Consider the following 56,493-nt stretch of genomic DNA (forward strand, 5'->3'; position numbering starts at 1 on the left):
CATCGTCGACACCGTGAAGCAGGTGCTGCCCGCGAATGAGAGCGGCAAGGCCGGGCGCCTGCGCCTCGCCTGAGCCGAGCTTGTCCGCCGCGCGTTTCGATGACAGAAGCGCGCGGCGTGAGCGCGCCGATCCGTCCGGGGCCGGCGCCCATCCTTCCGTGACGAACAGAGCGTGATGGCAGAGGCGAACCCGCGAGGCCCGGCCGAGCCCGGCCCCGTGCTGATCACCGGCGCGAGCGGCTTCCTCGGCCCGGCGCTGGTCGACGTGTTCCGGCAGGCCGGCTTCCCCGTGCGCATCCTCGTGCGGGCGACGAGCCCCCGTCGAAACCTCACCTGGACGGATGTCGAGATCACTGAAGGCGACATGCGCGACCCCGCCGCCGTCGCCGCGGCGATGCGCGGCCAGCGCTACCTCGTCCATGCAGCGGCCGACTACCGCCTCTGGGCGCCGGATATGGAGGAGATCGTCCGTACGAACCGGGACGGCACCCGCGTCCTGATGGAGGCGGCGCTGAAGGCTGGCGTCGAGCGGATCGTCTACACGTCGAGCGTCGCGACCATCAAGCCGCACGACGACGGCACCCCCGCCGACGAGACGCGCCCCCTGACGCCGGAGACCGCCATCGGCGCCTACAAGCGCAGCAAGGTCGTGGCCGAGCGCGTGGTCGAGGAGATGGTCGCGCGGGATGGCCTGCCCGCCGTCATCGTCAACCCGTCGACCCCGATCGGCCCCCGCGACGTGAAGCCCACGCCGACCGGCCGCATCATCCAGGAGGCTGCGATGGGCCGGATGCCGGCCTTCGTGGACACCGGCCTCAACCTCGCCCACGTGGACGATGTGGCGGGCGGGCACCTGCTCGCCCTGAACAAGGGCCGCGTCGGGGAGAAGTACATCCTCGGCGGCGAGAACGTGCTGCTCTCGCAGATGCTCGCTGATATCGCGGGCATAGTGGGACGCAAGCCGCCGACGGTGAACCTGCCCCGCGCGGTGGTCTACCCGATCGCCTTCGTTTCCGAGCAGATCGCCCGCGTCACCGGCAAGGCGCCCTTCGCGACCATCGACGGCATCCGCATGTCGCGCTACCGGATGTTCTTCTCCGATGCCAAGGCGCGGGCCGAGCTCGGCTACGGCGCCCGGCCCTATCGCGAGGGCCTGTCCGACGCGATCAAGTGGTTCCGCGACGCCGGATACCTGCGATGAGCGCCGGCCTCCAGACCGCGACGGACGCCCGCACGGGCAAGGGCCAGCACGACGAGAACTTCCCCGTCGCCTCGCACCTTATCCATCCGCGCAACCGCGGCGCCATCCTCGCCTTCTACAACTACGTGCGCGCGGGCGACGACGTGGCCGACCATGCAGGTCTCTCGCCCGAGCGCAAGATCGAGATGCTCGACGCGCTCGCCGACGCGCTCACCGGCAAGGGCGGCACCGATCCGTCGGTCGAGCCCCTCCGGCGGGAGCTCGACGCCCGCGGCCTGCCGCCGACCCACGCGCTCGAACTCCTCGACGCCTTCCGCATGGACGCGCGCAAGAGCCGCTACGCCGACTGGGACGAGTTGATCCACTATTGCCGCTACTCGGCGATGCCGGTCGGCCGCTTCGTCCTCGACGTGCACGGCGAGGACCCGTCGCGGGTCTGGGCGTCGTCGGACGCGATTTGCGCGGCGCTTCAGGTGCTCAACCACCTTCAGGACTGCGGCAAGGACTTTCGCACCCTCGACCGGGTCTACATCCCGGCCGAGACCCTCGCCCGACATGGCGCGACCGTCGAGATGCTCGGCGCCGAGCGGGCGAGCCCGGAGCTGCGCGCCGTGTTCCGGGAATTGGCGGAGCGTACGCTCGCGCTCCTCGACGATGGCAAGGGGCTGCCCGGCCTCATCGACGACCTGCGCCTCTCTCTCGAGATCGCCGCGATCCATCGCCTCGCCGTCGTCCTGACACGCGGGCTGCTGGAGCGCGACCCGCTGAGCGAGAAGGTCCATCACGGCAAGGCCGCCTTCGCCCTGACGGCGCTCGGCGGCGTGCTTTCGACCCTCGTCCGTCGCCCCTTCCGCTCCCGCGCCGGAGCCGCGCAATGAGCGCCGGCGCCATGACCGATCCCTCGCCGCAGCCGACGCCCGAGGCGAACCTGCCGGCGGCAGGCTCGTCCTTCTACACCGCCATGCGACTCCTCCCGAAGTCGCGGCGCGAGGCGATGTACGCGGTCTACGCTTTCTGCCGCGCCGTGGACGACGTGGCCGACGACGGCGGTCCGCGGGACGTCCGCGCGGCCGAGCTGGAGCGCTGGCGGGCCGACATCGACGCGCTCTACGCCGGCCGTCCGCCGGCCCGCGTGCGCGATCTCGTCGGACCGGTGGCGCAGTACGGTCTCAAGCGCGAGGACTTCCAGGCCGTCATCGACGGCATGGCGATGGACGCCGCCGAGGACATCGTGGCGCCCGACGAGGCGACCCTCGACCTCTATTGCGATCGGGTGGCGAGCGCCGTCGGCCGCCTGTCGGTGCGCATCTTCGGCATGCCGGAGGCGGACGGGATCAAGCTCGCCCATCACCAGGGCCGGGCACTGCAACTCACCAACATCCTGCGCGACATCGACGAGGATGCCGGGCGTGGCCGCCTCTACCTGCCGCGGGAGAAGCTCGCCGGCATCGGGCTCGCCCATCCGACGCCGGACGAGGCGATCCGGCATCCGCGCATCGGCGAGGTCTGCCGGGCGGTCGCGGCGGAGGCGCAGGCCCATTACGACGCGACCTGGGCGATCATCGCCCGCTCGCCCCGCAAGGCCACCAAGGCCGCCCGCCTGATGGCCGCCGCCTATCGGCTCTACCTCGATGCGGTGCTGCGGCGGGGCTGGGAGATGCCCCGCGCACGGGTGAAGCCCGGCAAGCCGGCCCTGCTCTGGGTCGCCCTGAGGCACGGGATCGTCTGATGGGCACGGTCCACGTCGTCGGAGCGGGGCTCGCGGGCCTCTCGGCCGCCGTCGCGCTCGCCGGGCGCGGCGAGCGGGTCGTGCTGCACGAGGCCGCGCGTCAGGCGGGCGGGCGCTGCCGCTCCTACTTCGATTCGACGCTCGGGCTGACGATCGACAACGGCAACCACCTGCTGCTGTCCGGCAACACCGACGCGCTCGGCTTCCTGAAGCAGATCGGGGCGCCGGCCGACGCGCTCACCGGCCCCGACGAGGCGGTATTCGATTTCGCCGATCTCGCTACGGGGGAGCGCTGGCGGCTGCGGCCGAACGCGGGCCGGCTGCCCTGGTGGGTTCTCGTCTCGGACCGCCGGGTGCCGGGCACGAAGGCGAGCGACTACCTCGCGCCGCTCGGCATCCTGCGCGCGCCCGCCGGCCGGACCATCGGCGAGGCCATGGCCTGCGACGGGACGCTCTACGAGCGCCTCTGGCACCCGGTGCTGCTCGCCGCCCTCAACACCGAGCCTCGCGACAGTGATGCCGGGCTCGCGGCGACGATCCTGCGCGAGACCCTCGGGGCAGGTGGCAGGGCCTGCCGTCCGCTCATCGCGGTGAACGGCCTCTCGACCGCCTTCGTCGACCCGGCGCTGGCCTATCTGGAGCGCCAAGGCGCCGAGGTCCGCTTCGGCACGCGGTTGCGGAGTGTCACGCTCGGATCGAAGCGGGTGGAGAGCCTCGAATTCTCGGATGGGCCGTTGGCGCTCTCGGCGGAGGACCGCGTCGTCCTCGCTCTCCCCCCCTGGGTCGCCTCGGACATGCTGCAGGGCTTGGCTGCGCCGCAGGAGTTCCGGTCGATCGTGAACGCGCATTTCGCGGTGCCGCCGCCCGCGGGCGCGGCGCTTTATCTCGGCGTGGTGAATGGCCTGACGGAATGGCTCTTCGCCTATCCGGACCGCTTCTCCGTGACCATCAGCAACGCAGACAGGCTGCTCGACACGCCCCGCGAGGAGCTCGCCCAGCACATCTGGGCGGAGATCGCCGCGCTGCACAACCTTGCTCCCGCACTGCCAAGCTGGCAGATCGTCAAGGAGAAGCGGGCGACCTTCGCGGCGACGCCCGCCGAGGCCGCGCGCCGATCCGGGCCGTCGACCGCCTGGGACAACCTCGTCCTGGCCGGAGACTGGACCGCGACGGGGCTGCCTTCGACCATCGAGGGGGCGATCCGCTCGGGCAAGCAGGCCGCTGCGGCGCTGGGGTGCGACAACGCACGGGCGCGGGGCGCCGCCTGAGGCAAAGGGACGCCGACAGGCAAGGAAAGGACACATGCGAGAGGCCGTGAACAGGGTGGAGGCGCTGCAGCGCCCGAAGACGCAGGCGATCTCCGTCGACGCCGTCGAGCGGAGCGTGGCGAGCGCCACCCGAGCCCTCACCAACCTCGCCCACGCGGACGGGCACATCTGCTTCGAGCTCGAGGCGGACGCGACGATTCCCTCCGAGTACGTGCTCTTCCACCAGTTTCGCGACAGCCAGCCTCAGCCCGGCGTCGAGGCCAAGATCGGCAACTACCTGCGCCGCACCCAGGGCAAGCACGGCGGCTGGGCCCTCGTGCATGACGGGCCCTTCGACATGAGCGCCAGCGTGAAGGCCTACTTCGCGCTCAAGATGATCGGCGAGGACATCGAGGCGCCGCACATGCGCCGGGCCCGCGAGGCGATCCTCTCCCGCGGCGGCGCGGCCAACGCCAACGTCTTCACCCGCTTCATGCTCGCCCTCTACGGCGAGGTGCCGTGGCGCGCGGTGCCGGTGATGCCCGTCGAGGTGATGTTCCTGCCGAAGTGGTTCCCGTTCCACCTCGACAAGGTCAGCTACTGGGCGCGCTGCGTGATGGTGCCGCTCTTCGTGCTCCAGGCGACGAAGCCGCGGGCGAAGAACCCGCGCGGCATCGGCGTGCAGGAGCTCTTCGTGAAGCCGCCCGAGCACGTCACCGACTGGCCCGGCAGCCCGCACGCGACCTGGCCGTGGACGCCGATCTTCGGTGCCATCGACCGCGTTCTCCACAGGACCGAGAACTATTTCCCGAAGCGTCCCCGTCAGCGGGCGATGGAGAAGGCGCGCGCCTGGGTGAGCGAGCGCCTCAACGGCGAGGACGGCCTCGGCGCCATCTTCCCGGCCATGGTCAACTCGGTGCTGATGTACGAGGTGATGGGCTACTCCGCCGACCACCCGCAGGTGCGCATCGCCTGCGAGGCCATCGAGAAGCTCGTCGTCATCAAGGAGCACGAGGCCTACGTGCAGCCCTGCGTGTCTCCGGTGTGGGACACGGCCCTCGCCAGCCACGCGCTCCTCGAGTCGGGCGGCCTCGACGCCGAGGGTCAGGCCCGCGCCGGCCTCGACTGGCTGGTCCCCCGCCAGGTGCTCGACATCAAGGGCGACTGGGCGGCGGCCAAGCCCGACGTGCGGCCGGGCGGCTGGGCCTTCCAGTACGGCAACGCCCACTATCCCGATCTCGACGACACGGCCGTGGTGGTGATGGCGATGGACCGTGCCATGCGCCAGCACGGGCTCGTCGCCGGCATGCCCGACTACAAGGCCTCCATCGCCCGCGCGCGGGAGTGGGTCGAGGGTCTGCAGTCGAAGGATGGCGGCTGGGCGGCTTTCGATGCCGACAACAACCACATGTACCTCAACCACATCCCGTTCTCGGATCACGGCGCGCTGCTCGATCCGCCGACCGCGGACGTGACCGCTCGCGTCGTCTCCATGCTCTCGCAGCTCGGCGAGACCCGCGAGACCTCGAAGGCGCTGGACCGGGGCGTCGAGTACCTGCTCAAGGAGCAGGAGGCGGACGGGAGCTGGTACGGCCGCTGGGGGATGAACTTCATCTACGGCACCTGGTCCGTTCTGTGCGCGCTGAACGCGGCCGGTGTCGACCGCAACGCGCCCGAGATGCGCCGCGCCGTGAAGTGGCTCGTCGGAATCCAGAACCCGGATGGCGGCTGGGGCGAGGACGCCTCCAGCTACAAGATCAACCCCGCCTTCGAGGCCGGCTACAGCACCGCCTCGCAGACCGCCTGGGCCCTTCTGGCGCTGATGGCAGCCGGCGAGACCGACGACCCCGCGGTGACGCGCGGCATCAACTACCTGTGCCGCACGCAGGGGACGGACGGCTTCTGGAACGAGGAGCGCTACACGGCCACAGGCTTCCCGCGGGTGTTCTACCTGCGCTACCACGGCTACCCGAAGTTCTTCCCGCTCTGGGCCATGGCGCGCTACCGCAACCTGAAGAAGAGCAACACCGGCAAGGTCGCCTACGGCATGTGAGCCGGGCGAAGGCTTGCCGCTACGAGGACCCGCGCGCTTCGAAGCGCGCGGGTCTTTTCATGTCATCGCTTGAGTCGAGGACGGTCATGCCCATCGGAGATGACCTTCGGCGCGGTCTCGGCATCGCGCCGGTCCTGGCCGTCACGGGCCTCGCCAAGGAGGCGCGCCTCGCCGTGCGGCCCGGTGTCGAGACGGTCGGCGCAGGGGGAAACCCCGCCCGCCTTCGGGCCCTGCTCGACATGCGGGCCGGGCCGGGATGCCGCGCGGTGCTGAGCATCGGCATCGCCGGCGGCCTCGACCCCGTGCTGATGCCGGGCGACGTGATCGTCGCGGACACGATCGTCGCCGCCGACGCCCGCTATCCCGCCGATCCGGCTCTCGCCGAGGGGCTGCGGGCGCGGCTCGCCGGGGCCGGCATCGCCGCGCTGGCCGGCGTCGACGCGGCGGTGATGAGCTGCGAGGCCAAGGCCGCGCTGAGGGAGCGCACCGGCGCGGCGGCGGCCGACATGGAGTCGCACGTCGCCGCCGCCTTCGCCGCCCGGCACGGCCTGCCCTTCGCGGCCCTGCGGGTGGTCTGCGACCCGGCACAGCGGGCGCTGCCGGCCTTTGCGGCGCAGGCCCTGAAGCCGAACGGCGAGCCGGACATCCTCGCGGTTCTCGCCGCGCTGCTGCGCGGCCGGGCCAGGGTCGGCGAGCTCGTCGGCCTCGCGCGGGACTCGGGCGCCGCCTTCGCCGCCTTGAAGCGGTGCTGCGACGCGCTCGGCCCCGGCCTCGGCATTCCCGAGCGGCCCTGACTCCCCGCCCATGAAAGAGGCCCGCGCCGCGGCTGCGGCACGGGCCTCTCGATGCCTCGGAGCGGCCGCGTCAGGCGGCGGTGCGCTTGCGGGCTTCCTGCTTGGTGTCGACGCCCGCCGCTTTGATCTCGGAGAGCTTCTGGGCGACGTTGCGCGAGAACACGAACTCGGCCGGGCGCTGGTTCTCCAGGCTGACCTCGGGAGCCATCTCGCCTTCGGTCCTGATGCCGCGGAGCGCGTGGATGACAGGCTTCCAGGGCTTCCTCACGGAATCGACCACCGAGGACGCCTCGTAGCCCGAGTGGACCATGCAGTCGGCGCACTTCTCGTAGTTACCGGTACCGTAGGCGTTCCAGTCGGTCTCCTCCATCAGCTCCTTGAAGGTGGCCGCGTAGCCCTCGCCGAGCAGGTAGCAGGGCTTCTGCCAGCCGAACACGGTGCGGGTCGGGTTGCCCCAGGGGGTGCAGTGGTAGGTCTGGTTGCCGGCCAGGAAGTCGAGGAACAGGCCCGACTGCTGGAAGGTCCACTTCTCGCGGCCCTTCTCCTTGCCGTGGCGGAAGACGCCGCGGAACAGCTCCTTCGTGGCCTTGCGGTTGAGGAAGTGCTGCTGGTCGGGCGCGCGCTCATAGGCGTAGCCGGGCGAGACGGTGATGCCGTCGATGCCCATGCGGGTCACGCTGTCGAAGAAGTCCGCGATCTTGTCAGCCGAGGAGTTGTTGAAGAACGTGCAGTTGATGGTGACCCGGAAGCCCATCTCCTTGGCGAGCTTGATCGCCGCGACGGCCTTGTCGTAGACGCCGCGCTGGCAGACCGACTTGTCGTGCATCTCCTCGTCGCCATCGAGATGGATCGACCAGGTGAAGTACGGGCTCGGCTTGTACTCCTTGATCTTCTTGGCGAGCAGCAGCGCGTTCGTGCACACGATCGCGAACTTCTTCTGCGCGATGATGCCCTCGACGATCTGCGGCAGATCCTTGTGGAGAAGCGGCTCGCCGCCGGCGATCACCACCACGGGCGCGCCGCACTCGCGCACGGATTCGAGCGCGTCGGCCACCGGCAGCCGCTTGTTCAGGATCTCATCCGGATAGTCGATCTTGCCGCAGCCGGCGCAGGCCAGGTTGCAGCGGAAGAGGGGCTCCATCATCATCACCAGCGGGTAGCGCTTGCGCCCCGTGAGGTGCTGCTTGAGGATGTAACCGCCGATCTTCGCGACGTACCGGAGAGGGATTCCCAAGACGCGGCTCCTTGTTCTTGGCCTCGGATAGCCGGGCTGCTTAACGCGAAAAAGCCTCGACTTCCAGCGATGTAGATTGGAAACGCTCGCAAAATCGGCCGAGCGGCCTCTTCGCGAACCGGGTTTGCGAGGGTAGACGCAAGCGTGCCACAGAGGCCCTGCGCCGGGTTGCGTCGCTCCTGCCGGGCAATTGCGTCGCGTTTCGGGCGAAGCGCGCTGCACAGCTCGATATCCGCACGATCTCAAGCACGAACCGGGCTGGCGGTGAACCGTGCTGCGGTGCGAAAACACACGTCGTCTCGCGCGGATGCACCGCTTCGAGGGCCGCGTTGCAATCGCGTGCCCGGCCCTTTACTGAGCAGCGCAGCCGAATTCGCCCGCGGACAGCTTGCGCAGTGCCGCATCGCCACCCGGTCGGTTCCCTCCTGGGACCGGCGCCGGGCTCGTGGCGTTCGCGTCGCCCCCGACCGGGCTTCGCCGCGGGGTGCCCGATGGGGATCTTGCCGTCCCCGCCCCACACTCGCGGGGCCGCCATCCCCGGGTCGGCGGCTCGAGGAGGTAGGATACCCGTGATCGAACGACTCGTCGCGTTCTCCGTCCGTCAGCGCTGGGCCGTCATCGTCGTCGTCGCGCTCCTCACCGCCGCGTCCGTGGGGGTCGCCGCGCATCTCTTCCGCATCAACACCGATGTCGAGCGCCTGATCGATCCGAAGGAGCCCTGGCGGCAGGACGAGATCGCCTTCGAGCAGTCCTTCCCTCAGCGCAGCAACGCCATCGTCGCGGTGATCGACGGGCAGACGCCCGAGGAGACGGAGGAGGCGGCGCAGAAGTTCGCGACCTCGATCGCCGTCCACAAGAACCTGATCGAGTCGGTCTACCGGCCCGATGGCGGCCCCTTCTTCCAGCAGCACGGCTTCCTGCTGATGTCGAAGCCCGAACTCGACAAGACGCTGGAGCAGCTCGTGGAGCAGCAGGGCCTGCTCGGCGCCCTGGCCCAGGACCCCTCGCTGCGCGGCGTGATGCGCGTGCTCGCCATGGGCGCGCAGGGGGTGAAGAGCGGCGACGCCCAGCTCTCGGACCTCGAGAAGCCGATGGGCGAGTTCGACAAGACGCTCAACGCGGTGCTCGCCGACAAGCCAGCGCGCCTCTCCTGGCAGCTCCTGCTCTCGGGAGGCGAGGTGCGCAGCACCGACCTGCGCAAGTTCGTGATGATCCAGCCGGTGCTGGACTTCAACGCCCTGCAGCCCGGCTACACGGCGACGAAGCTGATCCGCAACGTCGCCAAGGACGCCGGCATCACCGAGGCGAACGGGCTGCGCATGCGGCTGACCGGCCCGGTCGCGGTGGCGGACGACGAGTTCGCGACCCTGTCGGACGACGCCTTCCTCAACAACTCGGTCACGGTCGGCGCCATCCTGCTGTTCCTGTGGCTGGCGCTGCGCTCGCCGCCGCTCGTGCTCTCGGTGATGATCACCACCTTCGCCGGGCTCGTCGTCACCGCGGCGCTCGGCCTGCTGATGGTGGGCGAGCTGAACCCGATCTCGGTGGCCTTCGCGGCGCTGTTCGTCGGGCTCGGCATCGATTTCGGCATCCAGTTCGCGGTGCGCTACCGGGCCGACCGCTACGAGCAGCCGGACATCTACTCGGCGCTGCGCGCAGCCGCGCGGGGCGTCGGCTGGTCGCTGACCCTTGCCGCGATCTCGCTGCTCGCCGGCTTCTTTGCCTTCCTGCCGACGGCCTTCCGCGGCGTCTCCGAGCTCGGCCTCATCGCCGGCGTCGGCATGATCGTGGCCTATCTCTTCGCGCTGACGCTGCTGCCGGCGCTGATCGCCGTCTTCAACCCGCGGGGCGAGAAGCGCGCCGTCGAGACGGCGTGGCTCGCCGGAGTCGACCCGTGGATCCTGCGCAACCGCAAGGGCGTGCTGATCGCCGTCGGGCTCGTGACGCTCGCCGGCCTGCCGCTTCTCCTGAAGCTGCCCTTCGATTCGAACCCGATGCATCTGCGCAGCCCGAAGGTCGAGTCGATCGCCACCTATCTCGACCTGATCAAGGACCCGGCGACGAGCCCGAACGTCATCGACGTGATCGCGCCCTCGGTCGACGCGATCCCCGAGCTGTCGAAGAAGCTCCTGGCGCTGCCGGCGGTGTCGAGCGTGAACAGCATCGACACCTACATGCCCCGCGATCAGGACGAGAAGCTCGCCGCCATCGCCGAGACGGCGCAGATCCTCGATCCCGTGCTGAACCTGAAGCGCAAGCCCGCGCCGAGCGACCAGGAGAACGTCGCGGCCCTCAAGCAGACGGCGGGCGCCCTGCGCGACGTGGCCGGCGGCTCGAAGAATCCCACCGCGCTCGCCGCCACCCTCGACAAGCTCGCGGCCGCCCCGGAGGCCAAGCGCGTGGAGGCCACGAAGGCGCTCACCGCCGACCTTCCGGGCCTCATCGAGGGGATGAAGGCGCTGCTGCATCCGAAGAAGGTGACGCTCGACACCATCCCCGAGCGGCTCAAGGCCGAGTGGGTCTCGAAGGACGGGAAGGCCCGCCTGGAGGTGCATCCGAAGGGCAACTCCAACGACGACGATGTTCTGCGCAGCTTCGCCAAGGAGGTGCAGACGGTGGCCCCGCACGCGACCGGCGCGCCGGTGGCGACGACCTCGTCGAGCTACACGATCCTCGGAGCCTTCATGCAGGCGGGCATCACCGCCTTCGTGCTGATCTTCATCATCCTCTCGGTCGCGCTCCGCAAACCCTGGGACGTCGCCATGACGCTCGGGCCGCTGGTGCTCGCGACGCTGTGGACGCTGATGAGCCTGCCGCTCGTCGGAATGCCTCTGAACTTCGCCAACATCATCGCCCTGCCGCTGATGCTCGCCGTGGGCGTGGCCTTCCACATCTACTACGTGATCGCGTGGCGGGCCGGCGTCGCGGACATGCTGGCCTCCAGCCTGACGCGGGCGATCTTCTTCTCGGCGCTGACCACCGGCACCGCTTTCGGCTCGCTCGTCCTGTCGAGCCATCCCGGCACCGCGAGCATGGGCAAGCTGCTCGCCCTGTCGCTGTTCTTCACGCTGGTGGCGGCGTTCTTCGTGGTTCCGGCCTTCCTCGGCCCGCCGCCCAAGCGCCCCGACGCCGACCGGCCGGAGGGCGATGCCGCCGGCAAGGACCCGCTCCTCGGCGCCAAGGCGCGGGAGAGGGTCGCCTGAGGCCTCGATGAAGGTCTCGGGAGGGCCTCGGCCCTCCCGGCCTCAGAGGAAGTCCGAGAAGCCGCCGCTGCGGATGCCGCCTCGCGCGACCGCCTCGCGGGCGGCGGGTGCGATGAGGGCGTCCCGCTCGGCGGCGTAGGCGTATCCGGGCGCCTCGCCGGGGAAGCCGCCGGCCGTTGCGGGATGGGTGTAGAGTTCGCTTAAGCCCGGCGGCAGATACGTGAGAAGGCCGGCGACGCGCTCGGGCGTCATCGTGCCCGACCAGGCGAGTCCCAGAGTCCGGTCGGGGATGAGCAGGCCGAGCTGCCGCGCGCGCACGGCGAGCAGCGCTGCCCATGGGGCGGTGTCGAGGGCGGGTCGGGGCGTGAAGCCCGGTTCGGCGAGGCGCAGCACGGCCCGCGGCTCTCGCGGCACCCGGATCGCCCGCATCCCGTAGCGCGGGCCGATCCGCAGCACCGCACCCGCGATCAGCGGGTGGATGTGGAAGTGCTTGTGGGCGTTGACGTGATCGAGCGGCAGCCCCGTCGCTCGGTAGGCCTCGAACTGCGCCTCGATCTCGGCGGCGAGCTGGCGCCGCGCGCCGCTCTTGAGGGCGAGGTCGAGGCCCATCCGCTCCATGTCGGAGCGCATCAGCCCGCGCCCGTCCGTCAGGTCCGGAAGCGCCGCTGCGGGCAGCGTCGGCCATGCCTCGACCAGGACGAGATGCAGCCCGACCCGCAGGCCCGGCATCCGCCTCGCCCGCGCTACGGCGTCGGCTGCGGCGGGCGCCGAGACCATCAGGCTCGCGGCCGTCAGGATGCCCTCCCGATGGGCCTGCTCGACGGCCTCGTTGACCTCGCGGCTCAGCCCGAAATCGTCGGCGGTGACGACGAGGCGCCGGTCCGTCGCGCTCACGGATCCCGCTCCTCGGCCGGCTCGGCGATGCCCGACGTCGCGAAGGCCTCGCGGCCGATCACGAGCGTCGCGCCCTTGCCGCCGGACGCCGAGAGGCTCTGGAGCAGGCGCAGGTTCATCAGTTCCGGGTTGCCCTTGAGCATCCGGGCGGAGTTCGCCAGCGAGCGCAGGGCCGCCTGCTCACCGCGGGCCCGCTCCAGCGCCGCCCGGCCCTCGAGGCGGGCGCGCTCGGTCTCGGCGAAGAGACGGCGCAGCTCGGGCGGCAGGGTCACGCCGCCGACCGTCGCCTCGACGAAGCGGCAGCCGCAGACCGGCCGGTCGAGCAGGGCGAGAAGCGATGGTCCGAGGCTGGCGCGCTCGTCGAGGAGCGCCTCGACGGTCCGCGCGGCGGCGAGCCGCACGAGCGCGTCCGTAGCGGCGACCCGCACGGCCTCGCGGTGGCCGCCCTCATGTGCCGTCTGCGGGTCGACGATCTCGTAGACGACCGTCGCCGACAGGCGATAGGAGAGGCGGTCCGCGCTCGTCACCTCGACCGCGTGGAGGGTCTCGAAGACCGGCAGCCGCGACAGGGCGACGACGAGGCGATCCCGCCGGCCGAGGGCGCGGTACCGCCCCGGAGCGAGCCTCCCGGCGAAGCGGCCGTCGACGTAGAGCAGGCCCTGCTGCCAGGAATAGATCGTCTGGCTCCAGCCTCCTCGCCGCAGGCGTCGGACGAGGACGACCAGCACGGCCGCCGCGACGAGCAGCAGGAGCGTCGGAACGAGTTGGGTCGTGCTTGGCACGCCGGTTCTCCCTTGGATCACTCCCCGGCGCCGCGGGGACCGGACGGGAGCACGAGGCCCGCAGGGTCCGTTCCCGGCTGCCCGAGGGCCGGCGCCGGAGAGTCTTTGCGGCTGTCAGGAACAGCGGAGCGGCGGATCATCTCTCGCTGGCCGCGCCCTCGCGGGCGTCGCGCGAACCCGATCCGTCGCGCGTCCTGTATCGCGGCGCGGGCGCGGCCTGTCGAGGGCGCCGTCTCCCGAAACGAGAACGGCCGGGCTGAGCGCCCGGCCGTTCCGATCCGATCGTTGCGACCAGAGGCGTCAGGCGGCCTTGGCCGTGCCCTGGCGCTCGCGGAGGAAGTGCCAGAACTCGACGCCCTCGCGGAGCCGCCGCTTCATCATGTCGGGCGAGCGGACCATCTCGTTCACGATCGAGGCGATCTTCGGCACGCGGAAGTAGAACTTCTTGTAGAACTCCTCCACCGCCGCGAAGATCTCCGAGTGCGAGAGGTGCGGGTAGTGGAGCGGTGCGATCTGCACGCCGTTCTCGTCGACGAGCTCGGCGTTCTCCACGTCGAGCCAACCGTTCTCGACCGCCTGCTTGTAGAGGAAGGTGCCCGGATAGGGGGCGGCCAGCGACACCTGGATGGTGTGCGGGTTGATGCGCTTGGCGAAGGCGATCGTCTCCTGGATCGTCTCCTTGGTCTCGCCGGGCAGGCCGACGATGAAGGTGCCGTGGATGGCGATGCCGAGCTCGTGGCAGTCCTTGGTGAACTTCTCGGCGACCTCGACGCGCATGCCCTTCTTGATGTTGTTCAGGATCTTCTGGTTGCCGGACTCGTAGCCGACGAGCAGGAGGCGCAGGCCGTTGTCCTTGAGGACCTTGAGGGTCTCCCGCGGCACGTTCGCCTTGGCGTTGCACGACCAGGTGACGCCGAGCTTGCCCAGCTCGCGGGCGATCTCCTCGGCGCGGGGCAGGTTGTCGGTGAAGGTGTCGTCGTCGAAGAAGAACTCCTTCGTCTGCGGGAACTCCTTCATGCAGTACTTGATCTCTTCGATCACGTGCGCGACCGACCGCGTGCGGTAGGTGTGCCCGCCGACCGTCTGCGGCCACAGGCAGAAGGTGCAGCGGCTCTTGCAGCCGCGGCCGGAGTAGAACGAGATGTAGGGGTGCTTCAGGTAGCCGATGAAGTACTTCTCCATCTCGAGGTCGCGCTTGTAGACGCTCGTGACGAAGGGCAGCTTGTCCATGTCCGTCATGATCTCGCGGTCCTCGTTATGGACCACGTTGCCGGCGGCATCGCGATAGGACAGGCCCTTGATCTCCGACATCGGCACGCCGTCGGCGACTTCCTTGACGGTGAAGTCGAACTCGTTGCGGGCGACGAAGTCGACCACCGGCGCCTGGGTCATCGAGCCCTCGGCGTCGACCGCGACCTTCGCGCCGATGAGGCCGGCGATGAGCTTCGGGTTGGCGGCCTTGAGGGCCTCGATCGTCTTCACGTCCGACTTGAAGGACGGCACCGAGGTGTGGAGCACGACGAGGTCGAAATCATTGGCCTGGGCCACGATCTCGTCGAGCTTGATGTTGTGGGGCGGCGCGTCGATGAGCTTCGAGTTCGGCACCAGGGCGGCCGGCTGGGCGAGCCAGGTCGGATACCAGAACGACTTGATCTCGCGCTTGGCCTGGTAGCGCGAACCGGCGCCGCCGTCGAAGCCGTCGAAGGTGGGAGCCTGGAGGAAGAGCGTGCGCATGGGGTTCAAGGCCTCAGTGCAGAGCGGGTGGCGCGAAGAGCAGACGAAGATCAGACCGAGGTCGCCTCAGCATCACGGCTGAGGTTTCCTTCGGGAATAAGCGTGCCGTCCGCAACCACGCGATAATCGTGACCTTTCCATGTCACCGCACCCGAGACGAAGCTCCAGGAGAAGTTCGCGAAGGACAGCATGTCGCGAATCGGCAACAGCCAGTAGGCGTGCGGCGCCAGACCGAACAGGCGCTCCAGGCGCAGGCACAGCACGATGCGGCAGGCGAGCGCCAAAGCCGCCACGGCAGGGGCGGCCTCGGGCGCGCCGGGAAGGAGCGCGCCGAGCAAAGCCAGCGGGAAGGCGTGGGTGACGAGCGAGCCGGCATAGCCCGCCGGGTCGACGTTGCGGATGGTGCGGTTCCAGCGCAGCTCGTGCCGCCACAGGCCCGAGAGCTCGGTGTCGACGCAGGCATGCCCGATCGTGAAGTTCGGGATGCTGAGGCGGTGCCCGCCCTCGCCCCGCGCCCGCAGGGCCTCGCCGATGGCGTAGTCGTCCGCGAGGTCGTCCCGGAAGCGCTCGAAGCCGCCGATCTCGGTCAACGCCGCGTGGGTGAAGGCGATGGTCGAGCCGAAGCATGGCTTGGCGAGGTTCAATGCCGTGCCCATCACCACGTTCGGCAGGAACTGGGCGTCGATGGCCAGCGCCGACAGCTCGGCGAAGACGCCGCGGCCGCCCGGCACGCCGTGATAGAGGCAGGTGACGCCGCCGACGCCGGGCGCGGACAGCTCGGTGACGATCCGTTCCAGGTAGTCCGGCCGCACGATCATGTCGCTGTCGGCCAGAACCACGACCTCGTGCTCGATCATCGCCGCCATGTTGATCAGGTTCGAGACCTTGCGGTTCGAGCCGTGCTGGCGGCCGTCGATGACGAGATCGATGCGCAGGGCGGGAAAGGTCTCGCGCAGGCGCTCCACGATGCCGATCGCCGGATCGGTTTGGCGCTGCACGCCGAACACGATCTGGACCTCTCCGGAGTAGTCCTGCCGGCAGAAGGTCGAGAGGTGCTCGAACAGGTCGGGCTCCATGCCGCAGAGGGGCTTGAGCAGCGTGACGGAGGGGCGCCCGGCGCCGTCGGCCAGGGCCGGCGCCCGGCGCGCCGCGACCCGGCCGGCGAGCGCCGCCGCGGCGAGCGCGTAGAGGCAGCCCGCGAGCGCGAGGATCAGAAGGATCGCCGAGAGCCAGTACAGGTCCATGGAGGGCATCGCGCGTCAGGCGTCTCGTGGTCGGGCCGGCGCGGGAATCACTCCGGAGCGGCCGGTGTCGGGCTCGTTCAAGGCGTAGGTTTGGCGGCGAAGCGTTCGGCGCCGGAAACGTGCAGACATGTCACGTTCCTGCCACGTCCGCCGCAGAAGGGCGCAGCGGACGTGGCCGGGGTCAGGCGCACTTCTTGAGGTCTCCCCCGCCCGCATCGAAGGCGTCGACGGAGGCGGTGCTGCGCGGCGGCGCGTAGCTGTAGAAGGGACCGAGCGTCGCCGGCTGCAGCACCGGCTGGAGACGGCGTCCGAGGAGACGGCCGCGGGCCTTGCTCTCCTGCTTGCGCAGGCGGCCCTCGGCCCGGTGCCAGGCGATCAGGCCCGGGACGCCGACCGCGAGGTCCGCGCAGCGCTTCACCAGCGAGAGCGCCAGCGCCGCCTCGGCCGGGACGCCGAACAGGCCGCAGAGGGCGATGAGACCGCCCTCCTGCGCGCCGATGGCGCCGGGCACCGCGAAGGCGGCGCCGCGCACGGCCTGGGCGAGGCTCTCGATCACCAGCGCCTCGGCGAAGCCGACCGGGTAGCCCATGAAGTGCAGGCAGACGTAGACCTCGAGCGTGCCGATGATCCAGCCGATGAAGTGGACGAGGATGCCGCTGCCGACGCGGGACGGCGCGCCGTAGAGGCGGCGCAGGTTGTCGTAGAGCACCTCGACGGCGCCGAGGGCGGCCCATTCGCGGCCGGAGGCGAAGCGCGAGAGCAGGCCCTGGATCAGCCGGTGCCCGGCGCGGCGCTGGACGAGGTAGAAGGCGGCGATGGCCGGCACCGCGATCGCCAGGCCGCCCTCGACGGCATGGGCGACGGGACCGTCGCCGACGAGCATCACCAGGGCCGCGAGACCGACCACGGTGAAGAGGAGCTGCGTCACCGCCTGGGTCATCAGGTCGACGAACATGCTGGCGCCGGCGAGCCCGCCCGCGACGCCGCGCTTCGTCAGCAGCCGAGCACCGATGAAGTCGCCGCCGACGGTGGCGACGGGAAGCAGCGTGTTGATGCCCTCGCGGACGTAGCGCAGGTCGATGCAGGTCGAGAGGCTCGGGCGCCCCTCCTTGGGGAACACCACGAACCAGCCGAAGCCCGCCCAGGCGACCGCGACCGCGCGGGCCACCACGACGATCAGCGTGCCCCAGCCGGCCGCCAGCACCGCGGCGCCCACATCCTCGAGGCCCGACGAGACGAACAGCCAAGCCGCCGTACAAAGGCCGGCAATCAGACCGACGGTGGTCAGGTGCTTCATGACCCTCTTTCGATTCCGTCGAAGGGTTTTGTGGGGCACGAAACCGAAAGCCGGTTTCTTCCGATAAATCACCGCGTTGCGCGGGTTCGTCAGGGCAAGTTGCAGCTTTGATCCCGGTTGTCTATCACCCGGGAGACACACCGCAGACCAAAGCAGTCGCGGGCGCTGACCCGGCAAACAGAACGCTGCGCGCACCGTCACCCAGGGGACACGTCATGGATCGCGAATCACCCATCACGGCCACGGAGGCCGTGTATGACGACGCTCACGCCGGCATGATCTCCGGCGGCATGGCGGCGCCGCGCGATCCGGCGCCCCAGTCCCCGGTCATGGCCTGGAACGAGTGGGACCCGCTGGAGGAGGTCATCGTCGGCTCCCTCGACGGTGCCACCATCCCGACCCACCACCTGACGGTGATCTTCAACCTGCCGCGGGCCGCGCAGCCCTTCTACCGCTTCGCCAGCGGCTGGCGGTACCCGAAGTTCATGAAGAAGCTCGCGCAGCAGGAGCTCGACAACTTCATCAGCATCCTCGCCGGCGAGGGCGTGAAGGTGCGCCGGCCGGATTCGGTCGACTTCTCGAAGAAGTTCAAGGCGCCGCGCTGGTCGTCGCGCGGCTTCTGCGTCGCCTGTCCCCGCGACCCGTACCTCGTCATCGGCGACGAGATCATCGAGAGCCCGATGTGCTGGCGCTCGCGCTACTTCGAGGGCGACGCCTACCGCTCGCTCTTCAAGGAGTATTTTCGCGGGGGGGCGCGGTGGACTTCCGCCCCGCGCCCACAGCTCACGGACGAGCTCTACAACTACGACTACCGGGTGCCGAACCTGAAGGCCGGCGAGCCCATGCAGTTCACGGTCAACGAGTTCGAGCCGGTCTTCGACGCCGCCGACTTCGTGCGCTGCGGCCGCGACCTGTTCGTGACGCGCTCCAACGTCACGAACCTGATGGGCATCGAGTGGCTGCGCCGCCACCTCGGCCCCGGCTTCCGCATCCACGAGATCGAGAGCCGCTGCCCGCAGCCGATGCACATCGACTCGTCCTTCATGCCGCTGGCGCCGGGCAAGGTGCTCGTGAACCCGGACTACGTCGACGTCGACAACCTGCCGGCGGTGCTCAAGAAGTGGGATGTGCTCGTGGCGCCGCGCCCCGACCCCGTGTCGGGCTTCATGAGCAAGATCTCGATGTGCTCGCCCTGGACCTCGATCAACGTGCTGGCCATCGACGAGAAGAAGATCGTCGTCGACCAGAGCCAGCCGACCCTGATCAAGGCCCTGAAGGACTGGGGCTTCGATCCGATCCCGGCGCCGTTCCTCTCCTACGGCCCGTTCGGCGGCTCGTTCCACTGCGCCACGCTCGACGTGCGCCGCCGCGGGACGCTGAAGTCCTACTTCTAATCCTCCTCCGCGCGCCGCTTCGGAGCGGCGCGCGGCGCGCGTTGCGCGGCCGACACAGCGCGCCTCGAAACCATTCGTTCACCGTCTTCGGTGGGTGAGAGCGTAAGCGTTTGTGTCCATATGTCGGGCATGCTGCGCTCCCGACTCGCCAAGACGTTCACCCGGATCGCCCGCTCCGCCGTGGCGGTCGCCGCCCTGGCCGGCGGCACGGCCGCCGTCCGGGCCGCAGACATGCCGACGCCCGCCGCTGCGCCGGTCTTCACCCAGGTCGACCAGAACATCTGGGTCGTGACCCTGACGGCGAACATCAAGGCGCAGCCGCGCTATCCGGGCGCTTCGGACTACACGGCCATCGGCTTTCCCTCAGTCAGCATCCGGAAGCTCGGAGAGCCTGAGCGCTTCTCGACGCCCGACGAGGGCCTAAGCTTCGCGCTCTACGAGACGAGCACGTTCCGGATCGGGCCGACCGTCCGCTACATCTCGGGCCGCTACTACGGCGACGACCGCCGGCACCTGTTCGGCTTCCGCGATGCCGGCTTCGCCCTGGAGCCTGGCGTGTTCGGAGAGTTCACCCCCGTCGACTGGCTGCGGGTCCGCGCGGAGATCCGGCACGGCACCATCGGTCACCACGGTGTCGTCGGCTCCGTCGGCGCCGACTTCATCCAGCCCTTCGACCGCTGGCGCTTCTCCATCGGCCCGCGCTTCAACTTCGGCGACGGCGCCTTCGCCCGCCGCTACTTCGGCGTCCTGCCGATCGAGGCGCTCCTGAACGGCCGTGTCACCGCCTTCCGCCCCGACAGCTTCACGTCGGCCGGCGTGCTCGGCGCCGTCACCTACACCTTCGACGAGCGCTGGGCGGTGACGGGCTACGCCGGCTACAACCGCATCATCGGCTCTTCCGCCGACAGCCCGCTGGTGCGCCGCCCCTTCGGCAGCCCAGACCAGTTCGTGTTCGGCGCCAAGATCGACTACTCGTTCACGATGCCGGCGCTGTTCTGATCCGCGCCAGCGCCGTCGCGGGCGGGCCATGACGCTCACGACCGGGCCGGAGCGGCGCCCGGTCCTCACCGTCCTCCAGGCCGGGCGCGCGGCGGCCGCCCTTGCCATCGTCGTCTACCACTCCGCCATCGCCACCCGCGACTTCGCCGGCGCGATCCCCGAGTCGGTCTTCCGCATCCTCGAATGCGGTACCTTCGGCGTCGATTTCTTCTTCGTCCTCAGCGGGTTCATCATCCTGCACGCGCACGGGGGCGATCCGCCGGGGGCCGCCGCCGCCCGGGCCTACGCCTGGAAGCGCGTCACGCGCATCTACGTGCCCTATCTGCCGGTCGCGCTGGCGCTCATCGGGCTCTACCTCGCCCTCCCCGGCCTCTCCGCCCGGACGCGGGAGTGGAGCCTCCTCACCTCGCTGACGCTCGTCCCGACCGGCGCTCCGCCGGCGCTCGCCGCCGCCTGGACGCTCGAGCACGAGATGATGTTCTACGTCCTGTTCCTGGCCTTCTTCCTGGCACGGCGCGCCTTCCCGGCCCTGATCGCGCTCTGGGTCGCGTCGATCCTCGTCGGGATCGGCCTCGGGCTCGAGACCTCCTACGCGGCGCCCTCGCCGCTCAGCATCCTGGCGCCGATCAACGCCGAGTTCGTGGCCGGAATGCTCGCCGCCCTGGCGGTGCCGCGCCTAGCCGGACGCCTTGCCCTCCCCTGCCTGCTGGCGGGGCTCGGCGGCATCGCCGCCTTCTTCGGTTTCGCGGTGGATCCCGCCGGGCCGGCGCGGATGGCCTTCGGCACGGCGGTGGCGCTCTGCGTCGCGGGTGCCGTCAGGCTGGAGATCGACGGCCGCCTCGGCGTGCCGGCCTGGGCGATCCTGCTCGGGAATGCGTCCTACGCGATCTACCTCGTCCACAACCCGCTGGCGTCACTGGGGGCCCGGATCGCGGCGCGCGTCGAGCCGCTGCGCTCCTGGCCCGCGAGCCTCGCGCTCTGCATCGGGCTCGGCGTCGCCGCGGGCCTCGTCTACCATCTGGCGTGGGAGAGGCCGGCGCTGGCCTGGCTGCGGCGGAGGGTCGGCCCCCGCCGCGAGGCACTGTCTCAGTAGAGGCCGCCGGCCTGGGCGGCCCGGTCCGCGTCGGCAGGTACCGCCGCCGGAGCGGAGGGCTGCGCGACGTAGGCGTCGGGCGGCGCCGTGCCGGGCTTGAACGCCTCCAGGATCGTGCCGCCGCCCTCGCCTGAACCAGCACGCATGCCGGAGGCGACGTTGACGCGGATCAGCTTGATGCCCGGCGGCACCCGGAACGGGGTCGGAGGCTTGTCCTTCAGCGCGTTCTTGAGGAAGTCGAGGGCGATCGGCGCGGCGAGGCCGCCGCCGGTCGCCCGGTCGCCGAGCGAGCGCGGCTTGTCGAAGCCGAGATAGACGCCGACGGCGAGATCCGGCGAGAAGCCCACGAACCAGGCGTCCTTGGCGTCGTTCGTGGTGCCCGTCTTGCCGGCCAGCGGCTTGCCGACCTGCTTCAGGATGGTGGCGGTGCCGCGCTGGACCACGCCCTCCATGATCGAGACCATCTGGTAGGCGGTGAGCGGATCGAGCACCTGCTCGGAATCGTCCACGAGCTTCGGCTCGTCCTGGCCCGACCACTTCTCCGCGTCGCAGCCGATGCACTTGCGGTTGTCGTGCCGGTAGATGGTCTCGCCGGTGCGGTCCTGGATGCGGTCGATCAGCGTCGGCCGGATGCGGCGACCGCCGTTGTCGAGCATCGAGTAGGCGGCGACCATGCGCATCACGGTGGTCTCGCCGGCGCCGAGCGACATCGGCAGCACCGGCAGCATGTCGTCGTAGACCCCGAAACGGCGAGCGTACTCGGCGATGAGCGGCATGCCGACATCCTTGGCGAGCCGCACCGTCATCAGGTTCTTCGAGTGCTCGATGCCGTAGCGGAGCGTGTGTGGGCCGCCGGCCTTGCCGTCGTAGTTCGAGGGCGTCCACGCCTCCTGGCCGGGCCCGGCCTCGATGGTGATCGGCGAGTCCTGCACGATGGAGGACGGGGTGTAGCCGTTGTCGAGCGCCGCCGAGTAGACGAGCGGCTTGAAGGAGGAGCCCGGCTGGCGCATCGCCTGCGTCGCCCGGTTGAATTCCGACTCGTCGAAGGAGAAGCCGCCGACCATGGCGTGCACGCGGCCCGTGTAGGGGTCCATGGCGACGATGGCGCCGGAGATCTCGGGCTTCTGCCGCAGGCGGAAGCTGCCCTTGCCGCCGTCGATGGCCTCGACATAGACCACGTCGCCGGGGCTGAGCGCCGCGGCCGCCGAGCGGCCGGTCCAGCGCAGGCCCTCGGCCGGGATCGTGCCGGTCTCGCGATCCTTCGAGACCTGGCCCGAGGCCTCGCGGCGGGGCTGGAGGCCGATCTGCGCGACGCCGCCCGCGGTGGAGAGCACCACGGCGAGGCGCCAGGGAGCGACGTCGCCGAGCGCGGGAACCTCGGCCACCGCCATGCCCCAGTCGCGGCCGGTGAGGTCGACCTTGCTCTGCGCTCCGCGCCAGCCGCGGGCCTGGTCGTAGCGGATCAGGCCGTCGACGAGCGCCTTGCGCGCCCAGGCCTGCATCTTCGGGTCGATGGTGGCGCGCACCGAGAGGCCGCCCTCGTAGAGCTTCTTCTCGCCGTAGCGCTCGGAGATCTCGCGGCGGACCTCCTCGGTGAAGTAGTTGGCGTTGGCCGCGTTCGGGAAGGCGATGCGCGGGTTGACGCCGAGGCCCTGCTTCTTGGCGGCCTCGGCCTCCTCGGCGGTGATGTAGCCGTTCTGGGCCATCAGGCCGATGATCTCGTTGCGCCGGGCGAGCGCCGCCTGGGTCTTGCGGTAGGGGTGGTAGTTGTTCGGGCCTTTCGGCAGCGCGGCGAGATAGGCTGCCTCGTTGATCGTCAGCTCGTGGACGGACTTGCCGAAATAGTCGAGCGCCGCCGCCGCGACGCCGTGCAGGTTGCGGCCCGGCACGATGGTGCCGAGGAAGATCTCGTTGAGGTACAGCTCAAGGATCTTGTCCTTCGAGTAGGCCGCCTCGATGCGCAGCGCGATGAGCGCTTCCTTGATCTTGCGGTCGTAGGTCTGCTCGTTCGACAGAAGGAAGTTCTTGGCGACCTGCTGCGTGATGGTCGAGGCACCCTGCTTCTTGCCGCTCTTGGCGTTGGTGAGGATCGCACGGACGATGCCCTCGGGGTCGATGCCGCCATGCTTGTAGAAGTTCTTGTCCTCCGCCGAGAGGAAGGCTGCGACGACGACCTTCGGCATCGCCTGGATCGGCAGGTAGAGGCGCCGCTCGCGGGCGTACTCGGCGAGCAGCGAGCCGTCAGAGGCGTGGACGCGGGTCATCACCGGCGGCTCGTAGTTGGCGAGCGCCGCGTGGTCGGGCAGATCCCGGCTGTACTTCCAGTAGAAGAACGCCCCGGCCGCCGCGAAGAGCACGAACAGCACGGCGCCCGCGCTGAACAGGAAGCCGAAGAAGCGAAGCACGAGGCGCATCGGGTGTCCGTCAGTCGGTTGATGCGGACATGTCCGCGATCCCGGCAGGGGGCTTCCTCGAACGGCGCGAGCGGCCTTGCCCCGAGGGGCTCACGGCAACGCGAACGAGGTCCGTTGATCGGCCCGTAACGACACCGCTTCTATGGTGAAACTGGGGCGATGGCCGCCGCCTTGCGCGGCGGTCCGGCCGGGCGGCCGAGGGTGGCGCGATTGGAGAAGAACAGGTCCACGGCCTTGGCCATGGCGCCCGTGACGCTCTCCCGCCAGGGCTGCGACTGGAGGAGGTCGAGGTCGCGCTTGCTCGAGAGGTAGCCGAGCTCGACCAGAACGCTCGGCACGTCGGGCGAGCGCAGCACCATGAAGCCCGCCTCGCGATGAGGCTTGGCGCTCATCTCCATCACCGGGCCGATCTGGCCCATCAGGCTGCGGGCGAAGCCCGCGGAGAAGCCGCGGGTCTCGCGCAGCATCAGTTCCTGGAGGATGTCGGTGACGTCGGTCGGCGGCGCCACGCTGTCGGTTCCGGCGGCGGAGTCGGCCTTGTTCTCGCGCTCGGCGAGCCGGGCGGATTCGGCGTCGGTCGCCTTCTCGGAGCCCGTGTAGATCGTCGCTCCGCGGACCTGGGGGGCGGACGAGATCGAATCCGCGTGGATCGAGATGAACAGGTCGGCCTTGGCCTCGCGGGCGATGCGGACGCGCTCGGCGAGCGGCACGAACACGTCCCGGTCGCGAGTCATGCGCACCCGGTAGCGGCCGCCTGTCTCGAGCCGCGCCGCGAGCGCCTGGGCGAAGCCGAAGACGATGTCCTTCTCGAACACGCCCGTGCTGGCGATGGCGCCGGGATCAGTGCCGCCGTGGCCGGCATCGACCATGATGAGGGGGCGCGAATCGGCGGGCTCCGGGCTCTCCGCCTTGCGCGGAACCGGCGCCGGGTCGCTGGCGACGGCGGCCTTGCGGAACGCCTCGCGGTCGGCGCGCTGCAACTCGATCGTCAGCAGGTGCGCTCCGTCGCGGGGACGCGCCACGGTCTCGATGCGCGCCACCGTGGCAGGACCCGCGAGGTCGACCACGACCCGCGAGCGGCCCGGCGCGAACAGGCCGTAGCGGAAGGACTGGATCAGGCCCTCGCGCCGCCGGCCCGACTCCGCCTCGACCTGGAAGTTCACCTCGGCGAGGTCGATGACCACCCGGTCCGGCCGCTCCATCACGAAGGCGCGCGCCTCGACGGGCTTCGACAGGGTGAAGGTCAGCTTCGTCGCGCCGCCCTGGCTCGACACGTCGGCGGCGATGGCGACGGCGGCATTGCGGTTGCGCTCGCCGTCCTGCGCGCCGGCCGGCAGGGCGCAGGCGAGGCCGATCGCGGTCGCGAGCGTTGCGAGGAGGACGCGGAGCGGGCGAGCGCGTGTCGGCATCGTCAGGCGGCCGTCTCCCGTTGCCTTCGGCCCTTGTCGAAGGGGCCTTAGGCTCTAGGGCATAGGAGCCACATGGTTAACCGCCGGTTTCCGGCCGAGGTTGCCTCGAACGCCCACTGTGGCTCTCGCGCGACAGCGCTCAGACGGCGTCCCGCGCCAGCCGGAGCAGGTTCTGCCCGTAGGCGGTCTTGGCGAAGAGCTCGCCGCGGGCGACGAGCTGGGCGCGGTCGATGAAGCCCTGCTCGAAGGCGATCTCCTCCAGGCAGGCGACCTGAAGCCCCTGCCGGTGCTGGAGGGTGCGCACGAACTCGGACGCCTCGAGCAGGCTGTCATGGGTGCCGGTATCGAGCCAGGCGTAGCCCCGGCTCATGCGCTCGACATGCAGCTGGCCCTGCTGGAGATAGGCCTCGTTGACCGAGGTGATCTCCAACTCGCCGCGCGCCGAGGGCTTCACCGCAGCGGCGATGTCGAGGACGCGGTTGTCGTAGAAGTAGAGGCCGGTGACCGCCCAGGTCGACTCGGGCTCCTTCGGCTTCTCGACGATCTTCGTCGCCCTCCCGTCCTTGTCGAGGGAGACGACGCCGTAGGCCTGCGGATTCTCGACGTGGTAGGCGAAGACCGTGGCGCCCTGCCTGCGCGACACGGCGCGGGCGAGGAGGTCGCTCATGCCGGCGCCGAAGAACAGGTTGTCGCCGAGGATCAGCGCCACCGGGTCCGAGCCCACGAACTCGCGTCCGATGATGAAGGCCTGCGCCAGCCCCTCCGGCTTCGGCTGCACCGCGTAGGAGAAAGAGAGGCCGAACTGCTCGCCGGTGCCGAACAGGCGGCGGTAGTTGTCGAGGTGCTCGGGCGTCGAGATGACCAGGATCTCGCGGATGCCGGCGAGCATCAGCACCGAGACCGGATAGTAGATCATCGGCTTGTCGTAGACCGGCAGGAGCTGCTTGTTGATCGACAGCGTCGCCGGGTGGAGCCGCGTGCCGGAGCCGCCGGCCAGGATGATGCCCTTCATGCTCTGAACCCTACGCTCCGACGCCACCGACCTGACCCATGTCCCGGACCGGACCCAGGAGACGGTCGAGGATGTCCTCCAGCGCCTCCGGCCACGGCCGTAGGCTGATCGCGAAGGATTGCGTCAGGCTCGTGGTATCGAGGCGGGAATTCGCCGGCCGCCGGGCCGGCGTCGGGTAGGCCGACGTCGGGATGCCGTCGACCGGCACCGAGCGGCCGCCCCGCCTGGCGCCCCCGGCGACGATGGCGCGGGCGAAGCCGCACCAGGTCGTCTCGCCGCCGTTGACGGCGTGGAAGGTGCCGGTCGGCGCCTCCGGATCGCGGGCGAGATGCAGCGCGACCTCGGCCAGCGCCGCCGCAAGATCGGCGGCCGAGGTCGGGCAGCCGTGCTGATCGTCGACGACGCTGAGGCGGTCGCGCTCGTTGGCCAGCCGCAGCATCGTCTTGACGAAGTTGCCCCGGTGCGGGCTCACCACCCAGGCAGTGCGCAGGATGGCGTGGCGGGGGTTGGCCGTCCGCACCGCCATCTCGCCCGCCGCCTTGCTCGCGCCGTAGACGCTCTGCGGGGCGATCGGCGCGTCGGAAGCGTAGGCGCCCTCCCCCGAGCCGTCGAAGACGTAGTCCGTCGAGACGTGGACCAGGGGAATGCCGGTCTTCGCCGTCGCGGCGGCGAGGAGGGCGGGCGCGAGCGCGTTCAGCGCCCAAGCCGCGCCGACCTCGCTCTCCGCCTTGTCGACGGCGGTGTAGGCGGCTGCGTTGATCACTGCCGCCCAGGGCCTGCCGGCGATGGCCTCCGAGACCGCCGCCTCGTCGGTGATGTCGAGGGCGGCGCGCTCCGGGGCATGGACCTGCACGCTCTCGGGCCAGGCGAGCGCCCGCAACTCCGTGCCGACCTGCCCGCCGCCGCCGAGGACGAGGATGTCCATCCGCCTCAGCCCGCCTTGGCCGAGCCGAGGCCGAGGCGCTCGCCACTGTAGCGGCCCTCGCGGATCGGCCGCCACCAGGACTCGTTGTCGAGATACCACCGCACCGTGTCCTCGAGCGCCTGCTCGAAGCTCCGGGACGGCCTGTAGCCGACCTCGGCCTCCGCTTTCGACGGATCGATGGCGTAGCGGCGGTCGTGGCCGGGCCGGTCGGCGACGAAGGTGATGAGCCGCTCGTGCGGAGCGTGCTCGGGCCGCAGCCGGTCAAAGGCCGCGCAGAGCGCCTTCACCACCGCGAGGTTGTTGCGCACCGAGCGCCCGCCGAGCAGATAGGTCTCGCCGACCCGGCCCCGCTCCAGCACCGCGACGAGGCCGCTTGCGTGGTCCTCGACATGGATCCAGTCGCGCTCGTTCAGGCCGTCGCCGTAGACCGGCAGAGGCTTGCCCTCCAGCGCGTTGAGGATCATCAGCGGGATTAGCTTCTCGGGGAAGTGGCGCGGCCCGTAGTTGTTCGAGCAGTTCGTCACCAGCACCGGCAGGCCGTAGGTCTCGTGCCAAGCCCGCGCCAGATGGTCGGAGCCGGCCTTCGAGGCCGAGTAGGGCGAGCGCGGATCGTAGCGGCTCGCCTCGGTGAAGAAGCCGCCCGGCGGCAGCGAGCCGTAGACCTCGTCCGTGGAGACGTGGAGGAAGCGGAAGGCCTCACGCTCAGCCCCCTCGAGGGACGACCAGTGCCGGCGGGCCGCCTCCAGCATCACCTGCGTGCCGACGACGTTGGTGCGAATGAAGGCGCCGGGGCCGGTGATCGAGCGGTCGACATGGCTCTCGGCGGCCAGATGCATCACCGCCTGCGGCCGGGCGGCGGCGAAGGCCTCCTCGACGGCCTGGGCGTCGCAGATGTCCGCCTGCACGAAGCGGTGGCGCGGGTTGCCTTCGAGGGGGCGCAGCGAGATCGGGTTGGCCGCATAGGTCAGCGCATCGAGGGTGGTCACCTCGTGCCCAAGATCCTCCACGAGATGCAGGACCAGCGCGGATCCGATGAACCCGCAGCCCCCCGTCACGATGATGCGCATGGGCGCTCCCTGTCTGGAATGATGGGCGCCTTCTAGAACAGGTCCGGCTGATTGCCGAGGGTCGGCGCCCGGCGGTCCTTGTCGGACAGGTGCGCCTCCTCGGGCTTGAGCGGCCAGGCGATCCCGATCTCGGGGTCGTTCCAGAGCATGCTGCGGTCGTGGGCGGGGCTGTAGTAGGCGTCGACCTTGTAGGCGACCATCGTGTCCGGCTCGAGGGTGCAGAAGCCGTGGGCGAAGCCCGCCGGGATGAGGAGCTGCTCGCCGCCGGCCGCGTCGAGGCGCAAGGCGACGTGATGCCCGAAGGTCGGCGAGGCGCGGCGGATGTCGACGGCGACGTCCAGGATGGCGCCGGAGATCACCCGCACGAGCTTCGTCTGCGCGGCCGGGGCGATCTGGAAGTGCAGGCCCCGGATGGTGCCGGCGGGCTTCGTGAGGGACTGGTTGTCCTGCACGAAGGCGATCTCGAAGCCGGCCCGCGCCAGCATGTCCGCCCGGTAGACCTCCGAGAACCAGCCCCGATCGTCGCCGTGGCGAGTGGGGATGATCCGCTTCACGGCCGGAATGGCCGTATCGATCACCTGCATCGGCCGCACTCCACGATTTGCGGGATCGTCGCACCCCGCCGATCCCGTTACATCGGGCAGTCGGGGCCGGCCGGCAATTTGTCAAGCAATGCGAACTGCCGAAACCCAACGGGCGGCCGTACGCGTCATCCTCAGATTCGCCGCTTTCCCGCGGCAAGGCCGTCGAACGGGTCAATCCTCCCTGGAGCGCCGCCAGTGATCCGGTTCGAGAACGTCACCAAGATCTACCGCACCGACGGCCATCGCCGCACAATCCTGGAACGCGTGTCGCTCACCCTGAAGCCGGGCATCAGCTACGGCATCCTGGGGATCAACGGCGCCGGCAAGTCCACGACCATGCGGCTCATCGGCGGCACCGAGGAGCCGACGAGCGGCCGCATCAAGCGAGGCCTGCGCGTGTCCTGGCCGCTGGGCTTCGCCGGCGGATTCCACCCGATGATGACGGGCCGCGACAACGTCATCTTCGTGGCGCGCATCTACGGCGAGAACCCGAAGCGCGTGCTTGAGTTCGTCGAGGACTTCTCGGAGCTCGGCAGCTATCTCGACGTGCCGATCCGAACCTACTCCTCCGGTATGGGCCAGCGCCTCGCCTTCGGCATGAGCATGGCGATCCCGTTCGACTGCTACCTCATCGACGAGGTGACGGCGGTCGGCGACTCGCGCTTCCAGAAGCGCTGCGTCGAGGCGTTCTCGGCCCGGCGCGAGAACGCGGACGTCATCATGGTCTCGCACGACATGGAGACGATCCGCACCTGGTGCACGCAGGGCGTCGTGCTCCTCAACGGCCGCGCGATCATCTACGAGGACGTGAACGACGCCATCGAGGTCTACCGGCGGCTGAACGCCTGAGACGCGGGATCAGGACACGGTTTCGCCGCCAGCGCGTGTCAGGCGGCTCTCGCGGGGCCGGCGCGCCTTCCCCGCCGAGCGGGAAGGATGGACGACAGGATCGATGAACGCCGAGATCCGCAATCCTCAGGGACAGCCGCTGACGACGGCCGACCGCTCGGCCGCGGTGGCCGAATCCCTGCGCCAGATCGCCCGCGTCTCCCGTTTCGCGGACCGCAAGAAGGGCATCCGCTCCTATCAGAGCCACGTGAAGAGCGACCCCTGGGTGCCGGTGCTCTTCGTCGTGTGCTTCCTGATCCCGGCGCTGGCCGGCGCGGTCTACTACGGCCTGATCGCCTCCGACCGCTACGTCACCGAGGCGCGCTTCGCCCTGCGTCCGGCCCTCGGCTCCTCGGAGAAGGCGTCGCCCGAGCAGGTCGGGACCAACGCGGGCTCTCCGAGCCACGCCATGGTGGCGCAGGACACGCTGATCACCTACGCCTACATCCACAGCCGCGCGATGATCGAGGCCGTCTCGGCCAAGATTCCGTTGCGGGAGATCTTCAGCCGCAGCAGCATCGACTATCTGTCCCGCTTCGACGCCAGCGAGCCGATCGAGATCCTCGCCAAGTACTGGCGCAACCGGGTCACGACGGAGGTGGAGGCGGGCTCGGGCTTCATCACCCTCACCGTCAACGCCTTCGATGCGGCCGAGTCCCTCGCCATCACCCAGGCCATCATCGCCGAGGCCGAGCGGATGGTGAACGCGCTGAGCACCACGGCCCGCAACGATGCGCTCGCCGAGAGCACCCGGGAGCTCAAGCTCGCCGAGGACCGCATGACGCGCATCCGCCTCGCCGTGCGCGACCTGCGCAACCGCGACGGCGTGCTCGACGCTCAGAAGACCAATGATTCCAATCTCAAGGTCGTCGGCGAATTGCGCGCGAACCGCATCAAGCTCGCCGTCGATCTCACGATGTCGCAGCGCGACCTCGGGCCGGAATCGCGCCGCATCCTCGACCTCAAGGCACAGATCAAGGACATCGACGAGAACATCGCCCGCATCGAGCGGGCCTCGGCCAGCGTCGATCCGGAGCAGAAGCGGCTCCTGTCCGACGCGCTGACGCGGTTCGAGGCGCTCGACAACGAGCGCAAGGACGCGGAGAAATACTATGCGAAGGTGCTTGCCGCGAGCGAGCGCGCCCGCATCATGGCCGCCCGTCAGGTCGAGTTCTTCAACCTCGTCGTGACCCCGGTGCTCGCCGAGTCCTCGCAGCAGCCCCGGCGCCTGCTCATGACGAGCCTGATCGCGGCGGGCGGCGCCGTGCTGTTCGCCGCCGCCCTGTTCGCGCGCAAGCAGATGGTCTGAGCCTCAGCGGCGGGTCACCGTCTCGCCGGGAAGCAGCGTCGTCCCGGTCTCGGTGTCGAGGCCGGTCGTGGTGGAGGCCGCCGCGCCGATGGCCTGCGATCCGACCTCGTCGGTCGCCGGCCGGGCCGTGGCCGTCCCGCCGGTCCATCCCGTCGCACGCCAGTTCTCGGCGCGCTCGTCGAGATCGATGGAGCCGTGCCGGTCGAGGACCGCCAGCGCCCGGTCGGCGCGATCCTCTTCGACGCGGGCCGAAACCAGGGTGCCGCCCCGGCGCACGCCCTCGGCATAGGCCTCCGCTTCCGCCTCGCTCAGGCCCGCTCCGGTCAGCGCGCCGAGAAGCCCTCCGGCGGCCGCGCCGAGTCCCGCGCCCGTTACCGTGGCGACGAGCCAGCCGGCCGCCACCACGGGCCCGACTCCGGGAATGGCGAGGGCGCCGAGGCCGGCGAGCAGTCCCGCGCCCCCTCCGATCACCGTGCCCAGCGTGGCGCCGACCCCGGCGCCGTCCGCCGCCTCGCCGCCCGGCCGCTCGACGGAGCCCGCGCGCTCGGAGGTCGATGCATCGTCCCTCGCGACGATCGAGATGTCGGCATGCGGAATGCCCTCCGCCTCGAGCCGGTCGACCGCGGCGGCGGCGCGCTCGTAATCGTCGAACAGGGCGGTGATGGTGCGTGTGGCCAAGGCCCTCTCCTCTTCGGATGCTCTCGGTCAAGCGAGGCGCACGGGGTTGGTTCCGGCCCGCGTTAACCCTCCGCTAACCGTACGGGCGGCAAATCTTGCCGGGTGCCGCGCGTCTCGCGCGGAGCGCCGCGTGCGCGAGAGGATGCTGCCCCGAGATGGCTGAGACGGCGACCGGGCGGAGCGTCGGCGGAGCGTTCCCGAGCTTCTCCTCGTTCCAGATGCCGACCCGCGACAGCCTTCAGGCGCTGTCGAAGCGCTCGGACCTGTTCTTCGCGACCGCGGTCATGGGCATCCTCACGGTGCTCATCTTCCCGCTACCGGCGATCCTGCTCGACCTGCTGCTCGCGGTCTCGATCATCATGTCGGTCCTCATCATGATGACCGGCCTGTTCATCGACAATCCGCTCGAGTTCACGGTCTTCCCGACGCTGCTCCTCATCGCCACGATGCTGCGGCTGGCGCTGAACCTCGCCTCCACCCGCCTCATCCTCGGCCACGGTCACGAGGGCACGGCGGCGGCCGGCCACGTCATCGAGGCCTTCGGCAACTTCGTGATGGGCGGCAACTTCGTCATCGGGATCATCGTGTTCGCGATCCTGATCATCGTGAACTTCGTCGTCATCACGAAGGGCTCGGGCCGCATCGCCGAGGTCGCGGCCCGCTTCACCCTCGACGCCATGCCCGGCAAGCAGATGGCGATCGACGCCGACCTCTCGGCGGGGCTCATCGACGAGAAGACGGCCAAGGCGCGGCGCTCGGCGCTCGAGGAGGAATCGTCCTTCTTCGGCGCCATGGACGGCGCCTCGAAGTTCGTGCGCGGCGATGCCATCGCGGCGCTCCTGATCACCTTCATCAACGTGGTCGGCGGCATCATCATCGGCGTCGCCCAGCAGGGCATGCCGTTCGCGGGCGCCGCCAAGACCTACACGCTCCTCACCATCGGCGACGGTCTCGCCTCGCAGGTGCCGGCGCTGATCGTCTCGACGGCGGCCGGCATCCTCGTCTCGAAGGCGGGCGTGAAGGGCTCCGCCGACAAGGCGCTCGGCAAACAGCTCGCCGCCTACCCGAAGGCGCTCGGCATGTCGGCGGGTGTCATGGTGCTGATCGCGCTCCTGCCCGGGATGCCGATGCTGCCCTTCCTGCTGCTTGGAGCGGGCTCCGGCTACGCGGCCTGGCGCATCGCCAAGACCGCCAAGGAGGCGCCCGTGCTCGATGCGGACGGCGCGCCGGTTGCACCGGGCGCCGCGGCGGCCCCGAAGGAGGAGACCGTCACGGACCTCCTCAAGCTCGACGATCTCAAGCTCGAGATGGGCTACGCGCTCCTCGCGCTCGTCAACGGCGAGGGCCAGGACCGGCTCACCGAGCAGATCAAGGCGCTCCGCCGCCAGCTCGCCGCCGACCTCGGCTTCGTGATGCCCTCCGTGCGCATCCTCGACAACGTGCAGCTCGACGCCAACGCCTACGTGGTGCGGGTGAAGGAGATCGAGGCCGGCACGGGCCAGATCTTCCCCGGCCAGTTCATGGCCATGGACCCGATGGGGGGCCAGGTGCAGCTTCCCGGCCAGCACATGCTGGAGCCGACCTTCGGGCTGCCCGCCACCTGGATCGATGCGTCGCTGCGCGATCAGGCGCAGCTCAAGGGCTACACCGTGGTGGATGCGGCGACCGTGGTCTCGACGCACCTCACCGAGATCATCAAGGCGCACGTCTCCGAGCTCCTCAACCATGTCGAGGTACAGAAGCTGCTCCGCGAGCTGCCGAAGGAGCACGGCGACCTCCTCAAGGAGGTGGTGCCGAGCCAGATCTCGACCACCGGCGTGCAGCGGGTGCTCCAGTTCCTGCTGGCGGAGCGGGTCTCGATCCGCGACCTCGGCGCCATCGTGGAGGGCATCGCCGAGGTGGCGGGTGCCGTGAAGAACCCCCGCGACATCGTCGAGCACGTGCGTGCCCGCCTCGGCCGCCAGATCTGCGCGCAGTACCAGGGCATGGACGGCACGCTGCCGATCATCACGATGTCGCCGGCCTGGGAGCAGGCCTTCCTCGACTCGATCGTCGGCGAGCGCGAGGAGCGCTACCTCGCCATGCAGCCCTCGAAGCTGACCGAGTTTGTCAACACCGTCCGCGACCGCTTCGAGACGGCCGCCAAGATGGGCGAGATGCCCGTGCTCGTGACCTCGCAGCAGACGCGGCCCTTCGTACGCTCGATCATCGAGCGCTTCCGCCGCGAGACGCCGGTGATGAGCCAGGCCGAGATCCACCCGCGGGCGCGCCTGCGAACGGTGGGCTCGGTCTGATCCCTCCGGAACGACCCCGGGATCAGGCCGCCCGGCGCAGCCGCTCGGGCAGGATGCGGTGGCCGTCGGGCGCCGCCTCGATCAGGCGGCGCAGCCGCTCGACATCGGCGTGGTTGTCCGAGAGCAGGTCGGTCACGTCGCCGTCGAGGATCGCGTCGACGTGCCGGCAGCGGCGGCCGTTGCGGCCGGCCTGACAGGAACAGCGCAGGTAGAGGCCCGTCACGCGCGGCTCCGAGCGGACGGCGTAGCGGTTGCCGGTGCTGCCGCGGATGGTGAAGGCGATCTCTTTCGGCGCGGCGGACCCACGGGCCGCCCGGGCGGCGGCGACGGCGCGGCCGGTCACCCCGTCGGGCCGGGCGCCATAGGGCGGCGGCGCGGCCGGAACGGCCGTCGCCGGCATGGCCAGCGCGTGGGTGAGACCGAGCACGCTGCCGGCGTCGAGCGCGCGGACCGCGGCGAGCGCGATCTCGGCGCAGGCATAGGCATCCTCGCCGGCATCGTGGTGCTGGAAGCGGATGCCGAGGCGCCGGGCGACCTTGCCGAGCCCGCAGCCCTCCGGGTCCGGGAAGACCTGCCGGGCGATCCGCACGGTGCAGAGATAGGCGAGCGCCGGGGTCGGCAACCCGTAGGCGGCGAGCGATGCGCGCAGCACGCCGATGTCGAAGGTGGCGTTGTGGGCGAGGATCAGCCCCTGCGCGAGGTCCGGCAGGAACTCGGCCATCGCCTCGGGAAAGGTCGGGGCGTCGCGCACATCCGCCGGCAGGATGCCGTGGACGCGGATGTTGCCCGGCGAGAAGCGCATCTCCGGCGGCCGGATCAGGCGGGACTCCCGCCGCACCACCCGGTCGCCCTCGATCCAGGCGAGGCCGACCGCACAGGCGCTGTCGCGCCGCTCGTTGGCCGTCTCGAAGTCGAGGGCGAGGACCGTCATGCTTCCCGCGTCCGGGCGCAGGAGCCGCGCCCGCGCCCAGGTCTATGGCCGGCGGACTCGCCGTTCAAGAGTCGGCGACGAGGGCCAGCCATTCGTCTTCCGTGACGACCTTCACCTTGTGGCGCTCGGCGTCCTTGAGCTTCGAGCCGGCGCCGGGACCCGCGATGACGAGATCGGTCTTGGCCGAGACCGAGCCCGAGACCTTCGCCCCGAGCCGCTCGGCGGTGGCCTTGGCCTCGTTGCGGGTCATCTTCTCCAGCGTGCCGGTGAAGACGAGCGTCTTGCCCGCGAAGGCGGCCGTGGAGGAGCCCGCCTCGATCGGCTCCACCGTGACCTCGGCGAGCAGGCGCTCCACGGCCTCCCGGTTGTGAGGCTCGGCGAAGAAGGCGATCAGGTTCTCGGCGGCGACGGGGCCGACCTCGCTGTCGTCGGCGATGAGGTGGTAGCCCTCCCCCGGCCGCTGCGCCGCCGCTCGCGCGATGGCCTCTCGGGCGGCGTCCGCGCTGCCGTAGTGGTTGACGAGGCTCTCGCGCTGGACGCTCGTCAGGCGAACGCGGACGGCCTCACCTTCCCCGGCCGCTTCTTCCTCCGACGGGAAGCCGCTCTCCACGAGCCGGTCGCGAGTGGTCGGGCCGATCCTCGGAATGCCGGACAGCTCCAGCCAATCCTTGCCGCCCTCGGATGCGGCCGCCGCCTCGATCGCCGCCATCAGCGCCGGCATGTCGCGAAAGCGCTTGGCCAGCGCCTTCGAGGTCGATTCGCCGATGTGGCGGATGCCGAGCGCGAACAGGAAGCGGTTCATCGGCAGGTACCGCCGCGCCTCGACGGAGGCGAGGAGGTTGCGGATCGCCTTGTCCTCGTCCTCGCCCTTCTTCTTGGCCTTCTTCGGCGCCGCCTCGCCCTCCGCGCGCTTGGCGGCCGAGAGCGCTTCACGCCGGGCGACGATCGCCGCCTTCAGCGGCTCGAACTCCAGCCGGAACAGGTCCGCCGGCTGCTTTACGAGCCCGGCCTCGAACAGGACCTCGATGTAGGTCTGGCCGAAGCCTTCGAGATCGAAGGCGTTGCGGGAGACGAAGTGCTTCAGGCGCTCCAGGCTCTGGGCCGGGCAGATCAGGCCGCCGGTGCAGCGGCGCACCGCATCGAGACGGCCGGTGCGGGGGTTGATCTCGCGTACCGCCCGGCTGCCGCAGGCGGGGCAGGTCTCGGGAAAGGCGTAAGGCGCTGAATCGGCCGGGCGCTTGTCGAGCACCACGTCCATCACCTTCGGGATCACGTCGCCCGCCCGCTGCACCGTCACGGTGTCGCCGACGCGGATGTCGCGGCCCTCGCGGATCGGCTCGCCGTCGCCGCCGACGCCCTGGACGTAGCCTTCGTTGTGGAGCGTCGCGTTCGAGACGACGACGCCGCCGACCGTCACCGGGCGCAGGCGCGCGAGCGGGTTGAGGGAGCCGGTGCGCCCGACATTGATGTCGATGGCTTCCAGCACCGTCACTGCCGTCTCGGCGGCGAACTTGTGGGCGAGCGCCCAGCGGGGGCTGCGGGAGACGAAGCCGAGGCGCTTCTGGAGCCCGAGATCGTCCACCTTGTAGACGACGCCGTCGATGTCGTAGCCGAGCCCGGCCCGGTCGGCCTCGATGGCGCGGTAGTGGGCGAGCATCGCCGCCGCGTCCGCGCAGACGACGGTGCGGTCGTTGACCGGCAGGCCCCAGCGGCGGAAACGCTCCAGCACCTGCGACTGCCGGTCTTCGAAGGGGGGATCGACCTCGCCCCAGGCGTAGGCGAAGAATCGCAGTGGGCGCGAGGCCGTCACGGAGGGGTCGAGCTGGCGCAGGGAGCCTGCGGCGGCGTTGCGCGGGTTGGCGAAGAGCGGCTTGCCGGCCGCCTCCTGCCGGGCGTTGATCGCGGCGAAATCCGCATGCGACAGGTAGACCTCGCCGCGGACCTCGCAGACCGGGGGCACGTCGTCGCCGTCGAGACGCTGCGGGATGTCGCCGACCTCGCGGGCGTTGGCCGTGACGTTCTCGCCGACCGTGCCGTCGCCGCGGGTGGCGGCCGTGACGAGCGCGCCGTTCTCGTAGCGCAGCGACAGCGACAGCCCGTCGATCTTCGGCTCGGCGGTGAAGGCGAGCTCCTTGTCCTCCGGCCAGTTCAGGAAGCGGCGGACGCGGGCGACGAACTCTTCGACCTCCGCGTCGGCGAAGGCGTTGCCGAGCGAGAGCATCGGCACCGCGTGGCGCACCTTGCCGAAGCTCTCCGAGGGCTTGGCGCCGACCGAGGCGCTCGCGGGGCCGGTGCCGGCGAGATCGGGGAAGCGTTCCTCGATCCCCTCCAGTTCACGCCGCAGCCGGTCGTACTCGGCGTCGGTCATGATCGGATCGTCGTGGCCGTGATAGGCGGCGTCGGCCTCCGCGATCGAGGCCGAGAGGGCGGCGTGGCGCGCCCGCGCCTCGGTGTCGTCGCGGTCCTCCGGCGGAGCGGTCTCGGTGTCGGGTACGGCCATGTCTCTCGCGGATTCTCTGTCTCGGACGACGCCGGACCCTAGCGGAGGCCGGTAAAGGAGAACATCCGCGCGGCTGGAGGGGCGTAACCGGCGGCCCGCCGCCGGCGAAGTGCCGCATGCGGTCGGGACATCGAACGGCGAGCGGCCGCGATCGTTGGAGAGCGCATGGTTCCGAGGACGCTTCCCCTGCCCTGGCTCGACCGCGCCGGCCGGCTCTCGCCGCTGAAGCTCGCGGTGTTCCTGGCGATCCTGGCGCCGGGAATCTACCTCGCCGGGGCCTACTCCGCCGACCGGCTCGGGGCGAAGCCGATCACCGCGCTGCTGCACGGCACCGGCGAGTGGACCATCCGGTTCCTGCTTGCCTCCCTCGCCGTCACGCCGCTCCGGCGGGTCGCGAACTGGCCGAAGCTCATCCTGGTGCGGCGGATGCTCGGGCTCGGGGCGCTCGCCTACGCAGCGATCCACCTCGCGCTCTACATCGTCGACCAGAACTTCGTGCTGACGAAGGTCGTCTCCGAGATCGTGCTGCGCTTCTACCTGACGATCGGCTTCGTGGCGCTGCTGGGCCTCCTCGCCCTCGGGCTGACCTCGACGGACGAGGCCGTGCGCCGGATGGGACCGCGCTGGCGCCTGCTGCACCGGCTCGTCTACACGATCACGGCGCTCGGGATGCTGCACTACTTCCTGCAGTCGAAGATCGACGTCTCCGACCCGGTGTTCTGGACGGGGCTGTTCCTGCTGCTGATGGGCTGGCGCATCCTGCAGCGCTTCGGCGTACCGAGCCGGCCGCTGCCGCTTCTCGCGCTCGCTCTCGGCACGGCGCTGGCGACAGCGCTTCTGGAGGCTGCCTGGTACGGCCTGGCGAGCGGCGTGCCGGCCTCGCTCGTGCTCTCGGCCAATCTCGACTTCTCCGGGGTGGTCCGACCGGCCTGGTGGGTGCTCGGCGTCGGGCTGCTCCTGCCGCTCGCGAGCCTGCTGCGTCCGATGCCCGTTCGATCGCCGCCGCGCGCCGTCCCGGCCGCGTAGCGCGGCGCGCTTGTGCGCCGGCCTGCGAGGCGGCAGAACCGGGCACCTTCGGGAGGCCCTGTCCATGCGCCGCTCTGCTTTGCTGCTGATCCTGTCGCTCGCCCCGCTGCCCGCAGCGGCGCAGTGCGTGAAGCCCGAGCCGCCGCCCGTCGAGGGCAAGCCGGCGCGCCCAGCCTTGCCGGCGAAGCCCGCCTGCCTCGACGCCAAGGGCGGCTGCCCCGGCTGGGAGGCCTACAGCTACAACGACGCCGTGAAGGCCTACAACCTCCAGCTCCAGGCCTTCCAGCCGCTCGCCCAGGCCTACGTGCAGAAGCTCAACGCCTACGTGAAGGCGAGTGGCGACTACGCCCAGTGCGAGGTGAAGACGCTCCAGTAGGGCGACGGCGGGAGCGGCCCCGACGGATACGGCCGCCCCCGCCTCGGCAGGCGTCGCGCTCAGTTCGCGTGCGAGACCTCGACGAGGTTGTCCGAGAACGAGGGCGCGTGCCCCATGTCGGTGAAGGCCGCGGAGGAGATGCTGTTGACCGTGCCCTCGTTGAGCTGGCGCCAGTAGCCGAGGGTCGCGACCACGACCCCGTGCCGCACGTCCTCCGTCACCCGCGCCACGCCCTTGAAGGCGCCACGGCCATTCGCGACCTGGACGCGGTCGCCGTCGATGATGCCGCGTGCCGCCGCGTCCTGCGGGCTGATCATCACGAACTGCTCGCCCTGGCCCTTCTGCTTGTCCTCCATGTTCGCGTAGCAGGAGTTCAGGAAGTAGTGGCTCTTGGGCGAGACGATGTTGAGCGGGAAGCGCTTGGCCAGCTCCGGATCGGCGGTGTGCGACTCGCAGGCACCGACGTAGTCGGGCAGCGGATCGAGCGCCTCGCCCGGCTGGAAGCCCTCGTACATCTGCCGGAACGGCGGCGCGACGAAGTTCGTCGCGCCCTCGACCTTGAGCATGCATTTTCCGGTCGGCGTCGGGAAGTTGCCCTCCCGATGCGGGGCCCGATCATCCGGCGTGCCGACCTTGAGACGGGCGAAGCCGTGCTCGCGCATGTAGGCCAGATCGTAGCCCTCGCAGGCGGGCGCGTTCCAGTCGACGTAGTGCTCCAGGCACTCCGAGTCGGTCCACTTGAAGTTCTCTTCCTCGAAACCGAGCCTCGCGGCGAGGCGGCGGAAGATCTCGTTGTTCGGGATGGCCTCGCCGGGCGCCTCCGCGCACTTGGTGTTGTAGGTCAGGTAGAGGTGCCCCCAGGAGAGGATCATGTCCTCCATCTCCGCGCCCATCGCCGCCGGCAGCAGGATGTCGGCGTAGGAGGCGGTGTCCGAGACGAAGTGCTCGGCCGAGACCATGAACAGGTCCTCGCGCATCAGCCCCTCGACGATCTTGTCCGTCTCGGGCGCCTGCGTGACGGGGTTCGAGTTCCAGCACATCATCGACATAATGGGCGGATCGAGCGGCATCTCGCCGGTTAGCGCGCGGCCGATCTGCAGGTTCGAGATGACGCGGGTCCCTTCCGGGATCAGGTCGGGACGGCACATCACGTCGAACCTGTAGGGATGCTCCCAGACCGGGAACTGGGTGACGCCGCCGCCGACATGGCGCCAAGCGCCGGTGAGCGCCGGGATGCAGGTCACCGCCCGGATGGTCTGGCCGCCTCCGAAGTGCCGCTCCAGCGCGACGCCCATGCGGATGCCCACCGGCTGGGCCGTCGCCATCTCGTAGGCGAGCTTGCGGATGTCCGCGGCCGGGACGCCGGTGATGCCCTCGGCCCACTCGGGCGTGCGCGCGGCGGCCCGCTCCTTCAGCTCCTCGAAGCCGACCGTGTGGCTGTCGACGTAATCCTGGTCGACGAGGCCCTGCTCGATGATCGAATTGATGAGCGCCATGGCCAGCGCCCCGTCCGTGCCGGGCTTGGGGCAGATGTGCCAGTCGGCGCCCTTGGCGGTGCGCGAGGCGTAGGCGTCGATGACGACGACCTTCGCGCCCTTCTTTTGGGCGTCCTTCACGATGGCCCAGTGATGCAGGTTCGTGCTGACGCTGTTGCAGGCCCAGATGACGATGTACTTCGAGTGGATGTAGCTCTCGGGGTCGAGCCCGGCGGTCGGGCCGACCGTCAGCAGCCAGGCCGTGCAGGAGCCCTCGCCGCAGAAGGTCCGCTCGGTGACGGTCGCGCCGAGCCGGTTGAAGAAGGCGTCGCCGCCGTTCAGGCCGTGCACGAGGCCCTGGTTGCCGAGATAGCTGTAGGGAACGATGGCCTGCGGGCCGTGCTGGTCGATGATCGCCTTCCAGCGGGTGACGATCGTGTCGAGCGCCTCGTCCCAGGTGATGCGCTCGAACTGCTTCGAGCCTTTCGGGCCGACCCGCTTCATCGGGTAGAGCAGCCGATCCGGGTGATAGTGGCGCTTCTCGTAGTCTTTCAGCTTCACGCAGAGACCGCCGCGGGTCATGGGATGAACGGGATTACCGCGCACGCTGAGCAGCGCGCCGTCCTTGACCTCGAAGAGCATCGAGCAGGTGTCGGGGCAGTCGTGCGGGCAGGCGCCGAAGAAGGTCCCCGAGGCGGCTCCGCTCTCGAAGAGGGCCTTGGGGTCGACGATCTCGTTCATGCGTTCCTCCCTGAGAAACCCGCGGCTTGTCATTATTTTTCATGCCGCGGGGCCCGATCGGTCGGAGCGTAGATAATAAGAAAAAAAATTCCAAGCTGGACTTCTGTGCAACGCGCGCGCTCCCGACGACGGCCGACCCGCTATCGCGGACGTTCGATGGCGCTCATGCTCCGTCACGCGACGACACGAGCCGCCGAAGCCCTCGCTTCGCCCTCGGCTTGACCCTCGGACCGACCGATGCCACAGGCCCGGCGATCCGCCGGAGCCCGACAACCGCATGAGCGCACCCCTCGACCTTCTCGTCCTCGGCAACGCGATCGTCGACGTGATCGCCCGGACGGACGACGCCTTCCTGTCCGCGCAAGGATTGGCCAAGGGCGCGATGCAGCTCATCGACGAGCCCCGCGCGGAGGACCTGTTCCAGGCGATGGGTCCGGCGACCATCGTCTCCGGCGGCTCGGGGGCCAACACCGCGGTCGGCGCGGCGCTGCTCGGAGCACGGACCGGCTTCGTCGGCAAGGTGCGGGAGGACGACGTCGGCGGACTCTTCGCCCACGACCTCAAGGCGACGGGTGTGCGCTTCGACGTGCCGCCCGCCAAGGAGGGCCCCGCCACCGCCCGCTGCTTCGTGCTGGTGACGCCCGACGGCGAGCGCACCATGAACACCTATCTCGGCGCCTGCCAGGGCCTGTCGCCGGCCGACGTCGACGAGGCGACCACCGCCAGCGCCCGCGTCGTCTACCTCGAGGGCTACCTCTGGGACCCGCCGGCGGCCAAGGATGCCTTCCGCAAGGCCGTGAAGATCGCCCACGGGGCGGGCAACGCCGTGGCGCTGACCCTCTCCGACGCCTTCTGCGTCGGCCGCTACCGGGACGAGTTCCTCGCCCTGATCCGCGACGGCAGCGTCGACATCCTGTTTGCCAACATCGGCGAACTGAAGAGCCTCTACGAGACCGAGGATGCCGAGGAGGCCATCAAGGCGCTGCGCGACGAGCGCGACGCCCGCGGCCGGCACCTGCTCGGCCTCGTCACCCGCTCGGAGCAAGGCTCCATCGTCGTGAAGGGCGGCGAGGTCCGCTCCGTCGAGGCCTCGCCCGTGCGCGAGGTGGTCGACACCACCGGAGCGGGAGATCTCTTCGCCGCGGGCTTCCTCGCCGGCCAGGCGCGGGGGCTCGACTACGTGACCTGCGCCAAGCTCGGCTCGCTCGCCGCGGCGGAGGTCATTCAGCATATCGGCGCCCGGCCGCAGAGCGACCTCGTGGCGCTGGCGCGTGAGCGCGGGCTGCTCTGAGCCTCAGGGCCGCAGCAGCACCTTGCCCACCGCCTCCCTGCGGCTGAGGAGGCCGAGCGCCTCCTCGTAGGCGTCGAGCGGGTAGGTGCCGTGGATGCGTACCGTCAGGCGCCCCTCCGCTGCCCAGGCGAGCAGGCGGCGCTGGTTGTCCTGATGGGCGGCGCGCTCGCGCTCCACGAAGGCGCCCCAGTGCACGCCCTGCACGTCGACACCCTTGAGCATCACCACGTTGAGCGGCAGCTTCGGGATGTCGCCGGCCGCGAAGCCGATCACCAGGAAGCGGCCCTTCCAGGCGAGTGCCCGCAGCGCCGGCTCGGCGTAGGGACCGCCGACCGCGTCGTAGACGACGTCGACCCCCTCCCCGCCCGTCAGCGCCTTCAGGTCGTCGCGCAGGGTGACCGGGTCGTAGACGAGCGTCTCTGCCGCGCCGTGATCGCGGGCGACGGCGAGCTTCTCCTCGGACGAGGCGCAGGCGATGACGCGCGCGCCCATCAGCAGGCCGAGCTCCACCGCCGCGAGCCCGACCCCGCCGGAGGCGCCGAGCACCGCCAGCATCTCGCCGGGCTGGAGCGCGGCCCGGTCGCGGAGCGCGTGGAGCGTGGTGCCGTAGGTGATGCTCAGCCCGGCCGCCTGCTCGTCGCTCACGCCCTCGGGCACGGGCGTGAGACGATCGGCCGGGACCACGATCCGCTCCCGGCAGGTGCCGTAGGTGACGTGGACCACGACACGCTCGCCGACCGTCAAGCCCTCGACGCCCTCCCCCAGAGCCTCGACCACGCCGCAGGCCTCGCCGCCGGGCGAGAAGGGCAGCTCCGGCTTCACCTGATAGCGCCCGGCGATGATCAGCGTGTCGAAGAAGTTGAGCGCCGCCACGGTGATGCGCACCAGCGCCTCGCCGGGGCCGGGCACCGCATCGGGCAGGGTCTCGACGGCGAGGTCCTCGGCCCCGCCGAGGCGCGTGCAGAGCAGCGCCCTCACCGGGACGCCTCCGGGCGCTCGGCACGGAGCATGTAGTTCACGCCCGTGTCGCGGCTGCGGCGCCAGCCGTCGTCGAGGGGCGTGTAGACGACGCCCGTCGTCTCGGTGACGGAGAGCCCCGCGGATTCGAGGTCGGCGGTCAGCTCGGCGGGCGTCACGAACTTCTCCCAGTCGTGGGTGCCCCTCGGCAGCCAGCGCAGCACATACTCGGCGCCGACGATGGCGAGCGCGAAGGAGCGCAGCGTCCGGTTGATCGTCGCCGCGAACAGCAGGCCGCCGGGCCGCACCGCCTCCGCCGCCGCGCGGAGGAACGCCGCCCGGTCGGCGACGTGCTCGACCACCTCCATGGCGAGCACGATGTCGAAGCGCTCCCCGCCCGCGACCACGGCCTCGATGGTCTCGCCCCGGTAGTCGATCGCCAGCCCTGCCTCCTCGGAGTGGGCGCGGGCGACGGCGAGATTGCCCGCGGCCGGCTCCAGGCCCGTCACCCGCGCCCCGAGCCGGGCGAGCGGCTCCGAGAGCACACCGCCGCCGCAGCCGATATCCACGACGGTGAGGCCGTCGAGGGCGAAGGGCGTGGCCGGGTCGCGCCGGAAATGCGCGCAGGCGGCGTCGCGGATGTAGGCGAGCCGCACCGGGTTGAAGCGGTGTAGCACCCGCATCGGCCCGCGCTCGTCCCACCAGCGAGCGGAGAGCGCGTCGAAGCGGGCGACCTCGGTGCGGTCGATCGTTGAGGTTGCGGTCATGCCGGTTCCGGGGCGCGCGGGCCCGCTCCGTTGACAGGGTGTGGCGCCCCTTGTACCCGCCCACCTCGGGTCCGGTAAGCCGCTCTCGCGCTCGCCGGCCGCTCTTCGCGCATCGTGCCTCGCCGTCGGGGCAGGCCCTGGAAACGGATCGAAGCGGACGCGACATGCCCCGTTTGGTGATGAAGTTCGGCGGGACCTCCGTCGCCAATGTGGATCGCATCCGCAACGTCGCCCGGCACGTGGCCCGCGAGGTCGCCGCCGGCTACGAGGTCGCCGTGGTGGTCTCGGCCATGTCCGGCAAGACCAACGAGCTCGTGGACTGGGTCAAGGACGCCAACGCCCTCTACGATTCCGCCGAGTACGACGCCGTGGTCGCCTCCGGCGAGCAGGTCACGTCGGGGTTGCTCGCCATCGCGCTCCAGAAGGACGGCATCAAGGCCCGCTCCTGGCAGGGCTGGCAGATCCCGATCGAGACCTCCGACGCCCACGGCTCGGCCCGCATCGCCGGCATCGATCCGGCGAACCTGAACGAGGGCTTCGCCCGCGGCGAGGTTGCGGTGATCTCCGGCTTCCAGGGCGTGCACGGGCCGACCGGGCGGATCGCCACCCTCGGACGCGGCGGCTCCGACACCAGCGCCGTGGCGGTGGCGGCGGCGATCGGCGCCGAGCGCTGCGACATCTACACGGACGTCGACGGCGTCTACACCACCGACCCGCGCGTGGTGCCGAAGGCGAAGCGCATGGACCGCGTGACCTTCGAGGAGATGCTGGAGATGGCCTCGCTGGGGGCCAAGGTGCTCCAGGTCCGCTCCGTCGAGCTCGCCATGGTGCACCGGGTGCCGACGACGGTGCGCTCCTCCTTCGATCCCCCCGACGCGGCGCGGCCGGGCACCCTCATCTGCGGCGAGGAAGACATCGTGGAACAGCAGATCATCACCGGCATCGCCTTCGCCCGCGACGAGGCGCAGATCACGCTCCGCGGCGTCAAGGACAGCCCCGGCATCGCCGCGGCCATCTTCGGCCCGCTCGCCGATGCCAGCATCAACGTCGACATGATCATCCAGACGGTCTCGGGCGACCAGTCGACCACGGACATGACCTTCACGGTGCCGGCGGCCGACTACCAGCGCGCCCGCGCCGTGCTCGACGGCCAGCGCGAGCACATCTCCTTCGGCCAGATCGAGGGCGCCACGGACGTGGTGAAGGTCTCCGCCATCGGCGTCGGCATGAGGAGCCACGCGGGCGTCGCCGCCAAGGCGTTCCGGGCGCTGGCGGAGAAGGGGATCAACATCCGCGCCATCACCACCTCGGAGATCAAGTTCTCCGTGCTCATCGACGCCGCCTATACCGAGCTTGCCGTGCGCACGCTCCACTCGCTATACGGCCTCGATCAGGCTTGAGCCGCGCCGCCGGCGTGACCGGCGCACCCTGTCTGGCGTCGGGTTTGCACCCGTCGCCCGAGGTGGATTGACGAGACGATGCCCGCTGCGCCCGGAGGCCCGCGCCTGCTGCTGCGCCGCCTCCGCGAAGCCATGGCGGAGCCGGTCAGCCCCCAGGCGCGCCTGGACCGCATCGTCGTCCTGATCGCCGCCAACGTCATCGCCGAGGTCTGCTCGGTCTACGTCCTGCGCGACGACGGCACGCTCGAGCTGTTCGCCACCGAGGGCCTCAACCGCGAGGCGGTGCACCTGACGCGGATGCGTGCCGACGAGGGCCTCGTCGGCCTGATCGCGCAGACCGCGGAGCCGCTCTCCCTCTCCGACGCCCAGTCCCACCCGGCCTTCTCCTACCGGCCGGAGACGGGCGAGGAGGCCTACCACGCCTTCCTCGGCGTGCCGCTGCTCAGGGCGGGCAACACGCTCGGCGTGCTTGTCGTCCAGAACAAGACCTACCGGGTCTACTCCGAGGAGGAGATCGAGGCGCTCCAGACCACCGCCATGGTGCTCTCGGAGATGATCGCCTCGGGCGAGCTGCACGGGCTCGCCCCCGATGCCGGCACCGCCGCCCGCCGGCCCGTGAGCCAGCGGGGCGTGGCGCTCGCCGACGGGATCGGCCTCGGCCACGTGGTGCTCCACGAGCCGCGCATCGTGGTGAAGACCTTGATCGCCGAGAACGCCGAGCGGGAGATGGAGCGCCTAGAGGCGGCCATCGCCGTGGTGCGCTCGGCCATCGACGACTTGGTGGAACGGGGCGACAGCATCGGCACGGTGGAGAGCCGCGAGGTGCTCGAGACCGTGCGCATGTTCGCCCACGACAAGGGCTGGCTGCGCCGGATGCGCGAGGCGGTCTCGTCCGGCCTCACGGCGGAGGCCGCCGTCGAGCGGGTGCAGTCGGACAACCGCGCCCGGATGCTGCGCCAGAGCGACCCCTACCTGCGCGACCGCCTGCACGACCTCGACGACCTCGCCAACCGGCTGCTCCGCCAGCTCATCGGCCCCGATGCCGGCAACGGCTCGGCGATGCCGGAGAACGTCATCCTCGTCGCCCGCGCCATGGGCCCGGCGGCGCTGCTGGAATACGACCGCACCCGGCTGCGGGGCGTCGTTCTGGAGGAAGGCGGCCCGACGAGCCACATCGCCATCGTCGCCCGCGCGCTCGGCATCCCGGCCGTCGGCGAGATCGCAAACGCCACGGCGCTCTGCGACTCGGGCGACGCCATCATCGTCGACGGCGTCGCCGGGGAGGTCCAGGTCCGGCCCGGCCCGGAGATCGAGGCCGCCTATATCGAGATGGTGCGCCTGCGCGCCAAGCGGCAGGAGCAGTACCGGGCGCTCCGCGACCAGCCCTCGCTGACCACGGACGGGGTGCAGATCGGCCTCTACCTCAACGCCGGCCTGCTCGTGGACCTCTCCCACCTCGCCGAGACCGGCGCAGACGGGATCGGCCTGTTCCGCACCGAGCTGCAGTTCATGGTCGCCGAGCGGATGCCCTCGGCCGCCGAGCAGCAGACGCTCTACGAGGCGGTGTTCGCGGCGATCGGCGATCGCCCCGTCACCATCCGCACACTCGACATCGGCGGCGACAAGATGCTGCCCTACATGCCGAAGCTCGAGGAGGAGAACCCGGCGCTCGGCTGGCGGGCGATCCGCATCGGTCTCGACAGGCCGGCGCTGCTGCGGGTGCAGCTGCGCGCGCTGCTTCGCGCCGCTGGCGGCCGCCCTCTCAAGATCATGTTCCCGATGGTGGCGACGGTGGAGGAGTTCACCCGCGCCAAGGCCATCGTCGACCGCGAGAAGGCGCATCTCTCCCGCCACGGCCACCCGCTGCCGAGCGACTGCCGCCTCGGCGCGATGATCGAGGTGCCCTCGCTCCTCTTCCAGATGGAGGAGATCGCCGAGGTCGCCGACTTCCTCTCGGTCGGCTCGAACGACCTCATGCAGTTCCTCTTCGCGGTCGATCGCGAGAACCGCCGCGTTGCGGACCGCTTCGACCCCTTGAGCGCCCCGGCCCTGCGCGCCTTCCGGATGATCGCGAAGGCGGCCGCCGGGGCCGGCTGCCCGGCCACCGTCTGCGGCGAGATCGGCGGCAAGCCCCTCGACGCCATGGCGCTGATCGGGCTCGGATTCCGCGAGTTCTCGATGTCGCCGGCCTCGATCGGCCCGGTGAAGGCCATGGTGCTCGCCGTCGACGCGGGCGAGGTCGAGCGCCTGATCGACAGCGAGCTGGCGCAGGCGCGGGACGGCTACTCGCTGCGGCCGGCGCTGACCGACTACGCCAAGGCGCGCGGCATTCCGGTGTAGCGAAGGCCGCGTCGCGCGGCCTCCTCCCGACCCCTCGTTCAACAGAGTACACTCCAGGCGATGACGCCCATTCCAGCCCAGCGCCTCGACGCGATCATCACGCGCCACGACATCGTCACCGCGCAGCTCAGCGCCGGAGGCGGCGATTCAGAGAGCTTCGTGCAGCTCTCCCGCGAACTGTCCGACCTGGAGCCGGTGGTCGCCGCCATCGGCCGCTATCGGGACGCCGAGGCGAACCTCGCCGGCATCCAGGCGCTCATCGACGAGCCGGGCGGCGACCCGGAGATGCGCGCGCTCGCGGCGGAAGAGAAGCCGGAGGCCGAGGAGGCCCTGCTCGCCGCCCACCGCGCGCTTCAGCTGTTGCTGCTCCCGAAGGACGCGGCCGACGAGAAGAGCGCCATCCTCGAGATCCGCGCCGGCACCGGCGGCGACGAGGCGGCGCTGTTCGCGGGCGACCTCTTCCGCATGTACGCCAAGTATGCCGAGCTGAAGGGCTGGAAGGTCGAGGTGATCTCCGAGAGCGAGGGCACGGCCGGGGGCTATCGCGAGGTCGTCGCCGAGGTGAAGGGCCGTGGCGTCTTCGCCCGCCTGAAGTTCGAGAGCGGCGCCCACAGGGTGCAGCGCGTGCCCGAGACGGAGACGCAGGGGCGCATCCACACCTCCGCCGCCACCGTCGCCGTGCTGCCCGAGGCCGAGGACGTCGACATCACCGTCAACGAGGCGGATCTGAAGATCGACACCATGCGCGCGCAGGGTGCCGGCGGCCAGCACGTCAACAAGACGGAGTCGGCGATCCGCATCACCCACATCCCGAGCGGGATCGTGGTGTTCGTCCAGGAAGAGCGCTCCCAGCACAAGAACCGGGCCCGGGCGATGGCCCTCCTCAAGGCCAAGCTCTACGACGCCGAGCGGCAGGCGAAGGATTCCGCCCGCGCCGCCGACCGCAAGGCGCAGGTCGGCTCCGGCGACCGCTCCGAGCGCATCCGCACCTACAACTTCCCGCAGGCGCGGGTGACGGACCATCGCGTCAACCTCACCTTGTACCGGCTCGAGGAGGTCATCGCCGGCTCGGCCCTGGACGAGGTGATCGACGCCCTCGTCACCGAGCACCAGGCCGAGCTTCTCGCGGCCGAGGGCATGGCCTGAGCGCCGTGGCTTCAGCGATCGAGCCGGGGCTCCCGCGGCGGGAGGCCCTGCGCCGTGCCGAGGCGGCGATCGCGGCGTCCGGCGTCGATGCCGGGCCGGGCGACGCCCGCTTCCTCCTGCTCCACAGCCTCGGGATCGCCTCCGCCGACCTCGTGCTGGCGGGTGATCGTCCCCTCTCCGAGACCGACGCGTCGGCGCTGCGTGAGGCTCTGGGCCGCCGGCTCGCCGGGGAGCCGGTGGCACGCATCCTCGGCGAGTGGGAGTTCTGGAGCCTGCCGTTCCGTCTCTCCGGCGAGACCCTGGTGCCCCGGCCCGACACCGAAACCTTGGTCGAGGCGGGTCTCGCCGCCCTCCCCTCGGGCCGCCCGGCGCGGATCCTCGATCTCGGCACCGGCTCGGGCTGCATCCTCGTCGCCCTGCTCAGCGAGCGCCCGCAGGCTCTCGGGGTCGGGCTCGACCGGTCGCCCGGCGCCCTGCGCACGGCCCGCGAGAACGCCCTACGGAACGGCGTCGGCGGCCGCGCCGCCTTCGTGGCCGGCGATTGGGACGCACCGCTCGTCGGCGGATTCGACCTCGTGGTCTCGAACCCGCCCTACATCGCGAGCACCGAGATCGCCGGCCTGTCGGCGGAGGTCCGCCGTCACGACCCGCACGCCGCCCTGGACGGCGGCCGCGACGGCCTCGACGCCTACCGGCGGATCGTTGCGGCGGGCCGCCTGCTCGCGGTGGGGGGCGCCATGGCGCTCGAAGTGGGGGCGGATCAGGCCGAGGTGGTCGAGGCGCTCGGATGCGCGGCGGGTCTTGAACCGACCGGCCCGCGTCACGACCTCACGGGTCACGCCCGCGTCGTCGGCTTCCGCGCCGGCGGTGGATAGCGCCCTAGGGCGCCGGGCGCGGCCGGAAAAAGAGCTTGTTGCAATGCGCGCAAGCCGTTAGTGTGAAACGGCAGATCGCGAACGGTCCGTTAATACGGATGCCCTTAGGGTCGATGACGATCGACCCCGATGGGCGGTTCGCCGATTTCCCGAACATCGATCAGTCGCGGTCAAGGAATCGCCATCTCGGTCGGTGAAACGCGAACCTGACAATCGGACCGCGTCGCGAACGCGAGGGAACATCCCGGTTGGACGGGCCGGATGGCCGGCAGCCTGAGCGGATCGCAAGCGCTTCCATCTCCGGGGCGCGCCGCGCGGGCCTGAGCCGCCCGGCGGGGCTCGCTGCGGGAGCCGACCGCGCAGACGCACACATCGCATGAGTGAGGGTCAGTCGAGACCGATGAGACCAAACCAGAACAGACGGATGCGCGGCCGCAACCGGCCGAAGGGCCCGAACCCGCTCACCCGGTCCTACGAATCCAACGGTCCCGACGTGAAGCTCCGGGGCACCGCCCAGCACATCGCCGACAAGTACGCCCAGCTCGCCCGCGACGCGCTCGCCGCCGGCGATCCGGTGGCCGCCGAGAACTACTTCCAGCACGGCGAGCATTATTTCCGCATCGTCTCGGGCTCGCAGGATCATCAGCGCCCGCAGCAGACTCTCGGCTATGCCCGCCAGGGCTACGACGACGAGATGGAGGGCGACGAGGAGGAGAACGGCGCGCCGAACGGCCAGGCCAACGGCCACGGCTACGCGGCCTACGGCTCGGACGAGTACGCCGAGGGTGGCCAGCCCTCCTACGAGAACCGCCAGGACTACAATCGGCAGGACCAGGGCCGCGGCGACTACAACCGCCAGGGTCAGGACCGCCAGGATCGTCAGGACAACCGCTACAACGACGGTCCCCGCGGCGACCGACGCGAGCGCTTCCAGAACCGGCAGGATCGGCAGGACCGGAACGGCCAGCGCTTCGAGGGCAACCGCAACGACTACCAGCGCCAGGATCGCGGCGATCAGCCCCGCGCCGATTACGGCCAGCGGAACGACCGGCCCCGGCACGACCTGAGCCGCAACGAGGCGCCGCGGCAGGAGTTCACCCGCCAGGATCCGGGCCATCAGGAGCAGCCTCGCGCCGAGGTCGCTTCGGCCCCGCAGGCCGCCGCCGCCACCGAGAACGAGCGTCCCGCGCGCCAGCCGCGCCGCGAGAGGCGCCGGGACCGCGAGGAGCCCGCCCGCGCTGCGACCGCCGAGGAGACCGGGGGGCTGCCCGCCTTCCTGATGACGGCCCGCCGGCCCGCCGCGGAAAGCGCCCCGGAGACGGCGCCCGCCGCCGTCTCCTACGGATCGGAGCCCCCGGCCCCTGCCGCGGTAAGCGAGGACGAGGCGCCCGCGCCGAAGCCGCGCCGTCGCCGCCGCCCGCGCTTCGAGGGCATCGAAGGCGCGGAGGCCCCGGCGACCGCCGAGAGCGGCGGTTCCGGCGAGTAAGACGAGCCTCAGAGATCCAGAGAGCCGCCTCCCCCCGGAGGCGGCTCTTTTCACGCCGGGACCCGGCGCGTCCAATCCGGGTAGGCGTGGACCCGGTGCAGGATGCGGCGATGCCGGGCGACTTCGCCGAAGGGCGCGAGCTCCCAATCCCAGACCTGATCGGGCTCCGGCATCGGGACGCCGTGCATCAGGTCGAGCCGGTCGGTGACGCGGCCCTCCCGGTCGAGCTCCGTCTCCGAGACATCCGTGACGAGGCAGACCCGCGCCTCGAGCGACGAGAGCGCGGCGAGATGGGCCGCCACGATCTCGCGGCCGAGGTCCGGGCGGCGCGGTCCTCCGGGGCGCTCGCAGGCGTCGAGCGGCAGGATCGGGAGCTGCGAGAGCAGGTTCGCGGACACCACCAGATCGAGGTCGGTCTCCCCGCGGAGCACCGCCAGCGGATCGGAGAGCGACGAGGACTTCCCGAGGAGAAGCTCGGCGGCGCCGCTGAGATCGGCGTGCACGAGGCGGACGTTGGCCCATCGCCGCACGGCGAGCCGCGTCGCCCAGGGATGCACGGCATCCACCAGCAGCACGCGCTCGAAGCGCTCCGCGAGGCCTTTCACCGGAACGTCGTCGAGGAGGCCGGAGCCGAGGACAGCCACCGTGCGCCGGTGCGGCAAGCCGTCGCTGGCGGCGAGGATCACGCTTCGGGTGCGTTCGAGATGGGGCGCCCAGGCCCGGCGGCAGCGGCGCGAGCGGGAGCGCAGGGCGACGCTCTCCGCGACGTAGCCGAGGCGGCGCATCGCGGCCGGGGCCGGCGTCGTCAGGATGTGGAAGAGATCGGCGAGCACGGGTCCGTCGGCTGCGCCGCCTGCGAGGTCAGGCGGCGTCGGTCTTCTGTATCTGCTCGCGGGCCGAGGTGAAGCGCACGACGCGCTGCGCGGTCGCGATGGAGAGGGCCTGGAAGGCCTCGAAGGCGCCGCGCATGTCCTCGGCCTTCGGGGCCCAGCCGGGCTTGGCCTGGAGGAACAGCTTGAAGGTTCCCCAGCCGAACTTCACCGAGCGGATCAGAAACAGCAGCGGCTCGAAATCCTGCGCCTGGAAGGCCCGGAAGGCCATGGCCGGCGGCACGTTGGCCATCTTCGCGAGCGCGATGAGCGCGTCCTGGGTCTTGCCCTCGTTTACCCAGGTGGCGATCTGTTTCTCGTCGAGATCGATGCCGCCCGATTTCATGCGCTGCTCGAAGTCGTTCACGGAGCTGGTGACGCTGGATTCGGCGCCCCGGTCGAAGCTGCGCGTCACCTCCGTCACCGCCTTCGAGACGTCGGCCGGCGAGAACTCGGCCGCGAGCCGCTCGGCGGCGCGCTCGCGGGCGATGGCCGCGATCCGGGCTATGTGATGGGGCGGGACGTCCTTGCGCAGCTCGATGACGTTGCGCAGGGCCTCGTCGGCGCTCGCGCGCTCGCTGAGGACGTTGAAGCCGGCCTCCGAGAAGCTCGCTCCGTCGTTGCCGGCTACCGATCGCACGACCGACTGGTCGCCGCGCACCACGAGCACGTCGGTGACGCGCTCGCTCAGGCGGCGGCGCCGCGAGATCGCGAAGAGATGATCCTGGCCGCGCTCGCTCGCGATCTGCACGAGATCGGCGTCGGTGATGCACTCCGCCTTCGACAGCACCGGCACCGCGACCGAGGCCGCCTCGTCGAAGGCGAGGTCGCGCATTGTGTGGCGCAGGTCCCGGCGCTCGTCGGCGAGGCTCCGGGAGAGGGCCGCGCGGGCGATCGTCTCGACGTTCTGCGAGAGCTTCGAGATGACCGCATCGAACACCTCGACCTGAGGGTCGTTGAGCGCGGGGGCGCTCGCGGAGAAGAGCTGCGTGACACGGCGCAGCATCGCCATGCGGGTCTGCTGATCGCCGTTGGCGACCGCGTGCTCCACCTCTGTGATGAGCGAGTCGATCATATGCGCCGGGTCGTCGTCGTCCGATGCGCCACGCTAGCCCGCAACCCGTTTACAAACCGCGCATTCGGGGAACGAAAACGCACCCCTTCCGTTGGAGCGGCGTCCCTCCCGGCCCCGCTTGGCCGATAGCCCGGAAGCGCTCCCGTGTCCGATATCGTCCGCATCCTGCTCGCGATCTTCCTGCCGCCGATCGCGGTGCTCCTAACCCGGGGCCTCGGGCTTCAATTTCTGTTGAACGTGCTGCTCACGCTCCTCGGCATCCTGCCCGGCACCGTGCACGCGCTCTGGCTGATCCTGCGCAAGCCCTGACCCGCCGTCAGCGGGGCGGGTAGGTGTGCTCCGAGGCCGGGAAGCGCCCGGCGCGAACCTCCTCCGCGTACTGCTCCACCGCCTCGGAGATGTGGGCGCGCAGCGAGCCGAAGCGCTTGACGAATTTCGGTACGCGGTCGCTCAAGCCCAGCATGTCCTCAAGAACGAGGATCTGACCGTCGCATTCCGGCGAGGCGCCGATGCCGATGGTCGCCGCGGTCACGTCCGGAGAGGCGGCGATGGCGCGGGCGACCGGCTCCACGATACCTTCCAGCACGATCGCGAAGGCGCCGGCCTGGCTGATGGCGCGGGCATCCTCCAGCAGGCGCCGCTCGGCGTCCGGCCCGTGGCCCTGAACGCGGAATCCGCCCATCGTGTTCACCGATTGGGGGGTGAGGCCGATATGGCCCATCACCGGCACGCCGCGCTGGGTGAGGAACGCGACGGTCTCGGCGAAGGCCGCCCCGCCCTCCATCTTGATCGCTCCGGCGCCGGTCTCCTTCAGCACGCGGACGGCGCTCATGAAGGCCTGCTCGCGGCTCGCCTCGTAGGAGCCGAAGGGCATGTCCACCACGACCAGCGCCTTCGAGGTGCCGCGCATCACCGCCTGGGCCTGGACGATCATCATCTCCAGGGTCACGGGCAGGGTCGATTCCATGCCGTGCATGACCATGCCCAGGGAATCGCCGACGAGGATGAAGTCGCAGTGCTCGTCGAGGATGCTCGCGGTGTGGGCGTGATAGGCGGTCAGCGAGATGATCTTGCGCCCCTCCGCCTTGAAGCGCGCGAGATCGACGGCCTTCACCCGGCGGGACTGCACTTGCTGGGACATCGCTCAACCCATGAGAACCACGGAGCCCGCCTTATAGGCGCGTTCGTCCGCCAAATCCCGCGGGCCGGGTGACGGATCGGCGGCGTCCGCTACCGATCCGCCCCCGCGGACGCCGCCCAGGCGGGGTCCGGCTTGGCGACCGCCGTCTCGTGGGCGTCCTGCCAGCCCTCGACGCCGGAGGGGAACCAGTAGACGCGGCGGTAACCCGCCTGGAGCAGGCGCTTGCCGGCGTTCCAGCTTCCCCAGCATTCCGGCCGGCAGAAGGTTACGACGGGCTTCGACCGGTCGCCCCCCGTCAGCGCCTCGACCCGAGAAAGAAAGGCCTTCTCGCGCTCGGGCGGAAGCGGCGCGCCGCCGGCGCCCGGCATCCACACGGCGTCTGGGATGGAGCGATGCGTCGGCGACCATGGCCTGTCGGCGGGCAGGCCGGCGGGACGCCGCTCCTCCAGCACCACGTCGAGAAGCACCGGCTTCTCCGGGAGAAGCGCCTCCAGACCGGCCAGATCGAGCACCGTCGCGCCCTTGAGGGTCGGCGGCGTGTAGCCGCGGGGCGGCCCAGTCCAGTAGCCTTCCGGCTCCGGCACGTTGACGGGCGAATCGGCAGGCGTCGCGGCCGCGAGCAGGAGAGCCGCCAGGCCGGCGGCCGCCACCTGGAGTGTAGGGTGGCGCAGGCGCGTCAGGGCCATCAGTTGCTCACGGCCGGCGCGTCGAAGCTGTGCTCCCAGCGGCCGCCCTGATTGTCGGACGCCGTGACCTTGATCGGTCCCCTGCCCTCGGGAAGGAGGGCGAAGTTGATCACCGGGTTCGTGGCGAGGGAGATGTCTCCGTCGAGGGTGAAGACCGGCGTGTCGCCGTAGGCGACGCTGAGCTTCTGAACGTAGCGCGCCGGCGTGTAGTCGCGGGTGATCTGGTTCATCTGCATCCCCGAGAAGTTCGGGTGGCGCACCATCAGCGTCGCCTCGACGGGCTGGCCGGGCTTCACGTCGCCGCCGAACTTCAGGCGCATCTCGCCCATGCCGCGCATGGCCTCCTCGTCGCTCATGCCCATCGGGGCCGAGCAGCCGCCGGACGCCTTCACGAACTTGACCGCCTCGTGCAGCTTGCCGTCCTTCGTTTCCACGACGGCGTGGACGTTGGTGTAGTTGTTGACGCGCACCCGCAGCTTCACCTCGCTCGGGTCGGCCGCCGGGCCGAACTCGAAATGGGCGGCGTAGGGCGACGGGTTGTCGTCGATGAAGAGGTAGACCCCCTTCACCCGGTCCTTCTGCGGCATGGTGAGGGTAATTGGCACCAGCGCCGCGTCGAGGGCGCGGGCCGGGGCGTCGATGGACACGAGCGTGTCGGTCTTCTCGACGGCGCGGTCCTTGAAGACCGACTGCTTGATCTCGCCCCAGCGCGCCTCGCGCTCGGCATCGGAATCCCCCGCGCCGGCGGCGAGGACGGGGCCCGCGGACAGCGCGAGGCCAATGGCGAAGGCGGCGATGGTTCTCATGGGCGTGTCTCCTCGCGATGTAATCTGTCTCTCCGCGCGCCGTTCGGGAAGAGCGCCTGCAAGCCTCCCCCGTCGGCCCGTCACTCCCATTCCAGTTCCTTGTAGGCGACCGTGACGTTGCGGCCGTTGTAGGTGTCGAACAGCGTCCAGCGCTCGCGCTCGGACCGGGCGACCGTTTCCGTCGCCTTGTCGATCGAGATGCCCGCGGCGATGGCCTTGCGGGTCTCGTCCCGCAGGGTGGTGAGGTAGCGGGACAGATCCCCGAGCGCCGGAGCGAGCTCGACTGTCACGGGGCCGTGGCCCGGCACCGCGCGCGTGGCGCCGAAGCCCTTGAGGCGCTCGATCTCCTTGAGCCAGCCGTTGAGGCTGCCGTCGAGCGACGGGACGCGCTCCACGAAGAGCATGTCGGCGGGGAAGAGCAGACCGCTCGCCGTGTCGAGCATCGAGAGGTCGCAGGGCGTGTGCGCGACGCCATGGGCGGTGAAGCGCAGGGTGCGGTCGCCGAGATCGATCTCGGTGCCGTCCTTCACGGCCTGGGTCGGATAGACGACCTGCCCGGCCCGGCCCTTCCCGAGGATCTCCTCCAGGCGCTCCCGATAGAACGCGCCGCGGGCATCGAGCGCCTCGCGCAGCGAGGCATGGCCGATGAAGTTCGGCTTGTCCTCTAGGAAGGCGGCCGCGCCGAAGCAGTGGTCCGGGTGGACGTGGCTGAGGACGACGTGGCGGATCGGCTTGTCCGTGCGCTTGGCGATCTCGGCGCGCAGCCACTGCCCGTCCGCGAGGCTGCCGCCGGTCTCCGTCACCAGCACCCCGTCGCGGCCGACGATGAAGCCGATATTGGCGATGGCGTCCGCGTTCTGCGCGCTCGCGTCCTCGTGCAGGCCCTTCCGCACGAAGGTCTGCGGCGCGACCTCCTCAAGCGTGAAGCGCCCGTCGACCTCCTCGGCAGAGCGGGCGAGGCTCGGCAGGCAGCACAGGCAGAGGCCGCCGAACAGCGTCGCACGGCGGGTGGGCTCACCGCTCACCGGACGAGGGCTTCCTGCACGAGCAGAGCCATGGCGTCGCCTCCGATTGCTTTTCAACCATCTAGTAGGTAGGTTTCGACCGCGTCAAGGCAACAACGACGT

46 protein-coding genes are annotated in these 56,493 nt (G+C 70.5%); 22 read left to right on the plus strand and 24 right to left on the minus strand.

What is annotated here, in order from left to right; genetic code table 11:
- Positions 1–175: 175 nt before the first annotated feature.
- From hpnA to MFF04_RS03545, 6 genes are all read left to right on the plus strand, one after another.
- Positions 176–1,201 (plus strand): hopanoid-associated sugar epimerase, encoded by a 1,026-nt coding sequence (hpnA, locus tag MFF04_RS03520; RefSeq protein WP_238274084.1) that lies wholly within the window; start codon positions 176–178, stop codon positions 1,199–1,201.
- Positions 1,198–2,079, plus strand: a complete 882-nt coding sequence (gene hpnC / locus MFF04_RS03525) for a squalene synthase HpnC (protein WP_238274085.1) — start codon at positions 1,198–1,200, stop codon at positions 2,077–2,079. The genes hpnA and hpnC overlap by 4 nt, the downstream gene beginning before the upstream one ends.
- Positions 2,076–2,930, plus strand: a complete 855-nt coding sequence (hpnD, locus tag MFF04_RS03530) for a presqualene diphosphate synthase HpnD (RefSeq protein WP_238274086.1) — start codon at positions 2,076–2,078, stop codon at positions 2,928–2,930. The genes hpnC and hpnD overlap by 4 nt, the downstream gene beginning before the upstream one ends.
- Positions 2,927–4,198, plus strand: a complete 1,272-nt coding sequence (gene hpnE, locus MFF04_RS03535; RefSeq protein ID WP_238274178.1) for a hydroxysqualene dehydroxylase HpnE — start codon at positions 2,927–2,929, stop codon at positions 4,196–4,198. The genes hpnD and hpnE overlap by 4 nt, the downstream gene beginning before the upstream one ends.
- A gap of 34 nt (positions 4,199–4,232) precedes the next feature.
- The gene (shc, locus tag MFF04_RS03540; protein ID WP_238274087.1) at positions 4,233–6,230 is read left to right on the plus strand and encodes a squalene--hopene cyclase; all 1,998 of its coding nucleotides are present in this window, start codon (positions 4,233–4,235) and stop codon (positions 6,228–6,230) included.
- A gap of 86 nt (positions 6,231–6,316) precedes the next feature.
- The gene (locus MFF04_RS03545; RefSeq protein ID WP_238274088.1) at positions 6,317–7,024 is read left to right on the plus strand and encodes a phosphorylase family protein; all 708 of its coding nucleotides are present in this window, start codon (positions 6,317–6,319) and stop codon (positions 7,022–7,024) included.
- Between the two features lie 70 nt (positions 7,025–7,094).
- Here MFF04_RS03545 and hpnH read toward each other — a convergent pair whose 3' ends face one another.
- On the minus strand, positions 7,095–8,258 hold the full coding sequence (gene hpnH / locus MFF04_RS03550; protein WP_238274089.1) for an adenosyl-hopene transferase HpnH: 1,164 nt from the start codon (positions 8,256–8,258) through the stop codon (positions 7,095–7,097).
- Positions 8,259–8,827: 569 nt separating this feature from the next.
- Here hpnH and MFF04_RS03555 point away from each other — a divergent pair.
- Entirely contained in the window at positions 8,828–11,461 is a 2,634-nt protein-coding gene (locus MFF04_RS03555) for an MMPL family transporter (protein WP_238274090.1), read from the plus strand.
- Positions 11,462–11,503: 42 nt separating this feature from the next.
- On the opposite strand, the gene hpnK is transcribed toward MFF04_RS03555, so the two are convergent.
- From hpnK to MFF04_RS03580, 5 genes are all read right to left on the minus strand, one after another.
- The gene (hpnK, locus tag MFF04_RS03560; RefSeq protein ID WP_238274091.1) at positions 11,504–12,355 is read right to left on the minus strand and encodes a hopanoid biosynthesis-associated protein HpnK; all 852 of its coding nucleotides are present in this window, start codon (positions 12,353–12,355) and stop codon (positions 11,504–11,506) included.
- Positions 12,352–13,137, minus strand: a complete 786-nt coding sequence (locus MFF04_RS03565) for an SPFH domain-containing protein (RefSeq protein WP_238274092.1) — start codon at positions 13,135–13,137, stop codon at positions 12,352–12,354. The genes hpnK and MFF04_RS03565 overlap by 4 nt, the downstream gene beginning before the upstream one ends.
- A 300-nt stretch (positions 13,138–13,437) precedes the next feature.
- The gene (gene hpnJ / locus MFF04_RS03570; RefSeq protein WP_238274093.1) at positions 13,438–14,871 is read right to left on the minus strand and encodes a hopanoid biosynthesis associated radical SAM protein HpnJ; all 1,434 of its coding nucleotides are present in this window, start codon (positions 14,869–14,871) and stop codon (positions 13,438–13,440) included.
- Between the two features lie 50 nt (positions 14,872–14,921).
- Positions 14,922–16,115, minus strand: a complete 1,194-nt coding sequence (hpnI, locus tag MFF04_RS03575; RefSeq protein WP_238274094.1) for a bacteriohopanetetrol glucosamine biosynthesis glycosyltransferase HpnI — start codon at positions 16,113–16,115, stop codon at positions 14,922–14,924.
- Between the two features lie 181 nt (positions 16,116–16,296).
- Entirely contained in the window at positions 16,297–17,412 is a 1,116-nt protein-coding gene (locus MFF04_RS03580) for a lysylphosphatidylglycerol synthase domain-containing protein (RefSeq protein WP_238274095.1), read from the minus strand.
- Positions 17,413–17,627: 215 nt separating this feature from the next.
- Here MFF04_RS03580 and MFF04_RS03585 point away from each other — a divergent pair, with 215 nt between their 5' ends.
- From MFF04_RS03585 to MFF04_RS03595, 3 genes are all read left to right on the plus strand, one after another.
- The gene (locus MFF04_RS03585; protein ID WP_238274096.1) at positions 17,628–18,806 is read left to right on the plus strand and encodes an amidinotransferase; all 1,179 of its coding nucleotides are present in this window, start codon (positions 17,628–17,630) and stop codon (positions 18,804–18,806) included.
- A 129-nt stretch (positions 18,807–18,935) separates the two neighbouring features.
- The gene (locus MFF04_RS03590) at positions 18,936–19,805 is read left to right on the plus strand and encodes a MipA/OmpV family protein (protein WP_306308045.1); all 870 of its coding nucleotides are present in this window, start codon (positions 18,936–18,938) and stop codon (positions 19,803–19,805) included.
- A gap of 28 nt (positions 19,806–19,833) precedes the next feature.
- Positions 19,834–20,898: an acyltransferase family protein gene (locus MFF04_RS03595; RefSeq protein WP_238274097.1), complete on the plus strand. Its 1,065-nt coding sequence runs from the start codon at positions 19,834–19,836 to the stop codon at positions 20,896–20,898.
- Here MFF04_RS03595 and MFF04_RS03600 read toward each other — a convergent pair.
- The 6 genes from MFF04_RS03600 to rfbC all read right to left on the minus strand — a co-directional run bounded on the left by MFF04_RS03600 (position 20,892) and on the right by rfbC (position 28,309).
- Positions 20,892–23,312, minus strand: a complete 2,421-nt coding sequence (locus MFF04_RS03600; RefSeq protein WP_238274098.1) for a penicillin-binding protein 1A — start codon at positions 23,310–23,312, stop codon at positions 20,892–20,894. The genes MFF04_RS03595 and MFF04_RS03600 overlap by 7 nt on opposite strands.
- Before the next feature lie 140 nt (positions 23,313–23,452).
- A complete protein-coding gene (locus tag MFF04_RS03605; RefSeq protein ID WP_238274099.1) occupies positions 23,453–24,721 on the minus strand; it encodes an N-acetylmuramoyl-L-alanine amidase in 1,269 nt (422 codons plus the stop codon).
- Between the two features lie 139 nt (positions 24,722–24,860).
- A complete protein-coding gene (gene rfbA / locus MFF04_RS03610) occupies positions 24,861–25,733 on the minus strand; it encodes a glucose-1-phosphate thymidylyltransferase RfbA (protein ID WP_238274100.1) in 873 nt (290 codons plus the stop codon).
- 10 nt (positions 25,734–25,743) lie between these two features.
- On the minus strand, positions 25,744–26,658 hold the full coding sequence (gene rfbD / locus MFF04_RS03615) for a dTDP-4-dehydrorhamnose reductase (RefSeq protein WP_238274101.1): 915 nt from the start codon (positions 26,656–26,658) through the stop codon (positions 25,744–25,746).
- Between the two features lie 5 nt (positions 26,659–26,663).
- Positions 26,664–27,725: a dTDP-glucose 4,6-dehydratase gene (rfbB, locus tag MFF04_RS03620; RefSeq protein ID WP_238274102.1), complete on the minus strand. Its 1,062-nt coding sequence runs from the start codon at positions 27,723–27,725 to the stop codon at positions 26,664–26,666.
- A gap of 32 nt (positions 27,726–27,757) precedes the next feature.
- Complete coding sequence (rfbC, locus tag MFF04_RS03625) at positions 27,758–28,309, minus strand: dTDP-4-dehydrorhamnose 3,5-epimerase (RefSeq protein ID WP_238274103.1); 552 nt, start codon at positions 28,307–28,309, stop codon at positions 27,758–27,760.
- 195 nt (positions 28,310–28,504) lie between these two features.
- Here rfbC and MFF04_RS03630 point away from each other — a divergent pair, with 195 nt between their 5' ends.
- The gene (locus MFF04_RS03630; protein ID WP_238274104.1) at positions 28,505–29,158 is read left to right on the plus strand and encodes an ABC transporter ATP-binding protein; all 654 of its coding nucleotides are present in this window, start codon (positions 28,505–28,507) and stop codon (positions 29,156–29,158) included.
- 103 nt (positions 29,159–29,261) lie between these two features.
- Positions 29,262–30,506 carry a KpsE/RkpR family capsule polysaccharide export protein gene (locus tag MFF04_RS03635; RefSeq protein WP_238274105.1) on the plus strand — a complete coding sequence of 415 codons (1,245 nt, stop codon included), beginning with the start codon at positions 29,262–29,264 and terminating at the stop codon, positions 30,504–30,506.
- A 3-nt stretch (positions 30,507–30,509) separates the two neighbouring features.
- Here MFF04_RS03635 and MFF04_RS03640 read toward each other — a convergent pair whose 3' ends face one another.
- A complete protein-coding gene (locus tag MFF04_RS03640) occupies positions 30,510–31,184 on the minus strand; it encodes a general stress protein (RefSeq protein ID WP_238274106.1) in 675 nt (224 codons plus the stop codon).
- Positions 31,185–31,339: 155 nt separating this feature from the next.
- Here MFF04_RS03640 and flhA point away from each other — a divergent pair, with 155 nt between their 5' ends.
- Positions 31,340–33,478 (plus strand): flagellar biosynthesis protein FlhA, encoded by a 2,139-nt coding sequence (gene flhA / locus MFF04_RS03645; protein ID WP_238274107.1) that lies wholly within the window; start codon positions 31,340–31,342, stop codon positions 33,476–33,478.
- Positions 33,479–33,500: 22 nt separating this feature from the next.
- On the opposite strand, the gene MFF04_RS03650 is transcribed toward flhA, so the two are convergent.
- Positions 33,501–34,409 (minus strand): 3'-5' exonuclease, encoded by a 909-nt coding sequence (locus tag MFF04_RS03650; RefSeq protein ID WP_238274108.1) that lies wholly within the window; start codon positions 34,407–34,409, stop codon positions 33,501–33,503.
- 64 nt (positions 34,410–34,473) lie between these two features.
- Positions 34,474–36,909, minus strand: coding sequence for an NAD-dependent DNA ligase LigA (ligA, locus tag MFF04_RS03655; RefSeq protein WP_238274109.1), 2,436 nt, complete (start codon positions 36,907–36,909; stop codon positions 34,474–34,476).
- A 165-nt stretch (positions 36,910–37,074) separates the two neighbouring features.
- Here ligA and msrQ point away from each other — a divergent pair, with 165 nt between their 5' ends.
- Together msrQ and MFF04_RS03665 are read left to right on the plus strand one after the other, a co-directional pair.
- The gene (msrQ, locus tag MFF04_RS03660) at positions 37,075–37,935 is read left to right on the plus strand and encodes a protein-methionine-sulfoxide reductase heme-binding subunit MsrQ (protein WP_238274110.1); all 861 of its coding nucleotides are present in this window, start codon (positions 37,075–37,077) and stop codon (positions 37,933–37,935) included.
- Positions 37,936–37,999: 64 nt separating this feature from the next.
- Positions 38,000–38,311, plus strand: coding sequence for a hypothetical protein (locus tag MFF04_RS03665; RefSeq protein ID WP_238274111.1), 312 nt, complete (start codon positions 38,000–38,002; stop codon positions 38,309–38,311).
- Positions 38,312–38,370: 59 nt separating this feature from the next.
- Here the strand turns inward: MFF04_RS03665 and MFF04_RS03670 are convergent, their stop codons facing one another.
- On the minus strand, positions 38,371–40,527 hold the full coding sequence (locus MFF04_RS03670; RefSeq protein ID WP_238274112.1) for a molybdopterin-containing oxidoreductase family protein: 2,157 nt from the start codon (positions 40,525–40,527) through the stop codon (positions 38,371–38,373).
- A gap of 277 nt (positions 40,528–40,804) precedes the next feature.
- Here MFF04_RS03670 and MFF04_RS03675 point away from each other — a divergent pair, with 277 nt between their 5' ends.
- Positions 40,805–41,818 carry an adenosine kinase gene (locus MFF04_RS03675; RefSeq protein ID WP_238274113.1) on the plus strand — a complete coding sequence of 338 codons (1,014 nt, stop codon included), beginning with the start codon at positions 40,805–40,807 and terminating at the stop codon, positions 41,816–41,818.
- A gap of 3 nt (positions 41,819–41,821) precedes the next feature.
- Here MFF04_RS03675 and MFF04_RS03680 read toward each other — a convergent pair whose 3' ends face one another.
- Both MFF04_RS03680 and ubiG read right to left on the minus strand, forming a co-directional pair.
- Positions 41,822–42,796, minus strand: a complete 975-nt coding sequence (locus MFF04_RS03680; RefSeq protein WP_238274114.1) for an NADPH:quinone oxidoreductase family protein — start codon at positions 42,794–42,796, stop codon at positions 41,822–41,824.
- Positions 42,793–43,542, minus strand: a complete 750-nt coding sequence (gene ubiG, locus MFF04_RS03685) for a bifunctional 2-polyprenyl-6-hydroxyphenol methylase/3-demethylubiquinol 3-O-methyltransferase UbiG (RefSeq protein ID WP_238274115.1) — start codon at positions 43,540–43,542, stop codon at positions 42,793–42,795. The genes MFF04_RS03680 and ubiG overlap by 4 nt, the downstream gene beginning before the upstream one ends.
- A gap of 164 nt (positions 43,543–43,706) precedes the next feature.
- On the opposite strand from ubiG, the gene MFF04_RS03690 reads away from it, so the two are divergent.
- From MFF04_RS03690 to MFF04_RS03710, 5 genes are all read left to right on the plus strand, one after another.
- Positions 43,707–44,942: an aspartate kinase gene (locus MFF04_RS03690; RefSeq protein WP_238274116.1), complete on the plus strand. Its 1,236-nt coding sequence runs from the start codon at positions 43,707–43,709 to the stop codon at positions 44,940–44,942.
- A gap of 78 nt (positions 44,943–45,020) precedes the next feature.
- A complete protein-coding gene (gene ptsP, locus MFF04_RS03695) occupies positions 45,021–47,282 on the plus strand; it encodes a phosphoenolpyruvate--protein phosphotransferase (RefSeq protein ID WP_238274117.1) in 2,262 nt (753 codons plus the stop codon).
- A gap of 60 nt (positions 47,283–47,342) precedes the next feature.
- Positions 47,343–48,428, plus strand: coding sequence for a peptide chain release factor 1 (gene prfA, locus MFF04_RS03700; protein ID WP_238274118.1), 1,086 nt, complete (start codon positions 47,343–47,345; stop codon positions 48,426–48,428).
- A 5-nt stretch (positions 48,429–48,433) separates the two neighbouring features.
- A complete protein-coding gene (prmC, locus tag MFF04_RS03705; protein ID WP_238274119.1) occupies positions 48,434–49,303 on the plus strand; it encodes a peptide chain release factor N(5)-glutamine methyltransferase in 870 nt (289 codons plus the stop codon).
- Positions 49,304–49,727: 424 nt separating this feature from the next.
- Positions 49,728–50,789 (plus strand): DUF4167 domain-containing protein, encoded by a 1,062-nt coding sequence (locus MFF04_RS03710; RefSeq protein WP_238274120.1) that lies wholly within the window; start codon positions 49,728–49,730, stop codon positions 50,787–50,789.
- A 50-nt stretch (positions 50,790–50,839) separates the two neighbouring features.
- Here MFF04_RS03710 and MFF04_RS03715 read toward each other — a convergent pair whose 3' ends face one another.
- Both MFF04_RS03715 and MFF04_RS03720 read right to left on the minus strand, forming a co-directional pair.
- Positions 50,840–51,622: a hypothetical protein gene (locus MFF04_RS03715; RefSeq protein WP_238274121.1), complete on the minus strand. Its 783-nt coding sequence runs from the start codon at positions 51,620–51,622 to the stop codon at positions 50,840–50,842.
- Between the two features lie 28 nt (positions 51,623–51,650).
- Complete coding sequence (locus tag MFF04_RS03720) at positions 51,651–52,733, minus strand: DUF2336 domain-containing protein (protein WP_238274122.1); 1,083 nt, start codon at positions 52,731–52,733, stop codon at positions 51,651–51,653.
- 144 nt (positions 52,734–52,877) lie between these two features.
- Here MFF04_RS03720 and MFF04_RS03725 point away from each other — a divergent pair, with 144 nt between their 5' ends.
- The gene (locus MFF04_RS03725; RefSeq protein WP_238274123.1) at positions 52,878–53,042 is read left to right on the plus strand and encodes a YqaE/Pmp3 family membrane protein; all 165 of its coding nucleotides are present in this window, start codon (positions 52,878–52,880) and stop codon (positions 53,040–53,042) included.
- 7 nt (positions 53,043–53,049) lie between these two features.
- On the opposite strand, the gene panB is transcribed toward MFF04_RS03725, so the two are convergent.
- From panB to MFF04_RS03745, 4 genes are all read right to left on the minus strand, one after another.
- Positions 53,050–53,874, minus strand: a complete 825-nt coding sequence (gene panB, locus MFF04_RS03730; protein ID WP_238274124.1) for a 3-methyl-2-oxobutanoate hydroxymethyltransferase — start codon at positions 53,872–53,874, stop codon at positions 53,050–53,052.
- Between the two features lie 89 nt (positions 53,875–53,963).
- The gene (locus MFF04_RS03735; protein ID WP_238274125.1) at positions 53,964–54,560 is read right to left on the minus strand and encodes a rhodanese-like domain-containing protein; all 597 of its coding nucleotides are present in this window, start codon (positions 54,558–54,560) and stop codon (positions 53,964–53,966) included.
- Entirely contained in the window at positions 54,560–55,366 is an 807-nt protein-coding gene (locus MFF04_RS03740; protein WP_238274126.1) for a quinoprotein dehydrogenase-associated SoxYZ-like carrier, read from the minus strand. Before MFF04_RS03740 ends, MFF04_RS03735 begins: the two co-directional genes overlap by 1 nt.
- Before the next feature lie 80 nt (positions 55,367–55,446).
- Positions 55,447–56,391, minus strand: coding sequence for a quinoprotein relay system zinc metallohydrolase 2 (locus MFF04_RS03745; protein ID WP_238274127.1), 945 nt, complete (start codon positions 56,389–56,391; stop codon positions 55,447–55,449).
- Between the last annotated feature and the right edge of the window lie 102 nt (positions 56,392–56,493).

The organism is Methylobacterium jeotgali (assembly GCF_022179345.1).
In the GTDB taxonomy this organism is placed as follows: domain Bacteria; phylum Pseudomonadota; class Alphaproteobacteria; order Rhizobiales; family Beijerinckiaceae; genus Methylobacterium; species Methylobacterium jeotgali.

What these genes read in the sequence shown, in the direction of transcription:
- MFF04_RS03740 (WP_238274126.1), bottom strand. Translation starts at nt 55,366, where the DNA reads ATGAGAACCATCGCCGCCTTCGCCATTGGCCTCGCGCTGTCCGCGGGC.
- flhA (WP_238274107.1), top strand. Translation starts at nt 31,340, where the DNA reads ATGGCTGAGACGGCGACCGGGCGGAGCGTCGGCGGAGCGTTCCCGAGC.
- MFF04_RS03720 (WP_238274122.1), bottom strand. Translation starts at nt 52,733, where the DNA reads ATGATCGACTCGCTCATCACAGAGGTGGAGCACGCGGTCGCCAACGGC.
- MFF04_RS03690 (WP_238274116.1), top strand. Translation starts at nt 43,707, where the DNA reads ATGCCCCGTTTGGTGATGAAGTTCGGCGGGACCTCCGTCGCCAATGTG.
- MFF04_RS03735 (WP_238274125.1), bottom strand. Translation starts at nt 54,560, where the DNA reads ATGGCCCTGACGCGCCTGCGCCACCCTACACTCCAGGTGGCGGCCGCC.
- MFF04_RS03675 (WP_238274113.1), top strand. Translation starts at nt 40,805, where the DNA reads ATGAGCGCACCCCTCGACCTTCTCGTCCTCGGCAACGCGATCGTCGAC.
- MFF04_RS03590 (WP_306308045.1), top strand. Translation starts at nt 18,936, where the DNA reads ATGCTGCGCTCCCGACTCGCCAAGACGTTCACCCGGATCGCCCGCTCC.
- ubiG (WP_238274115.1), bottom strand. Translation starts at nt 43,542, where the DNA reads ATGACCGCAACCTCAACGATCGACCGCACCGAGGTCGCCCGCTTCGAC.
- ligA (WP_238274109.1), bottom strand. Translation starts at nt 36,909, where the DNA reads ATGGCCGTACCCGACACCGAGACCGCTCCGCCGGAGGACCGCGACGAC.
- hpnC (WP_238274085.1), top strand. Translation starts at nt 1,198, where the DNA reads ATGAGCGCCGGCCTCCAGACCGCGACGGACGCCCGCACGGGCAAGGGC.
- shc (WP_238274087.1), top strand. Translation starts at nt 4,233, where the DNA reads ATGCGAGAGGCCGTGAACAGGGTGGAGGCGCTGCAGCGCCCGAAGACG.
- hpnJ (WP_238274093.1), bottom strand. Translation starts at nt 14,871, where the DNA reads ATGCGCACGCTCTTCCTCCAGGCTCCCACCTTCGACGGCTTCGACGGC.
- MFF04_RS03595 (WP_238274097.1), top strand. Translation starts at nt 19,834, where the DNA reads ATGACGCTCACGACCGGGCCGGAGCGGCGCCCGGTCCTCACCGTCCTC.
- MFF04_RS03665 (WP_238274111.1), top strand. Translation starts at nt 38,000, where the DNA reads ATGCGCCGCTCTGCTTTGCTGCTGATCCTGTCGCTCGCCCCGCTGCCC.
- prfA (WP_238274118.1), top strand. Translation starts at nt 47,343, where the DNA reads ATGACGCCCATTCCAGCCCAGCGCCTCGACGCGATCATCACGCGCCAC.
- hpnI (WP_238274094.1), bottom strand. Translation starts at nt 16,115, where the DNA reads ATGGACCTGTACTGGCTCTCGGCGATCCTTCTGATCCTCGCGCTCGCG.
- hpnA (WP_238274084.1), top strand. Translation starts at nt 176, where the DNA reads ATGGCAGAGGCGAACCCGCGAGGCCCGGCCGAGCCCGGCCCCGTGCTG.
- MFF04_RS03580 (WP_238274095.1), bottom strand. Translation starts at nt 17,412, where the DNA reads ATGAAGCACCTGACCACCGTCGGTCTGATTGCCGGCCTTTGTACGGCG.
- MFF04_RS03710 (WP_238274120.1), top strand. Translation starts at nt 49,728, where the DNA reads ATGCGCGGCCGCAACCGGCCGAAGGGCCCGAACCCGCTCACCCGGTCC.
- MFF04_RS03585 (WP_238274096.1), top strand. Translation starts at nt 17,628, where the DNA reads ATGGATCGCGAATCACCCATCACGGCCACGGAGGCCGTGTATGACGAC.
- MFF04_RS03600 (WP_238274098.1), bottom strand. Translation starts at nt 23,312, where the DNA reads ATGCGCCTCGTGCTTCGCTTCTTCGGCTTCCTGTTCAGCGCGGGCGCC.
- msrQ (WP_238274110.1), top strand. Translation starts at nt 37,075, where the DNA reads ATGGTTCCGAGGACGCTTCCCCTGCCCTGGCTCGACCGCGCCGGCCGG.
- hpnD (WP_238274086.1), top strand. Translation starts at nt 2,076, where the DNA reads ATGAGCGCCGGCGCCATGACCGATCCCTCGCCGCAGCCGACGCCCGAG.
- MFF04_RS03545 (WP_238274088.1), top strand. Translation starts at nt 6,317, where the DNA reads ATGCCCATCGGAGATGACCTTCGGCGCGGTCTCGGCATCGCGCCGGTC.
- ptsP (WP_238274117.1), top strand. Translation starts at nt 45,021, where the DNA reads ATGCCCGCTGCGCCCGGAGGCCCGCGCCTGCTGCTGCGCCGCCTCCGC.
- MFF04_RS03670 (WP_238274112.1), bottom strand. Translation starts at nt 40,527, where the DNA reads ATGAACGAGATCGTCGACCCCAAGGCCCTCTTCGAGAGCGGAGCCGCC.
- rfbC (WP_238274103.1), bottom strand. Translation starts at nt 28,309, where the DNA reads ATGCAGGTGATCGATACGGCCATTCCGGCCGTGAAGCGGATCATCCCC.
- rfbD (WP_238274101.1), bottom strand. Translation starts at nt 26,658, where the DNA reads ATGGACATCCTCGTCCTCGGCGGCGGCGGGCAGGTCGGCACGGAGTTG.
- MFF04_RS03605 (WP_238274099.1), bottom strand. Translation starts at nt 24,721, where the DNA reads ATGCCGACACGCGCTCGCCCGCTCCGCGTCCTCCTCGCAACGCTCGCG.
- panB (WP_238274124.1), bottom strand. Translation starts at nt 53,874, where the DNA reads ATGTCCCAGCAAGTGCAGTCCCGCCGGGTGAAGGCCGTCGATCTCGCG.
- rfbB (WP_238274102.1), bottom strand. Translation starts at nt 27,725, where the DNA reads ATGCGCATCATCGTGACGGGGGGCTGCGGGTTCATCGGATCCGCGCTG.
- MFF04_RS03650 (WP_238274108.1), bottom strand. Translation starts at nt 34,409, where the DNA reads ATGACGGTCCTCGCCCTCGACTTCGAGACGGCCAACGAGCGGCGCGAC.
- rfbA (WP_238274100.1), bottom strand. Translation starts at nt 25,733, where the DNA reads ATGAAGGGCATCATCCTGGCCGGCGGCTCCGGCACGCGGCTCCACCCG.
- MFF04_RS03635 (WP_238274105.1), top strand. Translation starts at nt 29,262, where the DNA reads ATGAACGCCGAGATCCGCAATCCTCAGGGACAGCCGCTGACGACGGCC.